39 protein-coding genes and 1 pseudogene (1 of these 40 cut by a window edge) are annotated in these 42797 nt (G+C 37.0%); 29 read left to right on the forward strand and 11 right to left on the reverse strand.

The annotated features are described in order from the left end of the window. The 7 genes from DKZ56_RS02315 to dnaA all read right to left on the reverse strand — a co-directional run. A protein-coding gene (locus DKZ56_RS02315; RefSeq protein ID WP_208651102.1) for an HD-GYP domain-containing protein crosses the window boundary here: on the reverse strand, positions 1–1115 show its 5' portion. Its footprint begins 16 nt before the window's first position; only the first 1115 of its 1131 coding nucleotides appear in the window; its start codon is at positions 1113–1115; its stop codon lies beyond the left edge, outside the window. A 188-nt stretch (positions 1116–1303) separates the two neighbouring features. Further along, positions 1304–3775, reverse strand: a complete 2472-nt coding sequence (gene gyrA, locus DKZ56_RS02320; RefSeq protein ID WP_208651104.1) for a DNA gyrase subunit A — start codon at positions 3773–3775, stop codon at positions 1304–1306. Positions 3776–3799: 24 nt separating this feature from the next. Continuing rightward, positions 3800–5734: a DNA topoisomerase (ATP-hydrolyzing) subunit B gene (gene gyrB, locus DKZ56_RS02325; protein ID WP_390264046.1), complete on the reverse strand. Its 1935-nt coding sequence runs from the start codon at positions 5732–5734 to the stop codon at positions 3800–3802. 66 nt (positions 5735–5800) lie between these two features. Next, positions 5801–6916 (reverse strand): DNA replication/repair protein RecF, encoded by a 1116-nt coding sequence (recF, locus tag DKZ56_RS02330; RefSeq protein WP_208651108.1) that lies wholly within the window; start codon positions 6914–6916, stop codon positions 5801–5803. Beyond that, positions 6913–7143 (reverse strand): S4 domain-containing protein YaaA, encoded by a 231-nt coding sequence (gene yaaA / locus DKZ56_RS02335; RefSeq protein WP_208651110.1) that lies wholly within the window; start codon positions 7141–7143, stop codon positions 6913–6915. The genes recF and yaaA overlap by 4 nt, the downstream gene beginning before the upstream one ends. Before the next feature lie 263 nt (positions 7144–7406). Next, complete coding sequence (dnaN, locus tag DKZ56_RS02340) at positions 7407–8549, reverse strand: DNA polymerase III subunit beta (RefSeq protein WP_208651111.1); 1143 nt, start codon at positions 8547–8549, stop codon at positions 7407–7409. A 167-nt stretch (positions 8550–8716) separates the two neighbouring features. After that, on the reverse strand, positions 8717–10060 hold the full coding sequence (gene dnaA / locus DKZ56_RS02345) for a chromosomal replication initiator protein DnaA (RefSeq protein WP_208651113.1): 1344 nt from the start codon (positions 10058–10060) through the stop codon (positions 8717–8719). Between the two features lie 544 nt (positions 10061–10604). Between dnaA and rpmH the strand changes: the two genes are divergently transcribed. From rpmH to DKZ56_RS02400, 11 genes are all read left to right on the forward strand, one after another. Further along, entirely contained in the window at positions 10605–10739 is a 135-nt protein-coding gene (rpmH, locus tag DKZ56_RS02350) for a 50S ribosomal protein L34 (protein WP_208651115.1), read from the forward strand. 67 nt (positions 10740–10806) lie between these two features. Next, the gene (gene rnpA / locus DKZ56_RS02355) at positions 10807–11163 is read left to right on the forward strand and encodes a ribonuclease P protein component (protein ID WP_208651117.1); all 357 of its coding nucleotides are present in this window, start codon (positions 10807–10809) and stop codon (positions 11161–11163) included. Positions 11164–11290: 127 nt separating this feature from the next. Further along, positions 11291–12070 (forward strand): membrane protein insertase YidC, encoded by a 780-nt coding sequence (gene yidC / locus DKZ56_RS02360; protein ID WP_208651119.1) that lies wholly within the window; start codon positions 11291–11293, stop codon positions 12068–12070. Then, complete coding sequence (gene jag, locus DKZ56_RS02365) at positions 12067–12831, forward strand: RNA-binding cell elongation regulator Jag/EloR (RefSeq protein WP_208651120.1); 765 nt, start codon at positions 12067–12069, stop codon at positions 12829–12831. Before yidC ends, jag begins: the two co-directional genes overlap by 4 nt. A gap of 185 nt (positions 12832–13016) precedes the next feature. Next, positions 13017–14402: a tRNA uridine-5-carboxymethylaminomethyl(34) synthesis GTPase MnmE gene (mnmE, locus tag DKZ56_RS02370; RefSeq protein ID WP_208651122.1), complete on the forward strand. Its 1386-nt coding sequence runs from the start codon at positions 13017–13019 to the stop codon at positions 14400–14402. 37 nt (positions 14403–14439) lie between these two features. Continuing rightward, positions 14440–16332 (forward strand): tRNA uridine-5-carboxymethylaminomethyl(34) synthesis enzyme MnmG, encoded by a 1893-nt coding sequence (gene mnmG / locus DKZ56_RS02375; protein WP_208651124.1) that lies wholly within the window; start codon positions 14440–14442, stop codon positions 16330–16332. A 75-nt stretch (positions 16333–16407) separates the two neighbouring features. After that, positions 16408–17124 (forward strand): 16S rRNA (guanine(527)-N(7))-methyltransferase RsmG, encoded by a 717-nt coding sequence (rsmG, locus tag DKZ56_RS02380; RefSeq protein WP_208651126.1) that lies wholly within the window; start codon positions 16408–16410, stop codon positions 17122–17124. A 178-nt stretch (positions 17125–17302) separates the two neighbouring features. Beyond that, complete coding sequence (gene noc / locus DKZ56_RS02385) at positions 17303–18169, forward strand: nucleoid occlusion protein (RefSeq protein WP_208651128.1); 867 nt, start codon at positions 17303–17305, stop codon at positions 18167–18169. 182 nt (positions 18170–18351) lie between these two features. Then, positions 18352–19113 (forward strand): ParA family protein, encoded by a 762-nt coding sequence (locus DKZ56_RS02390; RefSeq protein WP_208651129.1) that lies wholly within the window; start codon positions 18352–18354, stop codon positions 19111–19113. Continuing rightward, the gene (locus tag DKZ56_RS02395) at positions 19106–19969 is read left to right on the forward strand and encodes a ParB/RepB/Spo0J family partition protein (protein WP_208651131.1); all 864 of its coding nucleotides are present in this window, start codon (positions 19106–19108) and stop codon (positions 19967–19969) included. The genes DKZ56_RS02390 and DKZ56_RS02395 overlap by 8 nt, the downstream gene beginning before the upstream one ends. A gap of 108 nt (positions 19970–20077) precedes the next feature. Continuing rightward, complete coding sequence (locus DKZ56_RS02400; RefSeq protein ID WP_208651133.1) at positions 20078–20788, forward strand: DUF554 domain-containing protein; 711 nt, start codon at positions 20078–20080, stop codon at positions 20786–20788. Here the strand turns inward: DKZ56_RS02400 and yyaC are convergent. Beyond that, positions 20705–21334, reverse strand: coding sequence for a spore protease YyaC (gene yyaC / locus DKZ56_RS02405; protein WP_208651135.1), 630 nt, complete (start codon positions 21332–21334; stop codon positions 20705–20707). The genes DKZ56_RS02400 and yyaC overlap by 84 nt on opposite strands. A gap of 96 nt (positions 21335–21430) precedes the next feature. On the opposite strand from yyaC, the gene DKZ56_RS02410 reads away from it, so the two are divergent. The 3 genes and pseudogenes from DKZ56_RS02410 to DKZ56_RS02420 all read left to right on the forward strand — a co-directional run bounded on the left by DKZ56_RS02410 (position 21431) and on the right by DKZ56_RS02420 (position 23767). Further along, on the forward strand, positions 21431–22396 hold the full coding sequence (locus tag DKZ56_RS02410; protein WP_208651137.1) for a mechanosensitive ion channel family protein: 966 nt from the start codon (positions 21431–21433) through the stop codon (positions 22394–22396). Continuing rightward, positions 22377–22574, forward strand: a complete 198-nt coding sequence (locus DKZ56_RS02415; protein WP_208652137.1) for a DUF951 domain-containing protein — start codon at positions 22377–22379, stop codon at positions 22572–22574. The genes DKZ56_RS02410 and DKZ56_RS02415 overlap by 20 nt, the downstream gene beginning before the upstream one ends. Before the next feature lie 183 nt (positions 22575–22757). Then, positions 22758–23767, forward strand: a pseudogene (locus tag DKZ56_RS02420) (RNA-guided endonuclease InsQ/TnpB family protein). A gap of 453 nt (positions 23768–24220) precedes the next feature. On the opposite strand, the gene DKZ56_RS15890 reads toward DKZ56_RS02420, so the two are convergent. Next, positions 24221–24547 carry an NYN domain-containing protein gene (locus DKZ56_RS15890; RefSeq protein WP_425471044.1) on the reverse strand — a complete coding sequence of 109 codons (327 nt, stop codon included), beginning with the start codon at positions 24545–24547 and terminating at the stop codon, positions 24221–24223. Positions 24548–24565: 18 nt separating this feature from the next. Next, positions 24566–24895: a hypothetical protein gene (locus DKZ56_RS02430; protein ID WP_208651140.1), complete on the reverse strand. Its 330-nt coding sequence runs from the start codon at positions 24893–24895 to the stop codon at positions 24566–24568. Positions 24896–25258: 363 nt separating this feature from the next. Between DKZ56_RS02430 and ychF the strand changes: the two genes are divergently transcribed. Then, positions 25259–26359, forward strand: coding sequence for a redox-regulated ATPase YchF (gene ychF, locus DKZ56_RS02435; RefSeq protein ID WP_208651142.1), 1101 nt, complete (start codon positions 25259–25261; stop codon positions 26357–26359). Positions 26360–26424: 65 nt separating this feature from the next. On the opposite strand, the gene DKZ56_RS02440 is transcribed toward ychF, so the two are convergent. Continuing rightward, a complete protein-coding gene (locus DKZ56_RS02440) occupies positions 26425–26961 on the reverse strand; it encodes a DUF3267 domain-containing protein (protein WP_208651144.1) in 537 nt (178 codons plus the stop codon). Positions 26962–27150: 189 nt separating this feature from the next. On the opposite strand from DKZ56_RS02440, the gene rpsF reads away from it, so the two are divergent. The 14 genes from rpsF (at position 27151) to DKZ56_RS02510 (ending at position 42682) form a co-directional block, all read left to right on the forward strand. Beyond that, the gene (gene rpsF / locus DKZ56_RS02445) at positions 27151–27438 is read left to right on the forward strand and encodes a 30S ribosomal protein S6 (RefSeq protein WP_208651145.1); all 288 of its coding nucleotides are present in this window, start codon (positions 27151–27153) and stop codon (positions 27436–27438) included. Positions 27439–27475: 37 nt separating this feature from the next. Then, positions 27476–28000 (forward strand): single-stranded DNA-binding protein, encoded by a 525-nt coding sequence (ssb, locus tag DKZ56_RS02450; RefSeq protein ID WP_208651147.1) that lies wholly within the window; start codon positions 27476–27478, stop codon positions 27998–28000. Between the two features lie 46 nt (positions 28001–28046). Further along, a complete protein-coding gene (gene rpsR / locus DKZ56_RS02455; protein WP_016838914.1) occupies positions 28047–28283 on the forward strand; it encodes a 30S ribosomal protein S18 in 237 nt (78 codons plus the stop codon). A 410-nt stretch (positions 28284–28693) separates the two neighbouring features. Further along, on the forward strand, positions 28694–29635 hold the full coding sequence (locus DKZ56_RS02460; protein ID WP_208651149.1) for a YybS family protein: 942 nt from the start codon (positions 28694–28696) through the stop codon (positions 29633–29635). Between the two features lie 12 nt (positions 29636–29647). Then, on the forward strand, positions 29648–31621 hold the full coding sequence (locus DKZ56_RS02465) for a DHH family phosphoesterase (RefSeq protein WP_208651150.1): 1974 nt from the start codon (positions 29648–29650) through the stop codon (positions 31619–31621). After that, entirely contained in the window at positions 31618–32064 is a 447-nt protein-coding gene (gene rplI / locus DKZ56_RS02470; RefSeq protein WP_208651152.1) for a 50S ribosomal protein L9, read from the forward strand. The genes DKZ56_RS02465 and rplI overlap by 4 nt, the downstream gene beginning before the upstream one ends. Before the next feature lie 13 nt (positions 32065–32077). Then, a complete protein-coding gene (gene dnaB / locus DKZ56_RS02475; RefSeq protein WP_208651154.1) occupies positions 32078–33433 on the forward strand; it encodes a replicative DNA helicase in 1356 nt (451 codons plus the stop codon). A 165-nt stretch (positions 33434–33598) separates the two neighbouring features. Continuing rightward, positions 33599–34885 carry an adenylosuccinate synthase gene (locus tag DKZ56_RS02480; RefSeq protein WP_208651155.1) on the forward strand — a complete coding sequence of 429 codons (1287 nt, stop codon included), beginning with the start codon at positions 33599–33601 and terminating at the stop codon, positions 34883–34885. Between the two features lie 551 nt (positions 34886–35436). After that, positions 35437–36906 carry a peptidoglycan DD-metalloendopeptidase family protein gene (locus DKZ56_RS02485; RefSeq protein WP_208651157.1) on the forward strand — a complete coding sequence of 490 codons (1470 nt, stop codon included), beginning with the start codon at positions 35437–35439 and terminating at the stop codon, positions 36904–36906. 262 nt (positions 36907–37168) lie between these two features. Beyond that, a complete protein-coding gene (gene yycF / locus DKZ56_RS02490; RefSeq protein ID WP_208651159.1) occupies positions 37169–37882 on the forward strand; it encodes a response regulator YycF in 714 nt (237 codons plus the stop codon). A 5-nt stretch (positions 37883–37887) separates the two neighbouring features. Beyond that, complete coding sequence (gene walK / locus DKZ56_RS02495) at positions 37888–39723, forward strand: cell wall metabolism sensor histidine kinase WalK (RefSeq protein ID WP_208651161.1); 1836 nt, start codon at positions 37888–37890, stop codon at positions 39721–39723. Continuing rightward, positions 39720–41048, forward strand: a complete 1329-nt coding sequence (locus DKZ56_RS02500; RefSeq protein WP_245989621.1) for a YycH family regulatory protein — start codon at positions 39720–39722, stop codon at positions 41046–41048. The genes walK and DKZ56_RS02500 overlap by 4 nt, the downstream gene beginning before the upstream one ends. Beyond that, positions 41035–41883, forward strand: coding sequence for a two-component system regulatory protein YycI (locus tag DKZ56_RS02505; RefSeq protein WP_208651165.1), 849 nt, complete (start codon positions 41035–41037; stop codon positions 41881–41883). Before DKZ56_RS02500 ends, DKZ56_RS02505 begins: the two co-directional genes overlap by 14 nt. A 10-nt stretch (positions 41884–41893) precedes the next feature. Then, positions 41894–42682, forward strand: coding sequence for an MBL fold metallo-hydrolase (locus DKZ56_RS02510; RefSeq protein WP_208651166.1), 789 nt, complete (start codon positions 41894–41896; stop codon positions 42680–42682). Positions 42683–42797: the final 115 nt, after the last annotated feature.

A 42797-nucleotide genomic window follows, 5' to 3' on the forward strand; every position in this document is an offset into this window, starting at 1 on the left:
GGTAGAACTCTTGAAATTGTTAAAGACGTTTCCTTAGATAAATCAATTATTTCTCCATTATTTAATAATTTAACAAGCAGGTGAGTTGGATGTAATTGATTAATAAATATGATTTCTGCTTTTTCCGAATTTGATAGTTCTACTTTTGTTCCGATAGGTAATTCAGCTACAAGGTTAGTTAATGTATTGACTACTTGAATATCAAATTTTCCAAACTCTGAATCTTTAATCATTTCAATGACTTTAAATAAAGATTCTTTTGGACGATATAACCGATCGCACGTCATGGCATGGAAGGTATCAGCCACAGCAATGATTTGGCCTAAATGTGAAATCCTTTCCATTTTAAGTCCTATTGGATAGCCGCTTCCATCTAAACGTTCATGATGCTGTAATATGGCAATTTTCATTTCATTTTTTAGTTGAGATAATTCTTTTACCATATTGTAGCTATATATCGGATGTTTTCGGATTTCATTTACGTCTTCTGCAGTTAGTGGGGCTTTTTTATTTCGAATCATTATAGGAACTTTTGCCATCCCACAATCAGCTAATACTCCTGCGATTCCTATCTGTAAAGTATTTCCTCTGTCAAATCCCATTTTGTTTGCAAGTGTAGCAGCAATTAATCCAGTAGAAATACAATGGTGGTAAATATATTCTATTGGGTTAGAGTAATGGTTTAAATCGAATAAAAAGGAACGGTCCTCCAATACTAGTTTGATTAATGGGGAAATAATTTCTCTTATTTTTATTATTTCAATATTCTTTCCTGCTTCCCAATTTTTAAACTCGGCTTTAAAAATCTCAACTTTCTCTAAATACTCTTTTTCAAATGAATCATTTGTTGTTACTTTTTCGTTTTCGACCGTCGCCACTATTTCATTTTCACTTTTTACATCTTCCTTATTGCTTTTATTTGACGCTGTTTTCTCAATACTTTCAACAAGAACTGGAATTTCTTTGATATTAAAAGCTTTGAATACTTGCAAATGCTCAGAAGAAATAGGTGTATTTTTTGCAACTATTGGGTATCTTGTATTTACAAAAATATCTTTTGCTACAATTTCTCCTAGTTCTAAGTTGTTTACGTTCACCATTGTAAACTTCTTCATCTGAAAACCCCTTTTTCGAATTATTATAAAATTCTCTATATGAATAATTATACATCAATTCCGCTACTATTTCGGAATATTTTCCATAAACATTTAATTCCACTTCTTTTTACCTATTTTTATGGGGTATTTTTTAAAAATAAAGAAACATCGCAATTAAGCAATGTTTCTGTTTAAGAAATGATTCATTAATTAAATGATTTTTCAGTTATATCATTTTCATCAGAATTCTCATCTTTTTTCACTCTTGCAACAGTTGCTACATATTCATCATCAGCTAAGCGAATTAATCGTACTCCTTGTGTATTTCTTCCAATGCAAGAGATGTCATTCACATCCATTCGAATGAGGATGCCGTTGTTTGTAATTAACATAATATCTTCTGTTCCATCGACGGTTTTTACAGCACACATTGGACCATTTTTCTCTGTAATTTGAATCGTTTTAATTCCAACACCGCCTCTATTCTGCAGACGATATTCAGATTCAGATGTACGTTTTCCATAGCCATTTTCCGTTACAACTAAAATATCTTGGCCAGGTTCAACAATTTCCATGCCGACTACCCAGTCACCTTCGCGAAGTTTAATGCCGCGAACGCCTGCTGCAGTACGACCCATTTCCCGAATATCCTGTTCTTCAAAGCGAATTAACATGCCATTTCTTGTGCCAATCACAATATGTTTTGAACCGTCAGTTAAGCGGACAGAAATTAATTCATCATCTTCATATAAATTGATAGCAATTAAGCCATTATTGCGTATATTGGCAAATTGGGATAAAGATGTACGTTTCGTAATTCCCATCTTTGTAGTAAAGACAAAGAAAGCATTTTCATCGTATTCTTTTACCCCAATCATCGCCGTTACTTTTTCTTCTTTTTCTAAATTTAACAAATTGACAATTGGCAATCCTTTTGCGGTGCGTCCATATTCAGGAATTTCATACCCTTTTGCCCGATAAACTTTCCCTTTAGAAGTGAAGAATAAAATCACATCATGTGTGGATGTAAACAATAAATGTTCCACAAAATCATCTTCATGAGTATTCATTCCCTGCACTCCGCGGCCTCCGCGTCTTTGGCTGCGATAAGTATTAGCTGCTAACCGTTTGATATACCCTCTATGAGTCAACGTGATGACGGAATCTTCTTTTGGAATTAAATCTTCATCTTCAATCATCTCAGGACCGCCTGGAGCAATTTCAGTTTTGCGTTGGTCATTATATTTTTCTTTAATTTCTAACAGTTCTTTTTTAATAATGTCAATAATTTTTGACTCATCGGCTAAAATGGCTTTTAATTCGCCTATAAGTTTTTGCAAATCATGATATTCATTCTCTATTTTTTCTCTTTCCAGTCCGCTCAAACGAACGAGGCGCATATCGAGGATGGCTTGTGCTTGTTTTTCCGATAAGTTAAAGCGCTCCATTAAAATGGGTTTTGCTTCTTCTCCTGTGCGAGAAGAACGAATGATATTGATGATTTCATCGATATGATCAAGAGCAATGCGCAAGCCCTCTAAAATATGTGCCCGATCTTCCGCTTTCTTCAATTCATATTGAGTACGGCGGGTGATGACTTCTTTTTGATGTTCTAAATATTGATAAAGCACTTCTTTTAAACTTAATACTTTTGGTTGACCGTGAACGAGGGCAAGCATGTTCACGCTAAAATTCATTTGCATGGCCGTTTGTTTGTATAAGTTGTTCAACACCACATTGGCATTGGCATCTTTTCTTACTTCTATAACAATCCGCATGCCCCGGCGGTCAGATTCATCACGAAGATTGGAAATTCCTTCGATTTTTTTATCCCGAACGAGCTCAGCAATTTTTTCAATTAACTTCGCTTTATTCACTTGATATGGAATTTCTGTTACAACAATGGTTTCTTTTCCAGTCGAACTTGTTTCAATTTCCACTTTTGCACGCACAACAATTGTGCCACGTCCTGTTTCATAAGCGCGACGAATTCCGCTTCGTCCTAAAATAATCCCGCCTGTCGGAAAATCTGGCCCTGGAATAATTTCCATCAACTCATCTGTTGTAATTTCAGGATTTTCCGCTACTGCGATAACCGCATCAATTGTTTCTCCCAATTGATGCGGAGGAATATTTGTTGCCATACCAACAGCAATTCCTGAAGCTCCGTTTACGAGCAAGTTAGGGAACCGAGAAGGCAATACTTTTGGTTCCTTTTCAGTTCCGTCATAGTTTGAATCGTAATCAATCGTATCTTTATTGATATCCCGAAGCATCTCCATCGCAATTTTTGACAAGCGGGCTTCCGTATAACGCATGGCAGCAGCGCCATCTCCATCAACTGAACCAAAGTTGCCATGTCCATCCACTAAAACGTAACGATAGCTAAAGTCCTGCGCCATCCGCACAAGTGCATCATAGATGGAAGAGTCTCCGTGGGGATGGTATTTCCCCATTACATCTCCTACGATGCGGGCACATTTTTTATACGGTTTATCTGAATGGTTTCCCAATTCATACATGCCGTAAAGAATACGGCGTTGAACAGGTTTCAAGCCGTCTCTCACATCCGGCAGGGCACGGGAAACAATGACACTCATTGCATAATCTAAAAAGGATTTTTGAACTTCTTCGCTAATTTTCACTTGTTTGATTTCTGAATTAATATTTTCAGCCATGGATGAGCCCTCCTTTCATGCATATTAAACGTCTAGATTTTCAACATATACTGCATTTTCTTCAATAAATTGTCTACGAGGCTCTACTTCATCGCCCATTAGTTGTCTAAAGATTTGATCGGCTTTAATGGCATCATCCAATTGGATTTGAAGCAACGTACGTCTTTCTGGATCCATCGTTGTTTCCCATAGTTGTTCAGCATTCATTTCTCCTAAACCTTTATATCGTTGAATTGTAGGTTTTGGATTATCTGGAAGGCGTTTTAAAATTTCCTGAAGTTCTTCATCTGAATAACAGTACTCTACATGCTTTCCTTGCTTTACTTGATAAAGAGGCGGTTGAGCAGCATATACATATCCTGCTTCGATAAGCGGACGCATGAATCGGAAGAAGAATGTTAGCAATAGAATGCGGATATGTGCTCCATCGACATCAGCATCGGTCATAATGATGATTTTATGATATCGGGCTTTTTCTAGATCAAATTCATCCCCGATACCTGTACCAAAGGCTGTGATCATGGCGCGAATTTCCGCATTGGATAAAATGCGGTTTAAATTGGCTTTTTCCACATTTAAAATTTTTCCGCGCAAAGGCAAGATGGCTTGGAAGTAACGGTCACGACCTGATTTAGCCGATCCGCCCGCTGAATCCCCTTCGACAATGAAAATTTCAGATTCTGCTGGATTTGTAGAAGTACAGTCAGCAAGCTTCCCGGGTAAATTTGAAATTTCCAACGCTGATTTTCTTCTTGTAAATTCCCGGGCTTTTTTGGCCGCAACACGAGCTCTAGCAGCCATTATTCCTTTTTCAACAATTTTTCTAGCAATCGAAGGATTTTCTAATAAAAATCGTTCAAAGCTTTCCGAAAAGATTTGGTTTGTAATGGCACTTACTTCCGAATTTCCTAATTTCGTTTTTGTTTGCCCTTCAAATTGAGGATTCGGATGTTTTACAGATATAATGGCAGTTAAACCTTCGCGGACATCTTCACCTGTTAAATTTGCATCGTTATCTTTAATCATGCCGCTTTTTCGTGCATATTCATTAATGACACGAGTCAAAGCCGTTTTAAACCCAGATTCATGGGTACCGCCTTCATAAGTGTTGATATTATTTGCAAAGGAATAAATGTCAGTGGAGTATCCCGCATTATATTGCAATGCAATTTCAACGGAAATTCCATCCTTTTCCCCCATAATATCAATCGTTTCATGAATCGGCTCTTTCGACTCATTTAGATGCTCTACATACTCTCGAATTCCGCCTTCGTAATAATAAGTATCAGAATGCACTTCATCCCCGCGCTCATCTGTCAATGTCAGCCTAATGCCGCGGTTTAAATAAGCCAGTTCACGCAAGCGGGTTGCCAATGTCTCGTAATCATATACAGTCGTTTCCTTAAAAATTTCCGGATCCGCTTTAAAACGTGTTGTCGTTCCAGTTTCATCTGTATCTCCCAACACTTTTAGCGGTACAACCGTATTCCCTCTAGCAAACTTAATATAATAAATATGACCATCCCGTTTTACATACACTTCAGTTTCTTCGGAAAGCGCATTTACTACAGAAGCTCCAACACCATGCAAACCTCCGGAAACTTTATAGCCGCCGCTTCCAAATTTTCCTCCAGCGTGGAGTACAGTCATAATTACTTCAACGGCAGGAATACCCATTTTTTCATGGATGCTTACCGGTATCCCCCTGCCGTTATCTTCCACACGAATCCAATTATCTTTTTCTATCGTTACATGAATTTTATCGCAATAACCAGCTAATGCTTCATCAATACTATTGTCTACAATCTCCCACACTAAATGGTGTAAACCTTTTGAATTTGTTGAACCAATATACATTCCTGGACGTTTGCGGACAGCTTCTAATCCTTCTAAAACTTGTATTTGTTCAGCATCATAATTTCCCTGAACTTTACTATCTTCTAAAGCCACCACGTTCACCTACTCTTTCATACCCTAGTATGCATTTATTTCATCACATAAAATCCTATAAAATCCAATCATCAACTATTCAGTCTCTATTTTTCCTTGTTTCACGTGAAACATTTTTGCGTGTTGTAATGTCTCATGGTGAATTCCATCAACACTTGTAGTCGTAACAAAGGTCTGAACTTCTCCTTGAATCGTGTTCAGCAAATGGGATTGACGGAAATCATCCAATTCAGACAATACATCATCCAAAAGCAATATAGGTGATTCTCCTGTTTCTTGCTTAATTAATTCAATTTCAGCCAACTTTAAAGAAAGGGCAGTTGTCCTTTGTTGTCCTTGCGATCCATATGTTTGAACATCGTAACCATTTACTAGAAACTGCAAATCATCACGATGGGGGCCAATAAGCGTAAGCCCCCTTTCCCTTTCCTTTTCCCGCACTTGGGTTAACTGTTCCGTCAAGTATGTAGTCATCTCGTTAACGGACCAATTTTTTTCAATTCCTTTTGTTGTAAAATAGATAATTTGTAATTTTTCCATTCCCTGAGATATGCCGGAATGAATTTTTTCTGCCCATTCTTGCAAAAGATCAACAAATTCAAAGCGCTTACGAATAATTTGGACAGCGGACTGTATATATTGTTTAGTGTAAATATCAAATAAAACTTCATCTATTTTTTTCTTTTCTTGATAACTTTTTAACAACTGATTCCTTTGTTTTAAAAGCTTTTGAAAAGTTAAAAGTTCATGCAAATAAACAGGGGAAATTTGACCAATTTCCATATCAATAAAACGTCTGCGCACTTGTGGACTTCCTTTTACGATATTTAAGTCCTCCGGCGCAAACATCACAACATTAATTTGACCTATATAATTGCTCAGTTTTGTTTGTTCAATGTGGTTAACTTTTCCTTTTTTGCCCTTTTTAGTAATTAAAAGCTCTAAAGGAAAGCTAACATGTCTTTTTTTGATTTCTCCTTTTATTTTACCATAGTCTTTTTCCCAACGTATTAATTCTTTCTCGTTGCTTGTACGGTGGGATTTGGCCATTGCTAAAACATAGATGGATTCTAAAACATTCGTTTTTCCTTGAGCATTTTCCCCAATAAAAACATTGATTTTTTTGGAAAACTCTAAATTGAGAGAATCATAATTGCGGTAATCGGTAAGTTGTAAACGTTCAATAATCATTCCTTTTCTCCGTTCTTGTTTACAATTACGTATCTTCCACAACCAGGTATATTGACAACATCGCCATTTCTTAATTTACGGCCACGGCGTCTTTCAATTTCGCCGTTGACAAATACATTGTTTTCTTCCAAAAACCATTTTGCCATACCACCTGAGTTGATTGTATTGGTAACTTTCAACACCTGTCCAAGGGTGATAAATTCCGTATCGATCACTAACTCATTCAAATAAATTCAGCCTCCGTTAATCGAACATCTATCAATTAATCTTACCTTAAATTTCACTAATTCGCCAGAAAAGCCACGGATACCTAATTTAATTTTTGACGAAAAGCTTTTAATTCAAACCTTTTAAAATGTTTCTTCCAACTAAATGAAACATAAAAATAGTTTTAAAACATATAATTTTGTAAAATTATCGATTTAAGTGATATTTAAGACAATAAAAAAGCGCAGATACGCCGTTTGGGCTAAATCTGCACTCCTTAAAATTAATAAGTTCTCACTGGTAAAATCAACTGAAGGATGGCATCGTCATTCACTGAACGCAAAATAAACGGACGCATCGCACCAGTAAATTGAATAATGACTTCTTGGCTTTGTCCATCGATTGCTTTTAATGCTTCCATCATATATTTCGCACTAAAGGAAATCACCAGCTCTTCCCCTTCAATGGAATGGACAGGGATTTGTTCTTCAACTTTACCGATTTCAGGAGAGTTGGATGAAATTTTTACTGCATCATTTTCTAATGTTTCAAAACGAACCACATTGTTCCGGTCTTCTCTCGCCACTAAAGATGCACGATCAATGGCTTGCAATAATGTTTTTCCATCAACCGTAATATTTGTTTTAAATTCATTTGGAATTAAACGCGATGTATCCGGATAATTTCCTTCAAGTAAGCGGGAGAAAAATAAAACATGATCTGTTTTGAATAAAATTTGCTGATTGGACATAGTAATTTCAACAGGATTACTTGTTTCATCCAAAATTTTATTTAATTCGTTAAGGCTTTTTCCTGGAATGACAATCGATTCAATGTCGCTTGGTAAGTTTTCAAGTTTTACTTTTCTGCGTGCTAATCGATGGCTATCTGTTGCCACGCAAATGAGTTCATCGTTCTCAATCATCCAATTAACCCCAGTAAGCACAGGGCGGCTTTCGCTAGTCGCAACAGCAAACACAGTTTCTCGGATGATGGATTTTAATAATTCCGCCGGTATTTCGAATTTATTTTCATTCGAAATTTCAGGCAGCAACGGATATTCTGATGCATCTAAACCGATTAAATGGAATTCCGTTTTTCCTGAACGAATGTGGGTTTGGAATTCATTCAACACTTCAATTTCCACATCGTTTGTAGGCAATTTTCTTATGATTTCGTTAAACATTCGAGCTTGCAGTACGATGGAGCCAGTTTCCACAATATTGATAATTTGATTTCCATTTTCTTCAGTTAGTATAAACGTTTGGATGGTGATATCTGCATCAGATCCAGTAAGTAATATCCCATTATTTCTAACATCAATTTTAATTCCTGTGAGAATTGGGATTGTTGTTTTTGAACTGATGGCTTTTGTTACGTCATTTAGTCCATCCAACAGCCGATCTCGCATGATTTCAAATTTCATCTTCATACCTCACTTAATTAAATTATTATTTTAATAAAAAATAAATAGAAATAGTAATAGAGGTTGTGGATTTGTGGATAAGGCTGTTTTTATCTTTCCCATCAATATATCCACATGTTAATACATTGTGAATAACTTTGTTAAGAAAAAGAAAGTTATCCACAACCTTATTTACCAAGCATGTTGCGAATTCTTTTAATTTCTTCCTGCAAGTGTTGATCCTCTTTCAACATTTTTTCAATCTTCTCGTGGGCATGAATGACCGTTGTATGGTCTCTTCCACCAAATTCTTCCCCTATTTTTGGCAAAGAAAAATCCGTTAATTCTCTTGCTAAATACATAGCCACTTGTCGAGGGAAAGCAATGGATTTTGTACGTTTTTTTGAAGTAAAGTCTTCCAAACGAATGTTAAAGTGTTCCCCTACTACTTTTTGAATATCTTGGATTGTCACGGTTTTTGGTTTTGCATTTGGCATGATATCTTTTAAGGCTTCTTGCGCCAATTCTACGGTAATGTCTTGATTAACTAGGGATGAATAAGCAACGACACGAATCAATGCTCCTTCAAGTTCACGAATGTTTGTATCAATTTGATTCGCTATGTAGTGCATGACTTCGTTCGGTATATCGAGTCCATCTGCTTTTGCTTTTTTGCGCAAAATAGCAATACGAGTTTCTAAATCTGGAGGAGCTATGTCTGTAATCAATCCCCATTCGAATCGAGAGCGAAGACGATCTTCTAAAGTCGGAATTTCTTTTGGTGGACGGTCACTTGAAATGACGATTTGTTTTGATTCAGTATGCAATGTATTAAACGTGTGGAAAAATTCTTCTTGAGTTGATTCTTTTCCAGCCAAAAATTGAATATCATCAATTAACAATACATCTACGCTGCGGTATTTATTCCGGAAATCCTCAGCCTTGTTGTCCCGAATGGAATTGATGAACTCATTTGTGAATTTTTCAGAAGACAAATACACTACTTTAGCATTTGGATTATGTTCAAGTACATAATGGCCGATTGCATGCATTAAATGGGTTTTTCCCAATCCCACACCACCGTAGATAAACAACGGATTATAAGCTTTTGCCGGCGCTTCTGCAACCGCTAGAGAAGCTGCATGGGCGAAACGATTACCAGAACCGATGACAAACGTATCAAAGGTGTATTTTGGATTCAGCATGCTATGGGCGTTATCCTGAGGTTCATTCGATTTGGTTTGAATGACTGGCGCCGGAATATCAAAATCTTCATTGTCCTGATCCTTTTGAACAACAAATTTAATATACAAGTCTTCCCCGGTTAATTCAGTTAAAATTCCCGCAATTAAATGGACATAGTGGTTTTCAAGCCATTCACGGGCAAAAGAAGTGGGCGCAGCAATGGTTACTTGATTTCCTTTATATGAGAGCAATTTTGTAGATTTTAACCACGTCTCAAAGCTTGGTTTTGAAATTTGTTGCTCTACTCGGGCCAGAACATTGCTCCATAACTCGTCTAAACGTTCCAAGCTTGTGACTCCTTTACTAAATATATTTTTTATCGAAAAAGAATAATTTTATGAAAACGAATCCATCCATAATTCATTAAAACACAAAATCACAACTTGTGGATAACTTTTTTCCATAGGTTGTGATTAATTTTATCCACAAGTTATTAACAATTGGGGATAAAATATTTCCCAAGATATTTTTCCACAAGGTAAAGCACAAATATCCTATCAAAAAAATAGCATATTTTCAATAGTTCGATAAAGTTATCCACAACACTTGATAGTATTCACAATTTACTTTTCCACAAGGTATGATTATGTGTAAAAATTGTTTATAACAATTGTGGATAAAAAAATCCACAAAAAAATTATCCACAAAATCTTGTTAGTATCTACAGATTTATTGTGGATAATTTATAAAAAATTTTGAAAATAATGTTGTTGAAAATGAACAAGCTTTCTTTAATAGCTATTTGACAATATGATTGTAATTTTTATATAATATTCAAGTCTATATGCAAATTTTGAAATAGAATAATCACTTTTGGAGGTGTAAATATAGATGAAACGCACATATCAACCATCAAAACTTAAGCGTAAAAAAGAACACGGATTCCGTAAACGTATGAGCACAAAAAATGGTCGCAAAGTTTTAGCAGCACGTCGTCGTAAAGGAAGAAAAGTGTTATCAGCATAAGTCCACTGATTTTTCAGTGGTCTTTTTTTTCTCAATTTACTAACGAAATGGAAAAGCAGGTGATCGAGTGAGAAAACGCCAGAGGATAAAAAAGGATAAAGAATTTCAACGGGTGTTTAAAGAAGGGAAATCTTACGCTAATCGCCAGTTTGTTGTATATTGTTTACCGAAAGAAGGACAAAAAGAATTTCGAATTGGTCTTTCAGTGGGGAAAAAAATTGGGAATGCTGTTACACGGAATCAAGTGAAGCGTTATATTCGGCAAGTGTTTCTAGAGTTAAAAGAAGAGATTCGGCAAGATATGGACTATATTATTATCGCAAGATTACCAGCGGCCAAATTAAATTATCACGAAACAAGAAAAAGTTTAGAGCATGTATTGAAAATTGCGAAAGTGTTGAATCGTAAAAAAAGTGAAAATTGATTTTTGTAAGCGTCACCAAACCTGAGAAGACTGAGGATGGAAAAACTCTAGAGTATTGACGTAAAAACATGGTAAAATAGCTAAAGGTAATGAATAGAAGATCTGTAGAACTGTAGGAGGACGAGCGTTGAAAAAAAAATATTGGATACTACTCACTTTATCATTAGCCGCTGTTTTACTTAGCGGATGTACTGAGTATAATGAACCGATTTCATCAGACAGCAAAGGTTTTTGGAATCAATTTATTGTCTGGCCAATCGTATCCTCTATAAAATATTTCGCTGATGTATTTGGATCTTATGGATTAGGAATCATCGCAGTAACGATTATTATTCGATTGGCAATTCTTCCGTTGACAATCAAACAAGTGCAAAGCTCCAAAAAAATGCAAGAATTGCGCCCACAAATGCAGGAACTTCAAAAGAAATATAGTTCAAAAGATGCGGTTACACAACAAAAGTATCAACAAGAATTAATGGAATTGATGAGAACAAGCGGCGTCAATCCAATGATGGGATGTTTGCCAGCTTTAATCCAAATGCCGATTATCATCGGACTGTATCATGCGATTAGCCGCATGAATGTAACACCTGAGTTTGAGCTAGGAACATTTCTCATTTTCCCATTGGCGGAACCTAGTATCATTCTTGCAATTACAGCCGGGGTAATTCAATATATTGTATTAATGACTGGTCCAGCAGTGGACAATCCTCAAATGAAGGTAATGCTCTATATCATGCCGATTATGATTATTGGGTTCGGTATGGTGTTACCGGCAGCATTATCATTATATTGGGTAGTCGGAAATATAATTTCAGTAGTTCAAAATCTATTTATTTATAAAAAACCTTGGGAAAAGAAAGAAGAAAATGATAAACCTGCGACAACTGGAGGCTTGAAAAAGTGAAACAAATTACGCAAACTGGCGCAACGAAGGAAGAAGCGATTTTCTTAGCGTTACAAAAGCTCGGCGTAACACGTGATCAAGTGGAAATTGAAGTATTGCAAGAAGCAAAAAAGGGATTTTTAGGATTTGGTGCCCGTCCGGCGGAAATTCGTGTCACTGTGATGGAACCGAAAGAAGAAACAAAAGCACAAGAAGAAGTGGCTTTGGAAGAAAAAGAAGAACGAGCAACAGTTGTTGAAGCAGTTGAAGAAAACAAAGCCGTGATAGAAAATGCAGAACTATCCAATGATGAACCCAAAGAAGATTATTTAGATCCAATCGAAAGTGCTAAACAATATTTAACGGACATTGCAAAAACAATGGGGATTCATGACTTGAAAATCGAAACAGAAACAGAAGGAAAAACGATTCTTTTTAATTTGGAAAGCGAAAAAGCGGCGCTCCTCATCGGAAAACATGGCAGCAATTTAAATGCATTGCAGCAATTAACCCAATTAGTGGTAAGCAAAAATGCCAAAACCTATGTAACCGTGAGATTGGATATAGAAAATTATCGCGAACGGCGTCAAATAGCATTAGAAAAATTAGCTGAGAAAATGGCGGATAGAGCGATTCGAACAGGCAAAAAAGTTTCATTAGAGCCAATGCCTTCGTACGAAAGAAAAATTATTCATAACGCTTTAGCCAATCGGTTAGATGTAGAAACGTATTCAGAAGGGATAGAGCCGAACCGCCATTTAGTCATTGAACCAGTGAAATAATAATTTTTGGGATCTATCGGAAAAGATAGATCTCTTTTTTTTATGTTCAAACGATCTAATTTTTAAATATCCACATGTGGATAATGTACTATACTTTCGATTTAATGTAATTTGTGTTAATCTATTTTGTTAGTGAGAAAGTTCGGTGAGTTGTCCACAAGTGGATAATTAAAGGAGTGAAAGATTTGGAAACAGATACAATTGCAGCGATATCCACACCGATGGGCGAAGGAGCCATTGCCATTGTTCGCTTGAGCGGGGATGAAGCCATTCAAATTGTGGATAAACTATTCAAATCGCCAAATAATAAAAAATTGCAAGACCAGCCAACCCATACAATTCATTACGGCCATTTAATTGATCCGAAAACGGGAAAAATAGTAGAAGAAGTCATGGTATCAGTTATGAGGACGCCAAAAACATTTACTCGAGAGGATATTGTTGAAATCAACTGCCATGGAGGTATTGTATCTGTCAATCGAGTGTTGAATTTAGTATTAAGAAATGGTGCAAGATTAGCTGAACCTGGAGAATTCACAAAACGCGCTTTCTTAAATGGACGGATTGATTTGTCGCAAGCTGAAGCCGTCATGGATTTAATTCGTGCGAAAACGGACCGCGCAATGAATATTGCGCTTAACCAAATGGAAGGAAGACTTTCAAAGTTAATTAAAGAGTTGCGCCAAGCCTTGATTGAAACACTGGCCCATGTGGAAGTAAATATCGATTATCCGGAGTACGATGATGTAGAAGAAATAACCATTCCAATGCTGCTTGAAAAGTGCACATGGGTGAGGGAGGAAATAAAAAAATTACTTCAAACGTCCAGCCAAGGAAAAATACTGCGTGAAGGACTGTCAACGGTGATTTTGGGAAGACCAAATGTGGGGAAATCATCGTTATTAAACACATTGGTGCAGGAAAATAAAGCAATTGTCACAGATATAGCGGGTACAACTCGTGATATTATAGAAGAGTATGTCAATATTCGAGGAGTTCCTTTGCGTTTAGTGGATACGGCTGGCATCCGTGAAACGGAAGATATCGTTGAACGGATAGGGGTAGAAAGATCACGCCAAGTGTTAAAAGAAGCAGACTTGATTTTGCTCGTATTAAACGGGGCAGAACCTTTGACAGAAGAAGATGAACGATTGTTTGAAACCATTCAAAATATGAATTTCATCGTTGTGGTGAATAAAACAGATTTACCGCAAAAAATCGATTTAAATAAAGTGAAGGACCTTGCAAACGGAAGAAAAATTGTGACGACTTCTTTATTGAAAGAAGAAGGCGTAGAGGAGTTGGAAGAAGCGATTGCTGAACTATTCTTTGAAGGGCAAATCGAACCGGATGATTTAACGTATGTTTCCAATGCGCGTCATATTTCCGTATTGCAGCAGGCTTTGGATGCGATTGAAGATGCAATCGAATCAGCAGAAGCCGGGGTGCCTGTCGATATTGTTCAAATTGACATAACAAGAACTTGGGAATTGCTTGGTGAAATCATCGGCGACACAGTGCACGAAAGTTTGATTGATCAATTGTTCTCGCAATTCTGTTTAGGAAAATAAATGGAAACTTACAAATAGAAGGGAAGATTTTTTCGGCATGACAAATTATGAAGCTGGAATGTATGATGTCATTGTAGTCGGTGCAGGTCATGCTGGCGTTGAAGCAGCCCATGCCGCTGCAAAATTAGGGGCAAAAACCCTAATGCTAACAATCAGCTTAGAAAATATCGCTTTTATGCCTTGCAACCCATCCATTGGAGGTCCTGCAAAAGGCATTGTTGTTCGTGAAATTGACGCATTGGGTGGATTAATGGCAAAAGTCATTGATAGAACCCACGTTCAAATGAGGATGTTAAACACAGGAAAAGGACCGGCCGTTCGGGCGTTGAGAGCTCAAGCAGATAAAGTATTATATCAGCGGGAAATGAAACGAATCCTGGAACAACAGGAAAATCTCCAAATTCAGCAAGCATTAGTAGAAGAATTGATTATAGAAGATGGAGAAGTAAAAGGGGTCGTTACAAGAACAGGCGGAGTTTTCCGAGCAAAAGCGGTCATTTTAACAACAGGTACGTATTTGCGCGGTGAAATTATTATCGGCGATATTAAATATTCAAGCGGACCTAACAATATGCAGCCTTCCATCAAGCTTGCTGACCAATTGAAAGAATTAGGTTTTGATATTGTCCGTTTTAAAACGGGAACACCTCCTCGTTTAAATGGTAGAACTGTCGACTATAGTAAAATGGAAATCCAACCTGGAGACGACGTGCCAAGAGCATTCAGTTATGAAACGACGGAATATATTATGGACCAAATTCCATGTTGGTTAACATATACATCACCGGAAACTCACCAAATTATCAACAGCAATTTAGATAAAGCGCCAATGTTTACGGGTCTTATTACAGGGCCTGGTCCAAGATATTGTCCTTCCATTGAAACGAAAGTCGTTCGTTTTAACGATAAACCTCGCCACCAAATTTTTATTGAACCAGAAGGGCGAGAAACGGATGAAGTTTACGTGCAAGGATTGTCAACGAGCATGCCGGAAGATATTCAATTAAAAATGATTGCTTCCATTCCTGGTTTGGAAAATGCTCAAATGATGCGCCCTGGATATGCAATTGAGTATGATGCGATTGTCCCTACTCAATTGTGGCCAACCCTTGAAACAAAACGAATTAAAAATCTTTATACAGCGGGTCAAATCAATGGTACAAGCGGTTATGAAGAAGCGGCTGGCCAAGGGATTATGGCAGGCTTAAATGCAGCATTAAAAATTCTAGGAAAAGAAGAGCTTATTTTAAAACGCTCAGAAGCTTATATCGGCGTATTAATCGATGATTTAGTGACAAAAGGTACGAATGAACCTTATCGTTTATTGACATCCCGAGCAGAATACCGCTTGCTTCTTCGCCATGACAATGCAGACTTGCGTTTAACAGAGATTGGTTATAAAGTAGGTTTAATTTCAGAAGAACGTTATCAAAGATTCTTGAAAAAGAAAGAACAAATCGAAAATGAAATGGCGCGTCTCCGTGAAGTGATCATCAAGCCAAACGAAAAAACGCAGGAAGTGATTCGTTCAGTTGGAGGGTCTGAACTAAAAGATGGAATTCGTGCGGCGGACTTGTTGAAACGTCCTGAAATGAATTACGACATAGTGGCATCACTGACTCCGCCGGAAGAAGAATTAAGTGAAGAAGTAAAAGAGCAAGTGGAAATCCAAATCAAATATGAAGGCTATATCCAAAAGGCATTGCAGCAAGTAGAAAGACTTCATAAATTAGAAAGCAAAAAAATACCTGAAGATATTGATTATGATGATGTGCCGAACTTAGCATCGGAAGCCCGCGAAAAATTAAAAGAAGTGCGTCCATTAACAATTGCTCAAGCATCGCGCATTTCCGGAGTCAATCCAGCCGATATTTCCATTTTGCTTGTATACATTGAACAAGGGAAAATTAAAAGGATCAGCAATTCATAACAAAATAAGCGTTCGAGCTTCTTTTCTCGAACGCTTATTTGTATATAAAACACTTCGAATGAAAAGGAGTAAAAAATGAACGAGCAACTTTTTATCCAAAGCTTAAAAAACAATGGAATTGAGTTGAACGAAACGCAGATTGAACAATTTCGAAAATACTTTGAAATTCTTGTTGAATGGAACGAAAAAATGAATTTAACGGCGATTACGGATTTTGAAGGGGTATATTTAAAACATTTTTACGATTCTATCAGTGCAGCCATTTATTTTGATTTTACAAAAGTGGAAACCCTTTGTGATGTTGGTGCTGGGGCTGGTTTTCCAAGCATTCCTTTAAAAATATGCTTCCCTCATTTACAGGTTACCATCGTGGATTCATTAAATAAACGTATTACCTTTTTAAATCATTTAAGCGAACAATTAAACTTAAGAAACTGCCGCTTTGTTCATGCAAGAGCGGAAGAATTCGGACAAAATCCTGCGTATCGTGAACAATTTGACATTGTCACAGCAAGAGCTGTAGCACGTTTAAATGTGCTTGCGGAACTATGCATTCCTTTAGCAAAAATAGGAGGACAGTTTCTTGCATTAAAAGCGGCTGCAGCCGATGAAGAATATAAAGAAGCTAAAAAAGCAATTCAAGTGCTCGGAGCGTCATTAAAAGAAAAATTTGATTATCACTTGCCGATTGAAAATAGTGAACGGACCATTTTTGTATTTAATAAAATCAAAAATACGCCGAAAAAATATCCGAGAAAACCTGGTGTGCCAAACAAATCGCCAATAAAATAGAAATGCGATGTTTTATGCTGCGTTCCACGTGAAACTATAAATATAAAAATTTTGCAAATCATAAGATATTATCTTATCGATTTAATAGATTTTACTTCTATTACACTCTGTACAATTCATATAGAATATTAAATAATAAAATATAGCGCAGATAGTTTCCAAAAGGTGGTGCCAATGAATGAAAAGTCCTTTTTCACGATTTTTTGGGGGCGGGGAAAAACTAGCTTCTGAAAAAAAAAGTGAAATTGAATTGGAAGATAAAGTAGTCAAAATTCCGATTGATCAAATCGTACCGAACCGATACCAGCCACGCACTATTTTTGATGAAGAAAAAATAGAAGAATTATCGAGAACGATTCATACACATGGTGTTATTCAGCCCATCGTTGTTCGGCGTTTAGAAGATAACCGATATGAAATTATTGCAGGAGAAAGACGCTATCGTGCGATCAAAAAATTAAATTGGACGGAAGTTCCTGCCATTGTCCGGGATTTGAACGATAAAGAAACAGCTTCCATTGCCTTAATTGAAAATTTGCAGCGGGAAGAATTGACAGCCATTGAAGAAGCACTAGCTTATCAGCAATTAATTGAACTTCATCACTTAACACAAGAAGCGCTAGCTCAACGCCTAGGAAAAGGGCAGTCCACCATTGCAAATAAATTAAGATTATTAAAACTGCCAAAGTATGTGCAAGATGCCATATTGAAGCGGGAAATTACTGAGCGGCATGCAAGAGCTTTAATTAGTGTGAAAGAAGAAGAATTGCAAAATCAATTGGTTGATTTAATTAAAGAAAATGATTGGAACGTTCGCCAACTTGAAGAGTATATACAACAATTAAACAAATCAGATGAAAAAGAGGAAGAGAAAAAGACAAAACCGAAGCGAAAAGCGATCAGCAAAGACATCCGCATTGCATTAAATACTATCAAGCAATCATTATCGATGGTGTCAAAAAGCGGTATTCGTATAAAAACGGAAGAAGAAGATACAGATGATTATTATCAAATCATTGTGAAAATACCTAAGAAAAAATCTTGATTGTTCCATGTGAAACGATAGGTCGTCTCTAAAAAATAAGAGACGGCCAATTTTTCTATATTTTTTGAAAAAATTATAAGTATTAGAGAATACAACTTGAATATAAATTTGATAGAATGAAAGAGATAAATAAAAGACAATCAATTCAACATTTTGATAAAGATGAAAGCAGGTGCACAAAATTGGGAAGAATTATAGCAATCGCCAATCAAAAAGGCGGTGTTGGCAAAACAACAACATCTGTGAATTTGAGCGCTTGCCTTGCTTATTTAGGAAAAAAAGTATTGCTAATTGACATCGATCCTCAAGGAAATGCAACCAGCGGAGTCGGCATTAATAAAGGTGAAACATCAAGCTGTATTTATGATGTACTGATTGATGATGAAGATGTAAAAAACGTGATAAAACAAACGAAAGTGGAAAATTTATACGTCATACCAGCTACCATTTCCTTAGCCGGTGCAGAAATCGAATTAGTTTCCACAATTTCCAGGGAAGTGCGTTTAAAACACGCATTGGAAGAGATTAAAGATGATTATGAATACATCATTATAGATTGTCCACCATCATTAGGCTTGTTAACAATCAATGCTTTAACAGCTTCCGATTCAGTCATAATTCCCGTTCAATGTGAATATTACGCCTTAGAGGGTCTTAGTCAATTATTATCTACGGTAAGATTAGTCCAAAAACATTTGAATCCGACATTAACAATTGACGGCGTATTGTTGACAATGTTAGATGCCCGTACAAATTTGGGGCTCCAAGTCATTGAAGAGGTAAAAAAATATTTCCAAGATAAAGTGTATAAAACTATTATTCCTCGGAATGTGCGTTTAAGCGAAGCCCCCAGTCATGGAGAACCAATTATCATCTATGATCCGAAATCACGTGGCGCTGAAGTGTATTTAGAGTTGGCAAGGGAAGTGATTAAAAATGGCTAAAGGCTTAGGAAAAGGGATTGGAGCTCTATTTCCTTCTGAAGCGTTGGAATCTATTCAAAAAGAAGAACACGTTGAGAAAATTCCATTGCAAAAACTAGTAGCAAATCCGTTTCAACCACGCAAGAAATTTGATGATGAAGCGATTGAGGAATTGGCTCAATCGATTAGGGAGCATGGCATTATTCAACCAATTGTCGTACGGAAAAAAGGAAAGAAATATGAAATTGTTGTAGGTGAGCGCAGATATAGAGCAGCTAAACTAGCAAATTTACAAGAAATTCCCGCAATCATTAAAGAGATGACAGAAGAGCAGATGATGGAACTAGCAATCTTAGAAAATTTACAAAGAGAAGACTTAACGCCGATTGAAGAGGCAGAAGCCTACCAAAATCTAATTGAAAAATTAAATTTTACCCAAGATGATTTAGCTAAACGATTAGGGAAAAGCCGTCCTCATATCACTAACATGATCCGGTTACTGCAATTGCCGGAAGAAGTGCGGCAAATGGTAAATGAGGGACAGCTTTCCATGGGGCATGGAAGAGCTTTGCTCGGTTTAAAAAATAAAAGAAAAATAATTGAAGTTGCAAAAAGAACGGTAAGTCAATCCTTGAATGTCCGCCAGTTGGAGGCATTAATTAAACAATTAAACGAAAATGTTTCACGTGAAACAAAAAAAACGCAGAAAAAAGATATTTTTGTACAAGCAACAGAATCACAATTAAGAGAATTATTTGGAACAAATGTTCAAATAAAGAAAACAAAAAATAAAGGAAAAATTGAGATTGAATTTTATTCAGAAGATGACTTGGAACGCATTTTGGAAATTTTAAAGTTAGATCATGAAGAATTGTAGAAATACGGAATCAAACATCATTTTAGGAATGTTTCCTAACCTAAAATGATGTTTTTTGCTGAAATAGAAGTTTACTCCACATTTATTTAGAAGAAAGAGGACATTTACATGATATTATTTGGAACAGCGGTCAATGCATTATTAATTATGATTGGTTCTATCATTGGGCGGTTTTTAGGAAATATGCCGGAAAAAATGAAAAATACCACTTTATCGATTATCGGTTTAGCTGTTGCGCTGCTTGGCATCCAAATGGGATTAGAATCAAATAATTTCATCATTTTAATTATTAGCTTAGTTGTTGGCGCCGTAATCGGTGAATGGATTGACTTGGATTCATTATTCAATCGGTTTGGAAAATGGGTGGAATCAAAAATCACCAAAAATAAAGAGTCCAATAGCAACATAGCAGAGGGATTTATTACAGCATCCCTCATTTTTGTCATCGGTTCAATGGGCATTATCGGCGCCTTGGACAGCGGTTTAAGAAATGACCATGATGTGCTGATTACAAAAGGAATTATTGACGGTTTTACTTCCATTATTTTGACATCTACATTAGGAATGGGCGTGCTATTATCAGCTTTTCCAGTATTTTTCTATCAAGGATTCATTGCAGTTTTTTCGGGCCTTATAAGCAAATATATACCTGAAGAAGCGTTAAATCTTTTTATTCAAGAAATGACAGCAACGGGCGGCGTTATGATATTAGCCATTGGACTAAATATTGCCGGATTAACCAAAATTCGAGTAGCGAATTTGCTCCCGGGCATTGTGGTCGTTGCGGTCATGATTGCCATACTCTTTCCTTTTCAATAAATGGCGTTGATAAGCAAGGGAAAGAGCGCGGGCAATTTTATGGCTCATTGAATAAGTGATGTGTAAACGGGTATTTTGTAATACAAGCATTTCCAAAAATCCTCCCACGTTGACAACTCCCTTAATGGAAATGTCGCCGATGGGAGGTAATTCTTTATTAACTGCTTTTCCAGGAAATAGTGGTCCCTGTTCGACAATAATTTGACCAATGCTTTTTTGTCTTCCAAGGCAGGCATCTATCGCAACGACAAAGGGCGTAGTAGTCATTTGTTGTAATTCCTCAACGGTAAGTGCTAAATTGATAGCATGAAGAGGATTTTCTAAAGTGCCGATGATTCGAAATGGAAACTGGGAGTTGGATAGAATGCTTCCGGTTAATGGACCTAAAGCATCGCCGGTTGAGCGGTCGGTGCCGATACAACAAAATACTAGATTTTCATGGTCAAAAGGGATATGTTCTAAAAACAAATCGCTTAAACGCCAGACAGCTCCTGCTTCTTCATAATGAATCGTCATTTTTAATGGTTCTTGAGGAGTATTCTGCATACGATTCCCACTTTCTTATATGATTTTGTTATGATGTCTATAATATTTTTTAGAAGTATAACCATTAATTTACTTTTCTATTCTTGAGGTGGAAAAATGGCGGTAGATAATGTAGATAGCATAGAAATTGTAGAAACGGTTCAAAAGGAAACGAAGGATATTGTCAATATTACCCAAATAATTTGGGATTATTTTTCAAGTGAACAGTTTTGGGATTTTGTGATTGTTGCTTCCATAAAAATTACTGCAATTTTAGTTGTTTCTTACCTTGTAGTATTTATAGGAAAACGCATAATTGCGCGATTTTTTAAGCTGCGTATGAAGGCGCCGCTTAATTATTCAGAGAGAAGGCAAAAAACCCTTTTAAAACTGTCCCAAAGCGTGCTGTCTTATATTGTGTACTTTGCGGCCATTATCGGCATTTTATCTTCGCTGAATATTAATGTTGCGGGTTTACTTGCTGGAGCTGGGATTGCAGGTCTAGCCATCGGTTTTGGTGCGCAAAACTTAGTCAAAGACGTGATTACCGGATTTTTCATTATCTTTGAAGACCAATTTGGCGTTGGGGATTATGTGCGAATTAATACGGCAAGCTCTGCAGAGGGGACCGTTACGGAAATCGGGTTAAGAACGACGAAAATAATTGGTATAACGGGGGAAGTTTATATTATTCCGAATGGACAAATTACAGAAGTGGTCAACTATTCTTTAAATAACTCTATAGCCATCATCGATATGCAAGTCGGCATTGAAGCAGATGTTGAAAAAATGGAAAAATTGATAACAGAATATTTAAAAACACTGCCTTCCAAATATGAGGAGTTGGTGGATGTACCGAAATTCGTTGGGGTTCAAAATGTGGCGGGGGCGGAAATGACGATTCGCATTACTGCCGAAACAAAACCTCAACAACATTATGGAATCGCAAGGATTATTCGAAGGGATGTCAAAAAGATCTTAGAGAAAAATGGAATTCCAATGGCATATCCAAAAATGATGATATATGATTCTAGTAGAGCCTTGTCAAGGGGAGATGAGAATGATGGAGACAAAAACATTTAAATTGAATGATATTGTGGAAATGAAAAAACCACATCCATGCGGAACAAATGCTTGGAAAATTATCCGGATGGGTGCAGATATACGAATTAAATGCCAAGGCTGCGGCCACAGTGTATTGCTTCCTCGCCGCGAATTTACAAAAAAAATGAAAAAAGTCATTCAAGAAGCGGAAGAATAATTTTAAAAGAACCTTGTAATAAAGAAGAATCTCCACGGATTTTATCTACAATAGGCGAGAAGACTCCCACTTCAACGAAGCGAAGCGAAGTAAGTGGGAGATGAATCGCCTTAACTATATTTACTGAAAATAATATAGATTCAGTAAAGTATAGTATAATATAGTTAGATGGGAGGTGAAAAAATGTATTTTTGTATCAAACAACAGCTAAATGGTTTGACCAAAGAAGAATACTTGACTCTTAGAGAACTGTGCCGTATTGCCAAGAACATATACAACGTCGGATTGTATAATGTTAGACAATACTATTTTGAACACAAGGAATTTCTTAATTATGAGAAAAACTATCATCTTGCAAAAACGAACGAAAACTATAAGCTGTTGAATAGCAACATGGCACAGCAAATTTTAAAAAAGGTTAATGAAGCTTTTAAATCTTTCTTTGGCTTAGTAAAACTAGCCAAACAAGGCAAATATGACTACAAGGCTATCAGTATCCCAAAATATCTTAAAAAAGATGGTTTTCATTCACTAATCATTGGTCAAATTCGTATAGACGGCAACAAATTCACGATACCGTATTCGAATCTGTATAAAAAGACTCATAAGCCTATCACGATAACGATTCCGCCTATGTTACTTGACAAAAAGATTAAGCAGATTGAAATCATTCCTAAACATCATGCCAGGTTCTTTGAGATTCAGTACAAATATGAAATGCCTGAAGATCAAAGAGAATTAAATGACCAAAAAGCACTGGCGATTGATTTAGGATTAAATAATCTTGCCACTTGTGTCACATCAGACGTGAAACATTACAGCGCAATATGAATCTAGGAAAAAAGACAAATCAAAACTTTGTCAATATTCCTCTCGGTAATATAAAAGAAAAACTAGAGTATCTTTGTGAATTTTACGGCATTGAATTCTTTAAGCAGGAAGAATCATATACGTCCCAAGCCAGCTTTTTTGACGGCGATGAGATTCCTGAATATAATGCCGACAATCCAAAAGAATATAAGTTCAGTGGCAAACGTATTAAGCGAGGTTTGTATCGAACAAAGTCCGGCAAACTAATCAATGCTGATGTAAATGGTGCATTAAACATCTTAAAGAAAAGTAAAGCTGTAGACCTGAGTGTCTTATGCTCTAGCGGCGAAGTGGACACGCCTCAAAGAATAAGGATTGCTTAAAGCAGTCAAACTTCTTTGGAAGCCCCCACTTCAAATTTTCGCTAAAAAATTAAGTGGGGGTAGTTCACTGTGGGGATTCTGCTGTTATTGAAAAGCAGTAATGAATAAACAATAAAAAGAGGCTGGGACAAATCTAAAAAAACATCATTTTCTCCAAGGAGAAAATGATGTTTTTTTGATATGTTATTAAAATTGATTTCCGTTCCGGGGACGCTTTCCGCGGGCCCGGCTCGAGCCTCCTCGGAGCTCATTACTTCGCTCCTCGTGGTCTCGAGAGGGCTCGTCGCAGGAGTCGCCCCGTCACTCCAATCAATTTTTAGTTATATCAATTTTTTATCAAAACTCTTTCAACTGCCCCTTTCATTTTTTGTTTATGTCCCAGCCTCTTTTTCACTTAGTTTTTTGATGAATTTGGGTTTTATGAGATTTCAATAAAATAGATTCTATGTGAAATTATGACTTAATGTGAGTAGAATATAGACAAATTTCTAGTACATCTTGATTGCTATAAGTTCTAATAAAATCACTATGTATTTCTAAAGATTCATTGATATGTTTTGGACCGATTTTAACCAAAATCACTTGTAAGCCTTCACGTCTTGCAAACTTCATTGCAGGAACAAAATCTGAATCTCCTGTGATTAAAATAATTCTGTCAACTAACGACTTACTTGATAACCAAGCTACATCCAAGCCGATTTTTATATCAACACCTTTTTGTTGGAAATCTGGTGTAAAATGATCATCCGTTAAAGTTTCATTGAAATCGTCTTCTAATATTTTCTTTTCTACCCATTTCTATAATTTCCAACCTCTAAACTGTGTTTCCCCAACTCTCACTGCAATTAATTCTTGTTTAGCTAAATCATTCAAAAGATTGGAGAAAAAGATAGCTGTTTCAGAATCTTTAAATTCAATTTCTTCTTTTGAAATAGGTTTTGTGGATTTTTGTTTACTTGGTTCTCCTTGATAAAAAAATATTCGATATATTTCTTCTTCTTCAATAATCAAATTATACAGGAATTTCTTGATGACTGTAGCATCCGGATATTTTGACAATCCTAATGCATCTTTTAAGCGATGCAATAAAAATTGACCGTCAACAATTATGGCAACACTTTTTTTCACATTTTCACCCCTTTGTTTATATAAAAAAAACCCTGCCCATGGTATTGTATTGGAGCAGGGTATCAGTATTATGGTTAAATTAATATTATTCGTATGTCTATAAATATACATAATCTAAATTATTTGTCAACAATTTTTATGAAAATTTTAACAAGTTAGTTCAGAGTTAATTTTTGTATTAATGGAAAGGTTAGTTGCTTTTATTGACTAAGTTAGTAATGAATTTCAATCAAAAAACTCGAACCAGCACGGGTTTATTCAAGGTTTCAAGAACATTCATTGCTTAATTTGCATTTAGAAAATATAATTATTCCTAGTGTAAAAAATAATAGTTATGTTTCATATAAGAAAGGTAGTGAGTCGATGTCACTAACAGCTGGAATTGTCGGTCTGCCAAACGTCGGAAAGTCTACATTATTTAATGCTATTACAAAAGCAGGGGCTCTTGCTGCCAACTATCCGTTTGCAACGATTGATCCAAACGTTGGCGTTGTAGATGTACCAGACCCACGATTAGACAAATTAACAGAGCTTGTAAAACCTCAAAAGAAAGTGCCAACTTCTTTTGAATTTACAGATATTGCGGGAATCGTAAAAGGCGCTTCTAAAGGTGAAGGATTGGGAAATAAATTCCTTTCCCATATTCGCGAAGTGGATGCGATTTGCCAAGTAGTTCGTTGTTTTGAAGATGAAAACATCACCCACGTTGCTGGGAAAGTTGATCCAATCGCCGATATTGAGGTAATTAACTTAGAGTTGATTTTAGCAGACTTAGAATCGGTAGATAAAAGACTTCAAAGAGTAAGCAAAATCGCTAAACAAAAAGATAAAGACGCGGTGGCGGAAGAAGCAGTTTTATTAAAAGTGAAAGAAGCTCTTGAAAGTGAAAAGCCAGCCCGCTCTGTAGAATTAACGGAAGATGAGAAGAAAATCATCAAAGGATTAAATTTATTAACATTAAAACCAATGCTTTATGTGGCCAACGTATCAGAAGAGGATGTGGCCAATGCGGATGAAAATGAATATGTAAAACAAGTCCGCGCTTATGCAGAAGCAGAAGGATCCAAGGTCATCACTGTTTGCGCAAAAATTGAAGAAGAAATTGCCCAACTGGATGATGAAGAAAAGAAAATGTTCCTTGAAGAATTAGGCATTAAGGAATCTGGATTAGACCAACTCATTCGCGCTGCTTATGATTTACTTGGTCTTGCCACATACTTTACGGCTGGTGAAAAAGAAGTCCGCGCTTGGACATTTAAAAAAGGAATGAAAGCTCCGGAATGTGCAGGAATCATCCACTCTGACTTCGAACGCGGCTTCATCCGAGCAGAAACAGTTTCCTTTGAGGATTTAGTTGCGGCTGGTTCCATGCAACAAGCAAAAGAACAAGGTAAAGTCCGTTTAGAAGGAAAAGACTATGTCGTGCAAGACGGCGATATCATGTTATTCCGATTCAATGTATAATGCAATCAATAAAGTGGAATTTACGTCAAGAAGGGAATAATCTCTTCTTCGTAAATTCCACTTTTTTATTGATACACATACAGTTTAGGGAGTAGAGGATCGTCTTTTACAAGGGCATCTTTAGGGAATTTTCGAAGTTCTCTATACATATAAAAATCACCAACCGCGCCCGCTATTAAAAAAGCCCCTAATAAAACCAATAATTGACTATTGCAAATAAACCCGGCTATCGAAGGAATCATCCCTGTTGTCCAAAAGGGCAGCATTAACGCTTTTTTCATCGCATGATTGGGCAAAGGTTTTTTTGTTGTGGCATAAGCGACCCCGAGCTTTGTATTAATCCCATAATCCAACTGCTTCCACTTAGCTTTCCCAAAAATTACAAATCCAATTTGATGAAATAATTCGTGCAAAATAATCAGTACAAAATATCCCGTAAGAAATAGCATGAAATTCCAAAACGTTATATGAAAATGAAACTGTCCATGAATCATACTGTTGGCTGCTAAAAAAAGAATACTTAATAAAATGGTTAACCAAAAATTCACTTTTGCAATTCTCATGAGATTTAGTTCAATAATCCTTGGTTCTTTTTCTTCCATCGCACAACTTCAACCCCTTTTCACCATTATATCGAAATCAAGAAACCTAGAAAATCGCTTCCAACGATTCAATGTTAGTTGCGATTCATAAAAGTATATGTTAGAATTCAAAGATGTGAGTAATAGAATTTACTCCTTGCTCCCTTGAAATAAAGGAGAGCCAAAGTCCATAAGGAGGTGCAAAATGCGATGAGAAAATATGAATTAATGTACATTATCCGCCCTGACATTGAAGAAGAAAGCAAAAAAGCTTTAGTTCAACGTTTTGATGAAATTCTTACTTCTAACGGTGCGGAAATCATCGAATCAAAAGAATGGGGCAAACGTCGTCTTGCTTACGAAATTAAAAAATATCGCGAGGGTATCTACCATATCGTGAAAGTAAATGCTCCAGCAAAAGCAATCGATGAATACAACCGTTTAGCGAACATTAACGAAGACATTATTCGTCATATCGCAGTTCGTGACGAAGAATAATCTGGTGAGAATTTAATGCTGAAGAGGAGGTTGTCAAATGATAAATCGTGTCGTATTGGTCGGTAGGCTGACGAAAGATCCGGAATTGCGATACACGCCAAGTGGAGTACCGGTAACCCGTTTTACGGTTGCTGTAAATCGTACATTTACGAACCAACAGGGTGAAAGAGAAGCAGATTTCATTAGTTGTGTAGCATGGCGAAAACAAGCTGAGAACCTCGCAAACTACATGAGAAAAGGAAGCCTCATCGGAATTGATGGACGCATCCAAACAGGCAGTTACGAGGGTACAGATGGCAAACGTGTTTATACAACGGAAGTCGTAGCGGATTCCGTGCAATTTTTGGAACCAAGAAGTGCACAGAGCCAACAATTTCCGGGTGGACAACCATCCTATGGTGCAAGTCAACCTCCATACGGTAGTCCGCAACCAGATCCATTTGGCGCACCATTCCCAAGTCAACCTCCTCAAAATCAGCCGAATTATACACGTGTTGATGAAGACCCATTTGCTTCAAGCAAAGGTCCAATTGAAGTTTCGGAAGACGATTTACCGTTCTAAGGTATTCGGATAACGGAAAACCTAATATAAAAAGGAGGGAAAATAAATGGCACAACGTCGCGGAGGTCGTAAACGCCGTAAAGTTTGCTACTTTACTTCAAATAACATTACACACATCGACTATAAAGATGTAGATTTACTAAAAAAATTCATCTCTGAACGTGGAAAAATTCTTCCTCGCCGCGTAACTGGCACAAGTGCGAAATACCAACGCAAATTAACTACAGCAATTAAACGCGCTCGTATCATGGCACTTCTTCCATTCGTAGCGGAAGATAAATAATTCATAAATAGAACCAACAAAGGCGAATTCGCTTTTGTTGGTTTTTTTGTCTGGAACTCGTTTACCTCACCCTTTAGTGCGGATGCAACCTTTTTTAGTTCGTTTACCTCACCCTTTAGTGCGGATGCGCCCCCTTTTAGTTCGTTTACTTCCCCATTTGGTGCGAATACTATTTTTTTAGTTCGTTTACCTCCTCCATTCAATCGCTCCAAAAGAACTGCAAACAGCGGAATAAAATCAATAAAAAAATTTTTTCATGCTCATCACATTTTCTAATCTTTTGGTTAGATGATTTTAATAATTTTCTCTAAAATGGGTTTTGCTTTCTCGTAATTTTGTCCTACTATATAAAAAATGGTACAATATACGAATGTAAAGATTTATTGAATTGTAAAAAAGGAAGGTATCTCATGCCGAACAATCAAACGCAAAGGCTTACACATGGCGCAATGATGATTGCGATATTTGCTATTCTTATTGCAATTGCATATTATGTACCAATTATAAGCTTCGTGGCGACAATGTTTGCTCCATTGCCACTGGCTTGGTATAGTGCAAAATATAATCGAGCATCTTCCATCTTATTAGGAGTGCTTGGATGTATCATTACCTTTTTCTTTGGTGGAATTATCATTTTGCCATTTTCCATGATTTTTGCTGTATGCGGCGTTGTCATGGGAGATGTGCTGCGAACAAAGAAAAGCAAAGCCTATTTATTTATGGCGACTGGACTTTCGCTCTTAATTACTTTTGCAATTCAATATGTCATTTCTGTTAGACTATTTAATCTAGATTTTATCAAAGAATCTTTCCAATTAATGCGGGATAGTTATATGGAATCTTTTAAGATCGCCGAAAATCTTACCGGCGAGTCGGCGATAACAGAAGAAGCATTGAATTTAATGTTTCAAAATATGGAAATGGCTATTCCTGCATCAGTAACGATTGCTGTATTCTTCTTCGCCTTTCTCTTAATTTCAATTAATTTGCCTATTTTAAAACGATTTGGCATCACTGTTCCAAAATTTAGTCCTTTTAAAGATTTACGCTTGCCTCGTACGATTTTATGGATCTATTTAATTGTATTAACGATTCAATTGTTTGGTCGCCCTGAAATAGGAACATCACTTTATGTAGTTATATTAAATTTTTCCGTAGTGTTATGGATGTTGTTGACAATTCAAGGTGTATCTTTCCTGCACTTTGTATTGGATGCTTATCGAGCACCTAAATTTATAAAGGGGTTAGCAACGGTTTTTGCTATTCCTCTGTATAATTTTATGATGCTTATAGGAATTTTAGATTTAGGTTTCGATATTCGCTCATACGTGTCAGGGAAGATTCGGAAGTAAGGGGCTGATTACATGGATGCTTACAGGAAGCGGAGAATCATATATCTACTTCTTCATTTAGCTTTTTTTGGGGTAGTGGGGATTGTTGGACTATTTAGTCTGAACGTATGGGTTGGAGCAGTGTTTACATTGTTAGTGGCGATTATTCTTATCCATGATTGGCGAAAAGAAAAAATTTTTCATATTACGGTAGAGAAATATATCGAATCATTAGCCTTCCGAATGAAAAAAGTGGGTCAGGAAGCCCTATTGGAAATGCCTATCGGAGTGGTATTAATCAATGATAAATTTGAAATCGAATGGGCAAATCCTTACATGACTCGGCTAATGGAACTGCCTACATTGACAGGCCAAGATTTGTTCCTTTTATCCGATGAATTGCAAAATATAAGAAAATCCGATGAGAAAAAACATAGCATTGTAACCATACAAGATCGAAAATTTAAAGTCATTTATAAAAAAGAAGAAAAGTTATTATATTTTCTCGATGTAACAGAGCAAGTAGCAATAGAAAAACAATATCATGATAATCGTCCAGTTATCGCCATTCTATTCATTGATAATTATGATGATATTACCCAAGCGATGGATGACCAAACAAAAAGCATGACGAGTTCGACGGTGACATCCATCATTAACGATTGGGCAGAAGAACACGATATTTATATAAAAAGAATTAATACAGACCGCTTTTTAGCTGTTTTAAATGAAGCGACATTGTATGAATTGGAGAAAAAGAAATTTTCCATTTTAGATGATGTCCGTGAAAAGACAGCGAAGAAGAACCTTTCCCTTACGTTAAGTATTGGAATTGGCGCTGGTTCTCCATCATTGATTGAACTTGGGGAATTGGCTCAGTCAAGTTTAGATTTAGTGCTGGGCCGAGGCGGCGACCAAGTAGCCATTAAACAGCCTAACGGAAAAATAAAATTCTATGGCGGTAAAACAAATCCGGTTGAGAAACGCACAAGGGTTCGAGCCCGCGTCATTTCCCATGCTCTTAAAGATTTGATTCAAGATAGTGATTTTGTCTTTATCATGGGTCACAAAAATCCAGATATGGATTCAATTGGAGCAGGAATCGGAGTTAGAAAAATGGCTCAAATGAACAAAGTGGAAGGCTATATTGTTATTGATTTTGATGAATTAAACGGCAGCGTTGAGCGGCTGATGAAAGAAATTAAAAAGGAATCGGAATTAGAAAAGTTTTTTATTTCACCCGATGAAGCTTTAAGCATCATGACTGAAAAATCGTTATTAGTGGTAGTCGATACCCACCGCCCGAGACTTGTTGTTGATGAAACATTATTAAAACGATTTGAAAAAATTGTTGTCATTGACCATCATCGACGGGGTGAAGAATTCATCAACAATTCGACGCTTGTTTATATGGAGCCTTACGCTTCCTCTACTTCCGAACTTGTAACTGAGCTATTGGAATATCAGCCGGATGATGAAAAACTTACAAAATTGGAAGCGACTGCACTGCTTGCCGGAATCATTGTTGATACTAAGAGTTTTACGTTGAGAACTGGGGCGAGAACCTTTGAAGCAGCGTCTTATTTAAGAACATACGGAGCCGACACAGTGCTCGTGCAACGATTATTAAAAGAAGACATCGAAACATTTATTGAACGGTCAAAGATTATTCAAAACGTTCGCTTTGTCTATCCAGGAATTGCCGTTGCCCACGGAGAAGAAGAGAAAGAGTACGATTCTGTATTAATTGCCCAAACAGCGGATATTTTGCTTACAATGAAAGATGTCAATGCTTCGTTTGTCATTGCTCATCGTCAAGATGGATTAATAGGAATCAGCGCCCGGTCATTGGGCGATGTCAATGTGCAAGTGATTATGGAAAAATTAGGCGGCGGTGGCCATTTAACAAATGCCGCCTGCCAATTGGATGTTGAAACCATTGACGAAGCTTTATCATTATTGAAAAAAGCCATTATTGAAACACTGGAAGGGAGCAAGGAAGAATGAAAGTTGTATTTTTAAAAGATGTAAAAGGCCAAGGAAAAAAAGGAGAAGTAAAAAACGTTGCAGATGGGTATGCACAAAACTATTTAATTAAAAAAGGGCTGGCAATTGAAGCGACAAAAGAAGCGTTAAGCCGTTTAGAAGCGCAGAAAAAGCATGAACAAAAACTTGCAGCCCAAGAATTACAGGCAGCAAAAGAATTAAAAGAGAAATTGGAAAGCATCACACTAGAAATCAAAGCAAAAGCTGGGGAAGGCGGACGCCTATTCGGTTCTGTATCAACAAAACAAATTTCAGAAAGCTTGCAAAAACAATTTGGTATTAAAGTGGATAAAAGAAAAATGGAATGCAATGAAGGCATTCGCTCATTAGGTATAACGAACGTACCGGTAAAATTACATCCGGAAGTAAAAGCGACTTTAAAAGTCCATGTGAAGGAAGAATAAGGAGCGAAATTTAATGAGTGATCTAATCGATCGCGTTCCACCACATAACCATGAAGCGGAGCAATCCGTTCTTGGCGCCATATTTTTAGATCCGCAAGCGTTAGTTACCGCATCAGAAATTTTAGTTCCGGAAGATTTCTATCGCATTGCCCATCAAAAAATTTTCCAAACGATGCTTGATTTAAGCGACAAGGGTAGTGCCATTGATGTGGTGACTGTAACGGAGGAGCTTTCAGCAAGAAAAGAGCTTGAGGATGTTGGTGGTCTCTCCTATTTGATGGAGTTGGCGAATGCTGTTCCTACAGCTGCGAACGTCAGCTACTATGCAAAAATTGTAGAAGAAAAGTCTATTTTACGAAGATTAATCCGCACGGCAACCAAAATCGTTGAAGATAGTTTTACGCGGGAAGATGAAGTCGAAGAACTATTATCTGAAGCTGAAAGAAAAATCATGGAAGTTGCCAATCGGAAAAACGCCGGCGATTTCAAACACGTGAAGGATGTTCTTGTTCAAACCTACGACAAAATTGAACAGCTTCAAAACCGAACTGGAGAAGTTACAGGCATTCCGACAGGTTTTACAGATTTAGACCGCATGACGGCAGGATTTCAAAGGAATGATTTGATTATTGTCGCAGCCCGTCCATCAGTGGGGAAAACCGCTTTTGCTTTAAATATTGCTCAAAATGTAGCAGTTAAAGCGCGGGAAAATGTAGCAATTTTCTCCCTCGAGATGGGGGCGGAGCAGCTAGTGATGCGGATGCTTTGTGCAGAAGGAAATATCGATGCGCAAGTATTAAGAACTGGGGCTCTTTCTCCTGAAGATTGGAGCAAATTAACCATAGCCATGGGCACGCTATCCAATGCGGGCATTTACATTGATGACACGCCAGGACTCCGCGTAAATGAAATTCGGGCAAAATGCCGCAGACTCGCTCAAGAAAAAGGACTGGGAATGATCGTTATCGATTATTTGCAATTAATCCAGGGAAGTGGAAGACGCGGCGAAAACCGTCAGCAGGAAGTGTCTGAAATATCCCGCTCACTAAAAGCTTTGGCCCGTGAATTGCATGTGCCGGTCATTGCATTATCCCAGCTATCCCGTGGAGTGGAACAACGACAAGATAAGCGGCCGATGATGAGCGATATTCGTGAATCCGGAAGTATTGAGCAAGATGCGGATATTGTTGCCTTCCTTTATCGCGATGATTATTATGATAAAGAAACAGAAAATAAAAATATGATTGAAATTATTATTGCAAAGCAACGGAATGGTCCAACAGGAACAGTGACACTTGCCTTTAAAAAAGAGTTTAATAAATTTTTAAATATTGATTGGTCTCAGCGGCAAGAGCCCATTCATGCATAATAAAGAAAAAAGCCTCATAATAATATACTCCCGAAAACACGAACAATCAATTTATTGGTATACAATTTGTTCGTGTTTTTTACCGGAATACATTGACGAATAACCTATTTCACTGTAAAATGAATCTGTTTGATAATAGGACGCATAATGCGCGGAGGTGCTGAAATGACTTCAGTTGTTGTTGTTGGAACTCAATGGGGAGATGAAGGAAAAGGGAAAATTACCGACTTCCTTTCAAAAAAGGCGGATGTAATTGCTCGTTATTCAGGCGGTGACAATGCTGGACATACAATTAAAATTGGCGAAGAAACATATAAATTGCATTTAATTCCATCCGGCATTTTTTATAAAGAAAAAACATCTGTAATGGGCAATGGAATGGTCATCAATCCGAAATCATTAGTAAATGAGCTGAAAGGTTTGCAAGAACGCGGTGTTGATACATCGAATTTACGAATTTCCAACCGTGCTCATGTTATTCTCCCTTATCATATTTATCAAGATAAAGTGGAAGAAGAAGCCCGCGGCGACAAAAAAATTGGAACAACTTGCAAAGGAATTGGTCCATGCTATCAAGATAAAATTGCCCGCATGGGAATCCGCATTGCTGATTTATTGGATAAAGAAGTATTTGAACAAAAATTGAGAGAAAATCTCGAAAAGAAAAACCGTTTATTTGAAAAATATTACGAGGTAGAAGGCCTAAAATTTGAAGATATTTTTGAAGAGTATTATGGATATGGCCAACAAATCAAAGATTATGTAACAGATACATCAAAAGTATTAAACGACGTTTTAGACAAAGGCGGACGCGTATTATTTGAAGGTGCTCAAGGAGTTATGTTGGATGTGGACCACGGAACATATCCGTTCGTAACATCTTCCAATCCGGTAGCAGGCGGTGTAACAACAGGTACAGGAATTGGTCCTTCTCATGTTTCAAGAGTTGTAGGCGTTTGCAAAGCTTATACATCCCGTGTAGGCGACGGTCCGTTCCCAACTGAATTGTTTGATGAAATTGGCCATCATATCCGTGAAATCGGCCGTGAATATGGTACAACAACTGGTCGTCCTCGTCGTGTCGGCTGGTTTGATGCAGTAGTTGTGCGCCATTCTCGCCGTGTATCAGGCATTACGGATTTAGCTTTAAACTCCATAGATGTATTAACAGGTTTAGAGACAGTAAAAATTTGCACTGCTTATAAATACAAAGATGAAATCATTACAGAATATCCTGCCAGCCTTCATGTTCTTGAGGAATGTGAGCCAATTTTTGAAGAACTTCCAGGATGGACAGAAGACATTACAGGGGTACGTTCTTTCGATGAACTGCCAAAAAATGCACAAAACTATGTGAACCGCATTGTGGAATTAACAGGAATTCCTTTAATGACATTCTCTGTAGGCCCAGCTAGAGAACAAACAAACATTGTAAACGATGTTTGGGAGTAAACCAAGAGAGATAATCGATTTAACTAGAGGCTGGGACATAAACAAAAAATTATAGGGGCAGCTGAAAGAGTTTTGATAAAAAATTGAACTAACGAAAAATTGATTGGAGTGACGGGGCAAATTTCTGTCGCGCACGCTTAGTCGCAAAGCGGAGCAAGCTCAAGGAAGTAAATTCAAAGCTTTCCTGCGACGATCCCTCTCGAGACCACGAGGAGCGAAGGAATGACTCAGAGGAGAGTCTAGCCGGGCCCGCGGAAAGCGTCCCCGGAACGGAAATCAATTTTAATAACATATCAAAAAAACATCATTTTCTCTTTGGAGAAAATGATGTTTTTTTGATTTGTCCCAACCTTTTTTTATTTTTCCAATGAACAATTTACCATTATTCGTCATGATTTTACTCTATGTAACAAAATTTGCTGAAATAATACATTTTCATTACAAAACATTTAAAACATTCATTCCAATTTTCTATTGTGATACAGTTTATAACTGGGAGTGTGGAATGAAAACCCATACATAACCAGGTGGATATTGGAAGGGGCTTGTTTATGAATACCAAATGGGACAAGAATCGCCACAGTAATCATAATCTAGGTCATCAGAATAAATATGGAGTATTGATTAGTTTAATTGCTGTTTTTCTTTCTACGATTACGTTCAATTTGGCGTTTGCGAATGAAGGCGATTTAAAATCGATTGACAAAATTTATCATATTTATATAGAAGACAGATATATTGGTGCAGTATCTGATGAGAAGAAAGTAGACAAAATGATTGAAGCCAAAGAAAAAGAAGCCAGTGAACAATACAAAGGCTATGAAATTGATGCGGATGCATTAGTGACAATCGTTCCTGAAAAAGTATTTTCGTATAAACCGAACGATGACGAAACACTAAAAGCCTTAAACGAACAATTGGAAGTACAAACGGATGCCTATGCGCTAGAAGTCAATGGAACACCGGTTCTTTACTTAAAAAATAAAGAAGATTATGAACAAACCATCAAAAAATTAATGCTTCAATATGTTCCGGAAGAAAAACTAAACGCCTTTGAACAATTAAAAGATGCTACTGAAAACCAATCAAATCAACCGTTAAAAGAAAATGAAAAAAGAATCAAAGATGTTTTTCTTTCAGAAGATATTTCAGGTAAAGAAACAAAAGTAAATCCAGCAAAAATTCTAACACCAGATGAAGCAGTGCAATTCATTAAAACCGGTTCCATTGAAAAACAAATTTATGTTGTCAAAGAAGGCGATGTTCTTGGGAAAATTGCCAAAGAGCATGGCTTAACAACAAAAGAATTGCTAGCATTAAATCCTGGTCTTACAATTGATTCGCTTTTACAAATTGGACAAGAAATCAATGTAACAGTAGAAAAGCCTTTAATTAATGTACAAGTGGTATATGAAATATTAAATACTGAAACGATGAACTTTGAAAAAGTAATAGAAAAAGACCCTTCTATGTATAAAGGCGAAAAGAAAGTGATTCAAGAAGGAAGCCCCGGTAAAAAAGAAGTATCTTACCTGGTTACAGAAGTGAATGGAGAAGTAACGAAAAAAGAAGTAACCAATGAAAAAGTGTTAGTTGAGCCTGTAAAGCACATTGAAAAAGTCGGAACAAAAGTTATTTCATCAAGAGGCACAGGAAACTTTATTTGGCCGACAAACGGCGGTTATATTTCAAGCACTATGGGATCACGTTGGGGCAGTTACCATCGCGGTATTGATATTGCCCGCCCATCCAATTACAACATTAAAGCAAGCGACAATGGCGTTGTCACTTTTGCCGGATGGGATGGAACGTATGGCAATAAAATTGTCATTAACCATAATAATGGCTACATAACATTATATGCCCATTTATCTGAAATCAAAGTATCTGTTGGACAAGTAGTACCGCAAGGATCTGTTATTGGGAAAATGGGTTCAACTGGAAATTCCACAGGTATTCATTTGCACTTTGAAGTGAGCAAGAGTGGATCACTGATCAATCCGTTAGCAGTATTAGATTAATTTAATGAAGGTAGTGGCAGATTTTCTGTCATTACCTTTTTCTTTTTGGGAAATTTTTGAGGAATAAGAAATATGTCGAAATATTTCCCAGAAAATAATTTTAATAATACACGATAATTTTGGACGGTGATTTTTGTTATAATAGTTCTTGAATGCACGAAAACTCAAAGCATGATAGATTTATTAATAGATTTTTTATAGAAGATAGGTAGGATTCATTGATATAGATTCCGTTACTTTAGTTTTAAGGAGGATTTTTCAAATGGATGGCAAAACAATTTTAGTTGTTGATGATGAAAAACCCATTGCGGATATTTTACAGTTTAATTTAGTGAAGGAAGGGTACAAAGTCATTTGTGCCTATGATGGAGAAGAAGCATTAAAAATGGTGGAAGAACAGCAGCCGGATTTAATGCTGCTTGATATAATGCTTCCTAAAAAAGATGGGATGGAAGTGTGCCGGGAAGTGCGGAAAAAATATGATTTTCCAATCATTATGCTAACAGCGAAAGGCTCCGAAATTGACAAAGTATTGGGCCTTGAAATGGGAGCCGACGATTATGTAACAAAACCATTTAGTACAAGGGAATTGATTGCCCGTGTAAAAGCGAATATACGTCGTTTAAAAGCTTCAAATCAAACAGAAGAAGCAAAAGAAGAGTCCAATAATATTACAGTTGGTTCACTCATCATTCAGCCAGATGCTTATATCGTTCAAAAACGAGGTGAAACAATCGAATTAACCCATCGTGAATTTGAACTTTTGCATTATTTAGCAAAGCACATAGGACAAGTAATGACGAGAGAACATTTATTGCAAACCGTTTGGGGTTATGATTATTTCGGAGATGTTCGAACAGTGGATGTAACGATTCGTCGTCTGCGTGAAAAAATTGAAGATAACCCAAGCCACCCAACTTGGATTGTGACACGCCGGGGCGTAGGCTATTATTTGCGAAATCCTGAACAGGAGTAGGATGAATGCAGAAAGTTAGTTTTTTCCGTTCCATTCATGTAAAACTAGTATTAATTTACGTACTGCTGATTATTATTGCGCTGCAAATTATTGGAATCTACTTTTCCAATCAATTAGAGGATAGTTTAAAAACCAACTTTGAAGATTCCATTCTTCAACGGATTGATTTAATTCAATACAGCATCCGTGAAGAATTGACTAAGGAGAGGGATGAAACAACCCCCACTTTGGAGCAAAGTCTGAATATAGCATTGCGTGAATTTGCAACGGGTGATATTAATGAGATACGGGTTATCGATCGCCGAAATCGTATCATTGCAACTTCCGATACAGAAAACCAATCGATAATTGGGCAGCGTTCCAACGATGATATTGTAAAAAAAGTACTTTCTTCTGAGACGTACCAAGAAGAAATTGCCCTTGATCCAGAGTCAAATACGAGAGTTTGGGTTATTGCCACGCCTATATTAAACACGATTGACGCTGATAGTGAAGTAATAGGTGCTATTTATATCGAGTCAAATATTGAAAAAGTTTATGACCAAATGAGCGATATTAACCGAATTTTTGCGGTTGGTACAGCGATATCCTTAGTGATTACAGTCATTTTAGGAATTTTAATTGCACGGACAATCACTAGACCTATCTTGGATATGCGTAAGCAAGCTCAAGCGATGTCCAGAGGAAACTTTTCTCGAAAAGTACGAGTGTATGGGGACGATGAAATTGGTCAATTAGCGATTGCCTTTAACCATTTAACAAATCGCTTGCAAGAAGCCCAATCTTCAACAGAGGCAGAACGGAGAAAGTTGGCATCTGTATTGGCTAATATGACGGACGGGGTTATTGCGACAGACCGCAAAGGCAAAATTATTTTGATTAATGATCCAGCATTAAGCTTTTTAAAGGTCACAAGAGAAGATACATTAAACCGTCCAATCGCTTCTGTTTTAGGAATCGAGAATCAATATAGTTTTGAAGATTTAATCAACATGAAAGAACCATTAAGTTTAGATTTCAGCACAGAAGAATCTCCGCTTATCTTAAGAGCAAGTTTTTCCGTCATTCAAAAGGAAACTGGTTTTGTGAACGGTTTAATTACCGTATTGCATGACATTACAGAGCAAGAAAAGATTGAAATGGAACGCCGTGAATTTGTAGCGAATGTTTCCCATGAATTGCGGACGCCTTTAACTACGATGAGAAGCTATTTGGAAGCATTGGCGGATGGGGCTTGGAAAGATGAAAACATCGCGCCTCACTTCATCAATGTGGTACAAACGGAAACAGAGCGGATGATTCGCCTTGTAAATGATTTATTAAATTTATCCAAAATGGATTCGAAGGATTATCAATTAAACAAAGAAGTAGTTGAATTTAACAGCTTCTTCCATCGAATTATTGACCGTTTTGAAATGTCGAAATCCCAAAATGTGAAATTCATTCGCTATATTCCAGAAACGCCGTATTTTGTGGAAATTGACACGGATAAGCTAACGCAAGTAATTGACAATATCATTTCCAATGCAATTAAATATTCTCCTGATGGCGGCAACATCCGTTTTGGTTTTACCGTTCAAGGAAATATGTTAAAAGTGATGATTTCTGATGATGGAATGGGAATCCCAAAAGAAAATCTTGGGAAAATCTTTGATCGGTTTTACCGCGTAGATAAAGCCCGTTCCCGTGCGATGGGGGGAACCGGATTAGGTCTTGCGATTGCAAAAGAAATGATTAAAGCCCACAATGGAACAATTTGGGCAGAAAGTGAAGAAGGGGTAGGAACAACCATCTTCTTTACGTTACCGTATGAAATAGATGGGGCTGGTGATTGGGAATGAGGTATATTGAGCAAATCAAATCCATAGTGCTTCTTTTCCTCGTCCTATTAAGCATTGTCTTAACATTTTCAATTTGGACCTATACACCAAGCCTTCAAGTGATTGAAGAATCGCAGCAAGTGGATCAATTGGTGGTCGGGAAGAAAAAGGAGCTTGCAGAAATTATAAAACCTTACCGAATTATCATGAGAGAGCAGAATGAATGGAAAGGAACAATCGGCTCGACAACGATCAACGATTTTGTGGAAATGATGACCGACTGGAAGTTTTCTGACCTCATCCCAGTTCAAAATAATATGTCCGATAAAAAAATCAATGAATTTATTCGGGCAAACCAGCGAATCACCTTATTTTTTTCTGAAAAAGTGCCGGTAAAAGTGTTCCACTCCATCGTGCCATTTTCTCAAGATGAATTGCCGGAAATGAGTTTTAATAAAATCATTTTGGATTGGAGCAAAATGAATGCGAATAAGACATTGATGGTTTATTTTTTAAGCGAGGAAAGCCGCACCTTGTATAGCACAGAAGTTAAGATGAGCGACATATACTTCCAATCCACTGTTTTAAATACATTAAAGGGGCTTGTTGCATATCAGGAAATTGAACGTTCCAACGGTTTATCCCTATATATCCCTAAGGATGAAATCGAATTAGTCCAATACACGTATTATATTGACGAAATTCATGCGGATACCTTTAGGGATATATTATTCTATGACCCGTCAATTGTCCGGAAAAATGTTGAGAACCAAGATTTAGTGAAATATACGGATGGTATGACGCTGATGACGGTGGATGTAAAAAACCGTTATTTAAATTATGTGAACCCTTCTTCTGAAAGCTTGGTAGAATTGCCTTCCTCCCGATTGCTATTAGACAGCTATGAATTTGTCAATGAGCATGGAGGTTTTACTGGCGATTATCGGCTAACTTCCATTAATAATCAGAAACACGTAGTAGAATATCAATTATACAAGCAAGGATTTCCTGTTTTTAGCGTTGATACAACGACAAGAATTACGACGACTTGGGGAGAAAATCAATTATTCCGCTATAAAAGGCCATATTTTATCCTTGATTTAGATATCAATTCGGAAAAAATTCAGCGGAAAATGACTTCAGGGCTTCAAGTCATTGAGTTTATTCAAAAGAATAAACAACTTCAATTGGATGAAGTGGATGATATCATTCTTGGATACTATTTGAAACCAAATGACAATGATTTATTGTTTACGTTAGAGCCAAGTTGGTTTGCTGTAAGTCAAGGGAGCTGGAAACGCATAACGCCGGAAGCGATAGGAGGGGGAAATAATGGACTGGAGTAAATCCAAAACCATTTTCATCATTGTGTTTTTTATATTAGATATGTTCCTGTTCTCTCTCTACTTGAACCGGCATATTGAAGCCCAGCAAGTGAAAGTATCCGGCGGGAAAACCATTGAAGCAAGATTAAAGGATGATCAAATTACTTATAATTTGTTGCCGACAGTTGAAACAGCCCCTTACATTTCGGCAAAAGTCACAAATTTTAAAGAAGAAAATTTTCAACTGAAAAACGTTCAACAAGCCACAATCGAAGACAGTAACAAATTGATTGTCACTCTAAAAGAACCGGTGAAACTTCGAAATATAAAAGAAAAATCGATTTTCAATGAATTTATCAAAAACAATGTATATAAGGGCTCTTTCTATACAGTATGGAAAATCAATGAAGAAGAGAGGACGGCCATTTTCTTTCAAAATTTTGATGATAAAACTATCTATTACAACATCCATGGAATTGTTACAATTTACTGGAATGAAGATTTAGAAGTGACGAAATATGAACAGACCATGCTAAGTGATTTTGAAGAATTTGAAGACGAAGAAACTCTTCTTCCGCCATATCAAGTAATTCAAATTTTATATGCACGAGACTTATTAAAACCGAACTCCCATATTGCAGAAATTAAACTTGGCTATTCCACTCTTGTGCAATTGACGCAAACCCAAGTATTTGTGCCTACTTGGAAAGTGCGGGTTGTGACTGCGGCAGATTCGGAAGAAGAATATTTTGTGAATGCCGTAGATGGAAAAATTATCGATGTGCAGTCCGATTTAACAGTAGACGAAGATGAAACAGACGAACTAGAACAATTGAAAGAAATAGAAGAAGAATAGGGTGTAGCAAATGCGGTTTAGTGTGTTAGCAAGCGGCAGTACGGGAAATGCCATTTATGTAGAAACAGACAACCATGCCTTTTTAGTGGACGCTGGCTTGAGTGGACGGAAAATCGAGCAGCTTTTTTCTAAAATTGGACGAGATATAAAAAATTTATCAGGCATTTTGGTGACCCATGAACATAGTGACCATATTAAAGGACTCGGTGTGTTAGCAAGAAAATACCAACTTCCGATTTATGCCAATGAAAAAACGTGGAAAGTTTTAGAAGAGCATGTAGGAAATATTCCCAATGATCAACGCTTTCTGTTTCAAATGGAATCGGTGCAATCATTCGGTTCTTTGGATATTGAATCCTTTGCGGTGTCTCATGATGCGGTGGACCCGATGTTTTATGTGTTTCATGAGAATGGGCGAAAGCTGGCCATCATCACAGATACGGGGTATGTAAGTGACCGGATGAAGGGAATTATCCGCGGTGCTGACGCCTTTGTGTTTGAAAGCAATCATGATGTAGGCATGCTGCAAATGGGGAAATATCCATGGTCCATCAAACGCCGCATATTAAGCGATGTAGGGCATGTTTCCAATGAAGATGCAGGTGTGGCCATCAGCGAAGTGGTGGAAGAAAAGCCAACCCATGTGTATTTATCCCATCTAAGCAAAGAAAACAACATGAAAGAACTTGCCCGTATGACGGTGAAACAAGTATTGGCATCATACGGGATTAAAGAAGGGGAATTTTTGCATTTGCATGATACGGATGCAGAAGAGCCGACATTGCTTGTAACAGTATAAAATATGCATTTGTTGAGAGGCTGGGACATAAACAAAAAATTAAAGGGGTAGTTGAAAGGGTTTTGATAAATATTTGATATAACTAAAAATTGATTGAAGTGACGGGGCGACTCCT

The sequence above is a fragment of the Ureibacillus thermophilus genome (genome assembly GCF_004331915.1).
GTDB classification, from domain to species: Bacteria; Bacillota; Bacilli; order Bacillales_A; family Planococcaceae; genus Ureibacillus; species Ureibacillus thermophilus.

What these genes read in the sequence shown, in the direction of transcription:
- yyaC (WP_208651135.1), bottom strand. Translation starts at nt 21,334, where the DNA reads ATGCAGAATACTCCTCAAGAACCATTAAAAATGACGATTCATTATGAA.
- DKZ56_RS02440 (WP_208651144.1), bottom strand. Translation starts at nt 26,961, where the DNA reads ATGGAAGAAAAAGAACCAAGGATTATTGAACTAAATCTCATGAGAATT.
- DKZ56_RS02505 (WP_208651165.1), top strand. Translation starts at nt 41,035, where the DNA reads ATGGACTGGAGTAAATCCAAAACCATTTTCATCATTGTGTTTTTTATA.
- DKZ56_RS02460 (WP_208651149.1), top strand. Translation starts at nt 28,694, where the DNA reads ATGCCGAACAATCAAACGCAAAGGCTTACACATGGCGCAATGATGATT.
- rpsF (WP_208651145.1), top strand. Translation starts at nt 27,151, where the DNA reads ATGAGAAAATATGAATTAATGTACATTATCCGCCCTGACATTGAAGAA.
- DKZ56_RS02410 (WP_208651137.1), top strand. Translation starts at nt 21,431, where the DNA reads ATGGCGGTAGATAATGTAGATAGCATAGAAATTGTAGAAACGGTTCAA.
- DKZ56_RS02485 (WP_208651157.1), top strand. Translation starts at nt 35,437, where the DNA reads ATGAATACCAAATGGGACAAGAATCGCCACAGTAATCATAATCTAGGT.
- DKZ56_RS02465 (WP_208651150.1), top strand. Translation starts at nt 29,648, where the DNA reads ATGGATGCTTACAGGAAGCGGAGAATCATATATCTACTTCTTCATTTA.
- dnaN (WP_208651111.1), bottom strand. Translation starts at nt 8,549, where the DNA reads ATGAAATTTGAAATCATGCGAGATCGGCTGTTGGATGGACTAAATGAC.
- gyrA (WP_208651104.1), bottom strand. Translation starts at nt 3,775, where the DNA reads ATGGCTGAAAATATTAATTCAGAAATCAAACAAGTGAAAATTAGCGAA.
- ychF (WP_208651142.1), top strand. Translation starts at nt 25,259, where the DNA reads ATGTCACTAACAGCTGGAATTGTCGGTCTGCCAAACGTCGGAAAGTCT.
- DKZ56_RS02400 (WP_208651133.1), top strand. Translation starts at nt 20,078, where the DNA reads ATGATATTATTTGGAACAGCGGTCAATGCATTATTAATTATGATTGGT.
- DKZ56_RS02510 (WP_208651166.1), top strand. Translation starts at nt 41,894, where the DNA reads ATGCGGTTTAGTGTGTTAGCAAGCGGCAGTACGGGAAATGCCATTTAT.
- yycF (WP_208651159.1), top strand. Translation starts at nt 37,169, where the DNA reads ATGGATGGCAAAACAATTTTAGTTGTTGATGATGAAAAACCCATTGCG.
- noc (WP_208651128.1), top strand. Translation starts at nt 17,303, where the DNA reads ATGAAAAGTCCTTTTTCACGATTTTTTGGGGGCGGGGAAAAACTAGCT.
- DKZ56_RS02415 (WP_208652137.1), top strand. Translation starts at nt 22,377, where the DNA reads ATGGAGACAAAAACATTTAAATTGAATGATATTGTGGAAATGAAAAAA.
- recF (WP_208651108.1), bottom strand. Translation starts at nt 6,916, where the DNA reads ATGATTATTGAACGTTTACAACTTACCGATTACCGCAATTATGATTCT.
- DKZ56_RS02480 (WP_208651155.1), top strand. Translation starts at nt 33,599, where the DNA reads ATGACTTCAGTTGTTGTTGTTGGAACTCAATGGGGAGATGAAGGAAAA.
- rpmH (WP_208651115.1), top strand. Translation starts at nt 10,605, where the DNA reads ATGAAACGCACATATCAACCATCAAAACTTAAGCGTAAAAAAGAACAC.
- DKZ56_RS02395 (WP_208651131.1), top strand. Translation starts at nt 19,106, where the DNA reads ATGGCTAAAGGCTTAGGAAAAGGGATTGGAGCTCTATTTCCTTCTGAA.
- mnmG (WP_208651124.1), top strand. Translation starts at nt 14,440, where the DNA reads ATGACAAATTATGAAGCTGGAATGTATGATGTCATTGTAGTCGGTGCA.
- walK (WP_208651161.1), top strand. Translation starts at nt 37,888, where the DNA reads ATGCAGAAAGTTAGTTTTTTCCGTTCCATTCATGTAAAACTAGTATTA.
- rsmG (WP_208651126.1), top strand. Translation starts at nt 16,408, where the DNA reads ATGAACGAGCAACTTTTTATCCAAAGCTTAAAAAACAATGGAATTGAG.
- ssb (WP_208651147.1), top strand. Translation starts at nt 27,476, where the DNA reads ATGATAAATCGTGTCGTATTGGTCGGTAGGCTGACGAAAGATCCGGAA.
- DKZ56_RS02500 (WP_245989621.1), top strand. Translation starts at nt 39,720, where the DNA reads ATGAGGTATATTGAGCAAATCAAATCCATAGTGCTTCTTTTCCTCGTC.
- rplI (WP_208651152.1), top strand. Translation starts at nt 31,618, where the DNA reads ATGAAAGTTGTATTTTTAAAAGATGTAAAAGGCCAAGGAAAAAAAGGA.
- rpsR (WP_016838914.1), top strand. Translation starts at nt 28,047, where the DNA reads ATGGCACAACGTCGCGGAGGTCGTAAACGCCGTAAAGTTTGCTACTTT.
- dnaB (WP_208651154.1), top strand. Translation starts at nt 32,078, where the DNA reads ATGAGTGATCTAATCGATCGCGTTCCACCACATAACCATGAAGCGGAG.